A 57671-nucleotide genomic window follows, 5' to 3' on the forward strand; every position below is an offset into this window, starting at 1 on the left:
AAGCGGGGGAGGGTCGGGGTGGGGGTGCCGAGGGATTGAGCCTCGTCTACCCGTCCAGCACCACCGCCTCCAGCGCGGGCAGGTCGCAGACGAAGACGTTCGGCGCCTGCTCGACCACCAGACCCGCACGCTTGAACTCGGCGATGGTGCGGCTGGCCGTCTCCATCCCGACGCCGAGCATGGCGCCCAGATCCTCGCGGCCCGACAGCAGGACCGGCTCGCTCGGAGCATCGGCGGCAAGCTTCAGGAACAGGCGGGCCAGCCGCCGCCGGGCGCTGCCGGTGGACAGCTCGGTCAGCCACTCGTCGGCCTGGTGCAGGGATTGGTACCAGCGCTCCATCAGGCGGGCGTGCAGGCGCGGCGTCTCCTTGCTCAGCCGCTCGACCACGGCCCGCGGCAGGCGGCAGGTCTCGGCCTCCTGAAGCACGACGGCGGTGTGCTCGTAGGGTTTGCCGACCAGCACCTCCAGCCCGGCCACGGCGCCACGGCGGAGCAGCCGGACGATGCGCTGCGTCCCGTCGGGGAGGAACTGGACCAGCTTCACCAGCCCGCTGCGGATCGTGTAGAGGGAGCCGCCCTCGTCCCCCGTGCTGTAGAGCGTGGCGCCGGGCTGGAAGCGCAACTCGTCGATGGGAATGTGGATCAGGTCGAAATCTTGGTCGCGCAGGTCGCCGAACAGGACGAGGTCCCGGATGGCGCAGCTGCTGCAGCGCGCGGTGCCCAGCCGCGCGGCGTCGATTCCGTTCCGATGCACTCCTGCCCGCCTTCCGTCCGCCGGACCCGTTCCGGTTCCGCCCGAAGCTTCGGAGCGAATTTTACGCGATCCGGTCGAAAAGTGCCAACCGCGTGGATCCGCCCCGCGCGATATCCCGTATCCTGTCCTACCCCCTCTTCCCACGTTGCGGGCAGCGAAAGGCAATCTATATGACCAATCGCTTATGCCCTTGTTCTGAAGTGGTATTGTCTCAGTCCCCCGCCGTTGATAACCAAAGAGATGCCCGCCACGTCAAACATTCGACATTATCTGAAATCATCGAATAGACCGGACGGCGAGCAGGGCATTAAGGAGCGACCTATTGGATTGTCATTGTTTTCGGAATGAACGCTGCTGCGAGGATCAGCGCCATGACTGTTGGTGATTTGGACCTCGACGCCTGCAGCCGGGAACCGATTCATCGCCCCGGCAGCATCCAGCCTCACGGCATGTTGTTGGCCTTCTCCGGAAGCCACGCTGGCGACACCCTGATCCAAGCCAGCGCCAACGCCGCGCCGGCGCTGTCCCTGCCGCTGGCGCAGGCGTTGGGTCAGCCGTTGGAACGGGCGCTGCACCCGCAGATCGCCGCCGCAGTCCGCTCCTTCCTCGCCGCCGGTCCGGTCCCCTCCCGCCCGGTGCCGGTCGCCTTGACCGAACTGCCCGGTGCCGGCCGTCACCAGCTTCTTGCCCACGCCGTCGCTGACGCGGCGGGCAACCGCGTGGTGATCCTGGAACTGGAGCGGCTGGAGGGGCTGGAGACCGACCTCCTCGACCACGTCTACCCGCGCATGCGCGAGGCGCTGGAGCGATTGGACGCGCTGAACGCGCCGACCGACCTTCTGAGCTGCGCCGCGCAGGAGGTCCGCGCGCTCACCGGCTTCGACCGCGTGCTGATCTACCGCTTCGACGCCGACTGGCACGGCACGGTGGTGGCGGAGGATGGGAACGGGCGGCTGCCCTCCTACATGGACCTGCGCTTTCCCGCCTCCGACATCCCCACCCAGGCGCGCGAGCTGTACCGGCTGAACCGCCAGCGGCTGATCCCCGACGCCGGCTACGCCCCGGTGCCCCTGGTCGCGCTGCCGCCGGTCCCCGAAGGGGCGCCGCCTTTGGACCTCAGCTTCTCCGTCCTGCGCAGCGTGTCGCCGGTGCATGTGCAATACATGCGGAACATGGAAACCGCCTCCTCCATGTCGGTGTCGATCCTGCTGCACGGAGCCCTCTGGGGGCTGGTCTCCTGCCACCACCACGAGCCGAAGGCGGTGTCCTACGCCGTGCGCTCGGCCTGCGACCTGATCGCGCAGATCCTGTCGGTGCGCATCGCCGCGGTGGAGGACCGGCGCGACGCGGAGCACCGCATCGCCCTGCAGGCCATCCAGGCGCGGCTGCTGGCTGCCATGGCCCAGGCCGATCCCTTCATCGCGGGCCTGACCGAGCATCCCGACGACCTGCTGCGCTTCGCGAACGCCAGTGGGGCCGCCGTCGTCTTCGAACGGCGCTGCACGCTGGTCGGCGACACCCCGACGGAAGAGCAGGTGCGCGGCCTCGTGGATTGGCTGGCCGGCCAGGGCGAGCCGGAGCAGTTCGAGACCGACAGCCTGCCCGCCCTCTACCCGGCTGCGGCCGATTTCGGAGGCAAGGCGGCGGGGTTGCTGGCCATCGCCGTGTCGAAGCTGCACGCCAGCTACGTGCTGTGGTTCCGGCCCGAGGTGGTGCGCACCGTCCGCTGGGGCGGCGATCCGCGCAAGCCGCTCGACCACGATGGCCGGGGGCTGACCCCGCGCGCCTCCTTCGAAACCTGGAAGGAGACGGTGCGCCACCGCGCGCTGCCCTGGACCGCGGCGGAGCGCGACACCGCCGCGGCGTTGCGCCACGCCGTCATCGGCATCGTCCTGCGCAAGGCGGAGGAACTGGCCGCCCTGTCGCGGGAGTTGGCACGCTCCAACAAGGAGCTGGAGTCCTTCTCCTACTCCGTCTCCCATGACCTGCGCGCGCCATTCCGCCACATCGTCGGTTACGCCGAGCTGTTGCAGGAGCTGGAGTCGGATCGGTTGAGCGCCACCGGGAAGCGTTATCTGGACGTTATCGTGGACGCGGCCAACAGCGCCGGGACTCTGGTGGACAATCTGCTGCACTTCTCGCAGATGGGGCGTAGCGAGCTGGCCCCCGTCTCGGTGGACATGAACGCCCTGGTGGCGGAGGTGCGGGAGACGTTGGCCCCCGACACCGCCGGGCGGGCCATCGACTGGGACATCGCCCCGCTGCCCACGGTGCGCGGCGATCCCGTGATGATGCGGCTGGTTCTGCAAAATCTTTTGTCGAACGCCATCAAATACTCCCGTGGCCGGGAACCGGCGCGCATCGCCGTGGGTTGCGAGGACCGGCCCACCGAAACCCTCTTCTTTGTCAGGGACAACGGGGTCGGCTTCAATCAGGCTTACGAGAAGAAGCTGTTCGGGGTCTTCCAACGGCTGCACCGCAACGAGGAATTCGAAGGCATCGGCATCGGTCTGGCCAACGTGCGCCGCGCCGTGGACCGCCATGGCGGGCGGACCTGGGCCGACGGGCGGCTCGACAAGGGGGCCATCTTCTACTTCACGCTGCCGAAAGCCGGGACGGCAAAACCGGATCTGCGAGATCTTGATGAGTGACCTGAAACCCATCCTGCTGGTTGAGGACAATCCGCGGGACCTGGAGCTGACCCTGGCGGCGCTGGAGAAATGCCAGCTCGCCAACGACGTCATCGTCGCCCGCGACGGCGAGGAGGCGCTGCGGATGCTGACCCGCCGCGATCCTGAAACCGGGAAGCCGACCCAGCTTCCCGCCGTCGTCCTGCTCGACCTCAAGCTGCCGAAGATCGACGGGCTGGAGGTGCTGGAGCGGGTGAAGAGCGACCCCGAGACCCGGCACGTCCCCATCGTGATGCTCACCGCGTCGCGCGAGGAGAGCGACCTCGTGCGCAGCTACAAGCTGGGCGTGAACGCCTTCGTGGTGAAGCCGGTGGACTTCAAGGCCTTCTTCCAGGCGATCCGCGACCTGGGCGCCTTCTGGGCGATCCTGAACGAACCCCCGGTCGGCTGCGCCCGCCGTCCGGCGGGAACCCCACCTGCGGGAAAAGGCGCCTGAAGGAATGCCCTCCGGAATGCCCTCCGCGGTGACCATCCTGCATCTGGAAGACAGCCCGCTGGACTGCGAGCTGGCCTGCGCGCGCCTGCGGAAGGCGGGAATCTCCTGCGACGTGACCCGCGTGGACACCCGCGCGGCTTTCGAGGCGGCGCTGGTCAAGGCGGCGATGGACGGGCGGCACTTCGACCTGATCCTGGCCGACTTCTCCCTGCCCGATTTCGACGGGCTGGAGGCGCTGGGCATCGCCAGGACCCGCGCCCCGGAAACCCCGTTCCTGTTCCTGTCCGGGCGGATGGGGGAGGAAACGGCGGTGTCGGCCTTGAAGATGGGGGCCCGCGACTATGTGCTGAAGCAGCGGCTGGCCCATCTGCCCGCCGCGGTGGAGCGGGCGATCCTGGAGGCGCGCACCCTGGCCGAGCGGCGGCAGGCCGAGGAGAATCTGCGCCGGCTGCGGCAGGCCATCGACGACATCCGCGACTACGCCATCGTCACGCTGGATCTGGAGGGCCGCATCACCTCGTGGAACGAGGGCAGCCGCCGCCTTTTCGGCCACACCGAGGAGGAGGCGCTGGGCCGCCCGCTGTCGCTGCTCTTCGCGCCGGAGGAGCGTTGCGCGGAGAACATCCGCGGCCTGCTGGCCGGGGTGGCGGAGAAGGAGCGCTGCGAGGTCGAATGGATCCACGCGGCGCGGGACGGGCGGCGCTTCTTCGGCTCCACGGTGCTGACCGTGGCGCGCGATGCCACGGGTGCGCCGGCCGCCTATTCGGTGGTGGTGCGCGACATCACCGACCGCCGCGCCTCGGAAATCGCGCTGCGCGACAGCGAGGCCAAGTTCCGCGCCATCGCGGAAAGCATGCCGCAGCTCGTCTGGTCGGCCCCGCCGGACGGGCTTCCCGATTATTACAACCTGCATTGGTTCGCCTACACCGGCACCCGGCCGGAGGCGATGACCGGCACCGCCTGGATGGAGGTGGTCCATCCGGACGACCGGGCGCGGACCGCCGCGCTGTGGACCGCCGCGGTGCGGTCGGGCGATTTCTACGAGGTCGAGTACCGGCTGCGCGAAGCCGGGGGCCGGTACCGCTGGTTCCTCGGGCGGGCGGTGCCGCTGCGCGACGGCGACGGTCGGATCACCCGCTGGTTCGGCACCTGCACCGACATCGACGACGCGGTGAAGGCCCGCGCCGCCCAGGCCGACGCCCGCGAGGATCTGGAGCGGCAGGTGGCCGAGCGCACGGCGGAGCTGGTGGCCGCCAACCGCCGGCTGCTGGGCGAGGTGGCGGAGCGGCAGCGCGCCCAGGCCGACCTCAGCGCGCTCTACGCCAAGACGCCGGTGCCGCTGCACTCCCTGGACGCCGAAGGGCGGCTGCTGAGCGTCAGCGACCGCTGGCTGGAGTTCATGGGCTACGAGAGCCGGGGCCAAGTGCTTGGGCGCAACATCACGGAGTTCATGCCGCCGGACGTCGCGCGGGAGCATCGGGAGAACCTTTGGCCGGAGCTGCTGCGGCTCGGCGCCTTCCAGGACATGCCCTACCGGCTGGTCAAGCGGTCGGGGGAGGTCGCCGACGTGCTGGTCTCCGCCCGGATCGAGCGGGACGGGTGGGGCGGCTTCCTGCGCACCATGGCCGCCGTGGTCGACGTCTCCGCCCGCCTGCGCGCCGAGGCGGAGCGCGAGCGGGCCGAGGAGGCCCTGCGCCATTCTCAGAAGATGGACGCGCTGGGCCAGCTCACCGGCGGCATCGCCCATGACTTCAACAACCTGCTGACGGCGATCTCTGGCAATCTGGACCTGCTGCTGTCCCGATTGGACACGGCGGAGCGGGCGGACCTGCGCGACTACGCCACCCACGCCAAGGTCGGGGCGACCCGCGCCGCCGGGCTGACGCAGCGCCTTCTCGCCTTCGCCCGGCGGCAGCCGCTGCGCCCCGACGCGACGGAGCCCTGCGTGCTGGTCCAGGGGATGGAGGATCTGCTGCGCCGCACGGTGGGGGAGCAGGTGTCCATCGCGACCGATTGCCCGCCGGACGCTTGGGCGGCTTGGTGCGATTCCAACCAGTTGGAGATCGCCCTGCTGAATCTGGTGGTGAACGCCCGCGACGCCATGCCGGACGGCGGGCGCATCACCATCACCGCCGCCAACGCCCATCTGACGGCGGCCGACGTGGCGGGCGACGCCTCCGGCGCGGCGCCTGGCGATTATGTGGTCCTGACCGTCGCCGACACCGGCATGGGCATGCCGCCCGACATCATCAAGCGCGCCTTCGATCCCTTCTTCACCACCAAGCCGATCAGGCAGGGGACAGGGCTGGGGCTGTCGCAGGTCTATGGCTTCGTCAGCCAGTCGCACGGGCTGGTGCGCATCGACAGCGAGGCCGGGCGGGGCACCGCCGTGCGCCTCTACCTGCCGCGCTGCGACGGGGAGGAGAACATTGGCCTTCCACCGGGCACCGTCGCGGCGCCCGCCGCCAACGGCGCGGTGGATGGCGTGGCGGACAACACCGCCGGAACCGTGCTGCTGGTGGAGGACGAGGCGCTGGTCCGCATGGTCGCGGTGCAGGCGCTGGAGGACGCCGGGCTGGACGTGATCGAGGCGTCGGACGGGACGGAGGCGCTGGAGTTGCTGGACGGCGGGCTGCGCGCCGATCTGGTGGTGACCGACGTGGGACTGCCCGGCATGAACGGGCGGCAACTGGCCGAGGCGGTGCATGAGCGGCGGCCCGAGCTGGGCGTGCTGTTCATGACCGGCTACGCCTACGACGCGACGCTCGGCACCGGCATCCTGGAGCCAGGCTGCGAGGTGCTCCAGAAGCCCTTCGAGACGACGGCGCTGGTTGCCCGCGTCACCGGCATGCTGGCCCACACGCGCGGCGGCAGTGGTGGTGGCGGTGCCCTGCGCGAATCTGTCCCGGAACGTCGCTGCGACTGATGCGTTACTCTCCTCCAAGGACGAGTCCGGCCCCGCGCACGGACTCCGCGCGGGGGGAGGACGGGCGATGCTTCAGGTCTCCGAATCGCAGGTGCGCCTTGGGCTCTCCGCGCCGGATAAGACGGAGGCCATCCGCATCGCCGGGCGGGCGATGGTCGACAGCGGCCTGATCGACCCCGGCTACATCGACAGCATGCTGGGCCGCGAGGCGGTGTCCGGCACCTACCTCGGCAGCGGCATCGCCATCCCCCACGGGCTTCCCGACGCGCGCGATCTGGTGCGGCGGACCGGCGTGGTGGTCGTGCAGTTTCCGCAGGGCGTCGATTGGGGCGGCGGGGAACCGGCGCGGCTGGTCGTCGGCATCGCCGCCAAGTCGGACGAGCACATCGCCGTGTTGCAACGGCTGACCGGCGTTCTGGGCGATCCCGCGGAGGCCGCGCGGCTGGGCGGCACGGGCGACCCGCGCGCCATCATGGCCGTTCTGAACGGCGAGGCACCCGCCGCGCCGGTGAATGAGTCGGCCGCGCTTCCCATCGACGGGGACGGCATAGCGGTCACCGCCCCCTCCCCCCACGGGCTGCACGCCCGCCCGGCAACGGCGCTGGTCGAGGTCGCCAAGCGCTTCCGCGCGGAGATCGCCGTCCGGCATGGCGGCACCACGGCCAACGCCAAGAGCCTGATTTCCCTGCTGCGGCTCGGCGCGTCGGGTGGAGAGCCGCTGACCGTCACCGCCTCGGGCGAGGACGCGGCGGCGGCGCTCCAGGCCATCCGCACCGCCTTCGACGCGGGGTTGGACGAGCCTGTCTCCACGGCAACGCCCACGGAGGAGCCGGCCCCGCGGACCGTCCCGGCCGACCTTGATTACGACGGGCGGGTGATCGCCGGCATCTCCGCTTCCCCCGGCGTCTCCATCGGCCCGGTCTGGAAGTTCCAGCGCGAGGAGCTGACGGTCGCCGAGACCGCCCCCGATCCCGAAGCCCAGCACCGCCGGCTGGATCAGGCGCTCGCCGCCGCCGCCGCCGACCTGCGCAACCTGCACGAGGAGTTCTGGAAGAAGGCCGGCGCCGCCAAGGCGGCCATCTTCAAGGCGCATCAGGAGCTTCTCGACGATCCGGAGATGGTCGCCGAGGCCCACGCCCTGATCGACCGCGGCAAGAGCGCCGGCTGGGCGTGGCGCGCGGTCTACGAGGAGCGCGCCGGCACGCTGGCCCAGCTCGCCGACCCGCTGTTGGCTGGCCGGGCCGCCGACCTCAGCGACGTCGGGCGCCGCGTGCTGCGCCTGCTGGCGGTGGTGACGGAGAGCGTGGCGGCCCTGCCGGACCACCCCGTCATCCTGCTGGCCGAGGATCTGGAGCCGTCCGACACGGCGAAGCTCGACCCGGCCAAGGTGCTGGGGCTGTGCACGGCGGGGGGCGGCGCCACCTCCCACACGGCGATCATCGCGCGCTCGCTGGACATCCCCGCGGTCGTCGCCGCCGGGCCGTCAGTGCTGGACCTGGAGAACGGACGGGCGGCGATCCTCGACGGCGACGGCGGCGTGCTGGTCGCCGACCCCAGCGCGCGCGACCGCGGCCGCGCGGCCGAGGCGAGGGTCAAGGTGGGCGAGCGGCGGGAGGCCGAGCGGCTCGACCGCTACAAGCCGGCCATCACCACAGACGGCCGGCGCGTCGAGGTCGCCGCCAACATCTCCGACCCGGCGGAGGCGGTGCAGGCCGTGGAGGCCGGCGGCGAGGGCGTCGGGCTGATGCGCACCGAGTTCCTGTTCCTCCAGCGCGACCTGCCGCCCGACGAGGAGGAGCAGTTCGCCGCCTACCAGACCATGGTGCGGGCGATGAACGGGCTGCCGATCATCCTGCGCACGCTGGACATCGGCGGCGACAAGAACGTCCCCTATCTGCGCATGCCGGCGGAGGGCAACCCCTTCCTGGGCGTGCGCGGCATCCGCCTGTGCTTCGAGCGGGAGGACCTGTTCCGCACCCAGCTCCGCGCCATGCTGCGCGCCTCGGTGGAGGGGCCGGTGCGCATCATGTACCCGATGATCGCCGCCCCGGCGGAGCTGGAGCGCGCCAAGGCGATCACCGAGGCGGTGCGGCGGGAGCTGAACGTGCCGCCGGTCGAACTCGGCATCATGATCGAGGTGCCGTCCGCCGTGATGATGGCCGACCGGCTGGCGCGGGAGGTGTCCTTCTTCTCCATCGGCACCAACGACCTGACGCAGTATGTGCTGGCGATGGACCGGCTGCATCCGGTGTTGGCCCCGCAGGCGGACGGGCTGCACCCCGCCGTCCTGCGCATGGTGGAGCGTACCGTGGACGCCGCCCGCCGCGCCGGAATCTGGGTCGGCGCCTGCGGCGGCGTGGCCGGCGACCCGGCGGGGGCGGTGCTGCTGTCCGGGCTGGGCGTCACGGAGCTGAGCGTGGCCATTCCCGCCGTTCCCTCGGTCAAGGCGCGGCTGCGCGCCATCGCCATGGCCGACGCCGAGCGCACCGCCCGCGAGGCGCTGGACTGCGCCGACGCGGCGGAGGTAAGAGCGTTGGTCCGCCAACGTTTCGCCGACGCCGGAGGTGTATCATGAGCCCGCAGCCCACCCCACGCCCCGGTGTCGTCACCGTGACGCTGAATGCCGCCATCGACCAGACGCTGGACGTGCCGGGATTCGCCGCCGGAGCGGTCAACCGGGCGGTCGCCGAGACGCGGACCGCCGGCGGCAAGGGCATCAACGTCGCCGCCTTCCTGGCCGGCGCCTCCTTGGCGGGCGGCGCCACGCCCGTCACCGCCACCGGCTTCCTCGGCGAGGAGAACACCGCCGTGTTCGACGCGCTGTTCCGCCGCCGCGGCATCCGCGACCGCTGCCTGCGTCTGCCGGGCCGCAGCCGGGTGAACATCAAGCTGGTGGACCGCGAGGGCCGCTCCGTCACCGACATCAACCTGCCGGGCTTGCATGTCCCGGCGGAAAGCTGGCGGGGGCTGCTGACCGTGGTGGACGACCTCGCCGTCACCAACCGGACCTTCGTTCTGTCGGGCAGCGTCCCGATGGGCGTGCCGGACACCGCCTATGCCGAGATGGTCACCGCCCTGCACCGGCGCGGCGCCTTCGTGGTGGTGGACGCCAGCGGCCCGCCGCTGCGCCACGCCGTGGCCGCCCGCCCCGACATGGTGAAGCCGAACGCGGCGGAACTGGCCGAGCTGCTGGGCCGCCCGCTGAAGGATCGGGCCGAGGTGGTGCGCGCGGCGCGCGAGCTGTCGGAGTCCGGCATCGCGCTCGTCGTCGTGTCGCTGGGCGCCGAGGGCGCCGTCTTCGTGGAGGGCGGCCGCGCGCTGCTCGCCGTGCCGCCGCCCGTGGAGGTCGCCAGCACGGTCGGCGCCGGGGATGCCATGGTGGCCGGGGTTGTTGCCGCCCGGCTGGAGGGCATGGGGTTGGAAGACTGCGCGCGGCGCGGCACCGCCTTCGCCGCCGGCACGCTGTCCCGCCTCGGCCCCGAACTGCCGCCGCCGGAGCGCCTCGCCGAGCTGATGCGGGCCGTTCGGGTGGAGGAATTGTAAGGCATTTCAGCGCCGGAGGGATCGCGATGGCAAAGCTCGTGGCTGTGACCGCCTGCCCGACGGGGATCGCCCACACCGTCATGGCGGCCGAGGCGTTGCGCCGCACCGCCGCGCTGATGGGCCACGCCATCGCGGTGGAGACCCAGGGGTCGAACGGTGTGCAGACGCCGCTCTCCGCCGCCGACATCGCGGCGGCCGACGCGGTGATCCTGGCCGCCGACATCGCCGTGGACGATTCCCGCTTCGCCGGCAAGCCAATCCTGCGCACCACGACCGCCGCAGCGATCCGCGACACCAAATCGGTGGTTGGCAACGCCCTGGCCGATGTCCCCGGCGCGCAGCCCGAAGCCGCCCGTCCGCAGCCAGCCCCGAAACCGGCTCCCACCGTGGTGCGCAGCCCCGGCCTGCTGGTCGCCATCACCGCCTGCCCGACCGGCATCGCCCACACCTTCATGGCGGCGGAGGCGCTGAAGCAGGCCGCCCAGGCCAAGGGCTACCGCATCAAGGTCGAGACCCAGGGCTCGGTCGGCGCGAAGAACGCGCTGACCGAGGAGGAGATCGCCGAGGCCGAGGCCGTCATCATCGGCGCCGACACGCACGTCGCCACCGACCGCTTCGCCGGCAAGCGCCTGCTGAGGACCTCGGTGGGGGAGGCGCTGAAACAGCCCGCCCGCGTGATCGACGAGGCGCTCGCCCTGCCGGCTCCGGCCGCGGCCGGGGCTATCGCCGCGCCCGCCTACGCCAACGCGGTGTCGGGGGCCAAGGCGCGGCAGAAGGAGACGCAGTCCGGCCCCTACAAGCATCTGCTGACCGGCGTGTCCTTCATGCTGCCCTTCGTGGTGGCCGGCGGTCTGCTCATCGCCCTGTCCTTCGTCTTCGGCATCGAGGCCTTCAAGGAGCCGGGAACCCTGCCGGCGGCGCTGATGCAGATCGGCGGGGAGGCCGCCTTCGGGCTGATGGTGCCGGTGCTGGCGGGCTACATCGCCTATTCCATCGCCGACCGGCCCGGCCTCGCCCCCGGCTTCATCGGCGGGATGCTGGCAGCCAAGATCGGGGCCGGCTTCCTGGGCGGCATCGTGGCGGGATTCCTGGCCGGCTACATCGCCCGCTGGCTGCGCGACACCATCCGGCTGCCGCAGAATCTGGAGGGGCTGAAGCCGGTGCTGATCATCCCGCTCCTGGGCACGCTGGCGGTCGGTTTGCTGATGGTCTACGTCATCGGCACGCCGGTCGCCGCGATCATGAACGGGCTGACCGCCTTCTTGCAGAGCATGACCGGGGCCAACGCGGTGGCGCTGGGCGCGCTGCTCGGCGCCATGATGGCGCTGGATATGGGAGGGCCGGTCAACAAGGCGGCCTACACCTTCGCGGTCGGGCTTCTGGCCTCCAACACCTACACGCCGATGGCCGCGGTGATGGCGGCGGGCATGACGCCGCCGCTCGGGCTGGCGCTCGCCACCATGGTCGTGCCCAGCCGCTTCACAATGCAGGAGCGCGAGGCGGGCAAGGCCGCCGGCGTGCTCGGCCTCGCCTTCATCACGGAAGGGGCGATTCCCTTCGCCGCCAAGGACCCGCTGCGCGTCATCCCCGCGGCCATGGCCGGGTCGGCGGTGGCCGGCGCCGTGTCGATGTGGTTCGGCTGCGGCCTGCGGGCGCCGCACGGCGGCGTCTTCGTGCTGGCGATCCCCAACGCGGTGGCGCCGCTCGGCCCCTATGTCCTGGCCATCGTCGCCGGGACCATCGTCACGACACTCGGCCTGATGATCCTGAAGCGCCGTGTCGAGGCCGACCCGGCCGCGGCACAGGCCCTCGACACGGCGGCTCCGACCTCGTCCAGCCCCGCACCCAGCGGGGCTGGTCACTGAGACGCCGGGATGACCGCACCCGCTGATTGTCGGTTCCACCGCAAATTAGTTTTAATTTTCGCCAAAATTGAAAGAACTCGACAACTCCAGAGTGCTATCGCTAGCTTTGCGATGTTCCGCCGCCGGCCTGTTCCGCAGTCCCCTGGAGGAACGGCAGCCGGCGGAGCCTGATGAGGATCTCGTATCGCATAGCGACGGTGGGCGGAATCCCGGTGGTCATCGCGGCGCTGATCGCGGTGACCGCCTGGATTCTGCTGGAGCGCGCCGGCCGTTCGCGCGAGGCCGCGGTCTTGGCCGGCACCGTCTACCGTGAGATGATCGCCGCCACCGCGGCCCGCAACGACTTCATCCATTCCGCCCCCGAAGGCCGCCTGCCCCACGAGATCACGTTCCGCCGAGCCACCCATGGCGCGCGGGAGGCGCTGGAGGCGCTGGGCGGCTTGGCGGACCAGGGCGCCCAGGCCGACGCGGTCGACACCGCCCGCCGCGCGTCGGACCGCCACACCGCCCGGCTGGAGGAACTGGTGGACGCCATCGCCTTCGGCGACGCCCGTGCCCGCGGCATGGCGGAGCAGGAGGCCCGCCTGCTCGCCCTGGCCGAACAGGCGGGCCAGCGGCAGCACGCCGCCAACGCGGCGCTCGTCGCCTCCCTGGCCGAGGTCGACCGGCGGTTGCTGGACAGCCGGGCCGTGGTGGACGATCTGCACGACCTGCGGGAAGCGGTGCTGCGCGCCCGGCTGGCTGCGAAGGACACGGCGGCCACCACCGATTCGGACGCCGCTCCACCGCCCGAAGCGCAGCCGCGGCTTGATCCCTTGTCCCCGTCGCTTGACCGGTTGGAGCGCAGCGCGGACCGCCTTGCCGCGTCGCTGGCCCGGGCGGGCGAGGGGATGGGGCAGGACGGCGCACCCGCCGCCGCCAGCGACGCCTATGAGACGGCCTTCGCCGAACTGACGCGGTTGCGCGCCGAGCGGCTGGACCAGTGGACGCTGCCGCAACTGGCGCCACGCTATGACGCCGTCGCCCAACGGATGCTGGACATCACCGGCACCGGCCATGGCGCCGTCCAGGCCGAGGTGGCGGAGCTTCTGCGCCGCACGGTGTCGGCCCACGCCATGGAACAGGAAACCCAGACGGTCGCCATGACCGCTCTGGCGCTCAGCGGACGGACCCTGAGAGCGCTGGAACGGCGCGACACGCGCGGGCTGCGCGATGTCGCCGCCGAGAGCGGGCGGCTGCGCGACCGGGTGGCCGGGCTGCCCATTTCCCCGCTGATCCAGGACGGGATGCTGGCCGCCATCACCGCCTGGCGCGACGGGCTGGAGCGCGCCACCGACGGGCTGGCCCGCCAGAACGGAGCCATCGCCGCGATGGACATGGACGCCGCCGCGGTGATGAACACCGCCCGCCGTCTGAACGACCTGTTCCAGGACAGCGCGGTGCGCAGCGCCGGCCTGCTGCGCTCCACCCTGCTCATCGGGGCGACCATCGGCCTGCTGTTCGCCGCCGGGGCGGCGCTCCTGGTGGCCGGCGGCATCACGCGGCCCCTGCGCCGTCTCCAGGGCGCCACCCGGCGGCTGGCCCGCGACCCGCGCGACGGGCAGGTGACCGACCTGGAGCGGCGGGACGAGTTGGGCGACATGGCCCGCGCCGTCCATCATTTCGCCGCCGAGATCAACCGCCGCGAGGACGAGATGCGCCGGGCCAAGGAACAGGCGGACTCCACCCTGGCGGAGTTGCGGCGGACCCAGGCCCATCTGGTGCAGGCGGAGAAGCTGGCCGCTCTGGGGCAGGTGGTGGCCGGGGTGGCGCACGAGATCAACACGCCGCTGGGCATCACGCTCACCACCTCGACCCTGGTCCGCGAGAAGGTGCCGAAGATGAAGCGCCTTCTCGATTCCGGCCAATTGCGCCGCCGCGAGCTGGAACGCTTCCTGACCGACCTGGGCGACGTGTCCGAGTTGCTGGTCAACAACACCGTCCGCGCGGCGGAACTGGTCCAGCGCTTCAAGGAGCTGGCGGTGGATCCGGCGGGAGAGACGCGCCGGCGCTTCGACCTGCGCCTCTGCCTGATGCAGGCGGTCGAGGCGCTGGGACCCTTCTGGGAACCGGCGGCACACCGGGTCGTCGTGGACTGCCCGCCGGGTCTGATGATGGACGGCTATCCGCAGGCCATCGCGCAGATCGTCTCGCACCTGCTGCTGAACGCGGTCAACCACGGCTTCGCGGACGGGGAGGGGGCGGATGGGCAAGAGGGAGAAGGGCGGAGCGGCACGGTGACGGTCGTTGCCCGCCGGGCCACGGCGGACGTCGTGGAACTGGCCGTCGCCGACGACGGGTGGGGCATCCCGGTGGCGCTGCGGCCACGCATCTTCGATCCCTTCTTCACCACGCGCCGCGACCGGGGCCACGCCGGGCTCGGCCTGCACATCGTGCACAACACCGTCAGCCAGCTCGGCGGCACCATCAGCCTGGAGGAGGGAGAGGCGGGGACGGACGGGGCGCGCTTCGTCATCCGCCTGCCTCCCGCCACGCCGGAGAAGGAAGGCGCGTGACGCCGGCGGACGCTTGCGCGCCGCGCCGGTTCCGGTTTACTGCAAGGCGGGTCCGTTCGACGATTTCCCGTTTGATGATTTGAGCGCGGGGTGCGGGGGCATGGCGACGATCGAGGAAGCCTACGCGGTCGCCATCGACCACCATCAGGCCGGGCGGCTGGACGAGGCGGCGATCATCTACCAGCGCATCCTTGACGCCGATCCGGAGCAGGCCCACGCCGCGCACCTGCTGGGCATCGTCGCCGGCCAACAGGGCCGTCATGACGAAGCCATCGCGCTGATCGGTGCCGCGGTGGCGCGGGACGGGTTGAACACCGACTTCCTCGGGAATCTGGGCGCGGCGCTGAAGGCCGCCGGTCGCTACGACGAGGCCATCCGTCATTTCGCCCGCGCCCTGGCGCTGGAGCCGGCGGCGCGCGGCGTTCCGGGCAATCTCGGCTCCGCCGTGGCCGCCGATGGGCGGATCGGCGAGGCCGTGCCTTGGCTGAGACGCGCCGCCGCCCTCGATCCGGCGCATTTCGAGACGTTCCTGAATCTGGGCATTGCGCTGCGTGACGCGAGCCGGTTCGTCGAGGCGGAAACGGCGCTGGAAACCGCCAAGTCCCTGCGCCCGGACCATCCGCACCCGGTCTGCGAGCTGGCGGTGCTGAAGCTGGCCCTCGGCGATTTCGAAGAGGGGCTGGCGCTTTACGAACGGCGCTGGGACTACACCGGCCAATCCGCGGCGGTGTCCGGCAAGCCGGTGTGGCGGGGCGAGGGCATCGCCGGCAAGACCATCCTCCTCTATTACGAGCAGGGCCTGGGCGACACCCTGCAATTCGTCCGCTACGCGCCGCTGCTGGCCGATCGCGGCGCGCGGGTGCTGCTGATCGTCCAGCCGGAGCTGCGCCGTCTGCTGGCCTCGGTGCGGGGCATCGACCGTCTGGCCACCTACGACGACGCGGCGGCGCTGCCGGCTTTCGACCTGTGCTGCCCGCTGATGAGCCTGCCCTTCGCCTTCAGCACGCGCATCGACGGGATACCCTCCGGCGGGCCCTACATCACGCCGCCCCCCGATCTGGTGACCGCCTGGGCGGAGCGGCTCGGCTGGAGCCAGACCGGAGGCTCCGCCGAAAAGCGCCCGTTGCGCGTGGGATTCATCTGGTCGGGCAACCCGCGGCGCCACGACCCCACATCCCACGCGATGGACCGCCGCCGTAGCGTGCCCTTCGCGCTGATGGAACCGCTGCTCTCCGTACCGGGGATCGCGGCCGTCAGCCTTCAGGTCGGGGATGCGGCGGAGCAGGCGCGGGCGGCCGTCGCGGCGGGGCTGCTCACCGACCCTATGGTGGGCGTGACCGACTTCGCCGACACCGCGGCCATCGCGGCGCATCTCGACCTCGTCATCACCGTGGACACGTCGGTCGCCCACCTCGCGGCGGCGGTCGGGCGCCCGGTGTGGATGCTGTCACGCTCCGACGCCTGCTGGCGCTGGTTCCGCGGGCGCGACGACAGCCCGTGGTACCCGACGATGCGCCTCTACCGGCAGGACTCGCCCGGCGACTGGGGGCCGGTCATGACCCGCCTGGGCCATGACCTTGCCGCCGCCGCGGCGTGGGATCAGAACTGCGCCGAGGCGCTCAGCAGGAAGGCCCGGCCCGGCTGGTAGAGCGGGGTGACGGTGCCGAACTCCTGGCCGTAGGTGGCGCGGTCGGCGTAGGTCTCGTCGAAGAGGTTGCGGACGTCGAGGCGCAGCGCCAAGTTGGCGTGCTCCGGCAGCCGGTGCTCCACGAACAGGTTGGCCGTCTGATAGCCCTTCAGCGGCCGCTGCCCGGCCTGGACCTTGTCGTAGTCGAGCACGAACTCCAGGTCGGCGCCCAGGGTCAGGTTCCAGGACTGCACGGTGTGGGCGCCGCCGATGGTGAAGACCTGTCCGATCGGCGTGGCGAGGTAGGTGCCGGTGTCGGAATCCGCGGGCAGACCGTCGATCTTGACGTCAATGTCGGCGTATTTGGCGCGGATGAAGCCGTTCGTCCAGGCGTAGCCGAGACCCAGCTCATAGCCTTCCGACCGCACGTCGCGGGCGAGGGTGGCGCTCGTGGCGGCGAAGCGCGCGGCGCGGGCGTCGTCGAGCTTGGTGCGGAAGATCCGGCCTTCCGCGGTGAAGCCCTCGTAACGGGCCTCCAGCCCCGCGGTGCTGTTGGTGGCCGTCACCGGACGCGGGCCGGCGCCGTAATTCCAGGCCGGGTTCATGATGTAATTCTCGGCCATCTGGACGCCGCCCCAGCCGCGCGACACGCCGGCCTTGGCGATCAGGTAGCGGGGCAGCAGGTCGAACTCGCCCGAGATGTTGTGGCTGAGGCCGTGGTTGGTCCATTCCCGTCCGGTCGTCCCCTCGAAGGTCTGGCGGTCGCCGCGCAGGCCGAAGGACAGGCGCAGACGCTCCATCGGCTCCAGCCGGGCCTGACCGTACAGGCCGTTGTTGCGCGCCCGCTCGGTCGCGGACATCGTCCGGTCCCGGTAGTTGGCGCGGTCCACGTAGAAGTCGGTGCCTGTCGTGAAAGTGCCGATCCGGAAGCCGAAGGTGTTCTCCAGCTTGCCGTTGAAGGAACTGGTCGCGCCCTTGCCCGGGTAGCTCCCCGGCACGGTGCTGCTGCCGACCGGGCGGGTGAAGATCGGCGTTTCCACGTCGGTGCGGCCGTAGGCGAGCACCAGCTTGGGGTTCCACAGCTCCGTCGGCAGGGCGTCGGTGTAGGTGAAGACCATGTTCTGGCGGTCGAGCGAGTAGTCGCGCACGCGCGGCTCCCAGGCCGGGCGCCCGGCCAGCGACCCGATGTTCGCGCGGAAGGGCCGCGGCGCATCGTCGTAGACCCGCTCGTAGCTGGCCTGGAAGCGGTGGCCGCTCTCCGTCTGCACCGCCGCCTTGCCAAGGCCGCTGACCATGTCCGTCTCGGTGCCGTCCACCTTGCGCCCGTTGCCCGCGGTGTATTTGCCACCCTTGCCGTAGGTCACGGTGCCCAGCGCCTCCAGCCCCTGGTGGCGCCCGAAGCCGGCGAGGTTGGTGGTCAGGCCGGAGCCGTTGGTGTTGAAGGTGGTCTTGCCGAAGGCGCCGACGCCGTCGCTCGCCAGGAAGTCGCTGGCGTCCTTCGTCTCGTAGGCGATGGAGCCGGCGAGCGCGCCCGGCCCGGCGTCGGCGGGGGCGACGCCGGCGTCCACGCGCACCACCTTCAGCAGCGCCGGGTCGATCAGCGTGGTGCCGTTGTGGTGGAAGACCTTGTTGTTCTGGCGGCTGCCGTCGATGGTGACGGCCAGATTGGTTTCCTCGACGCCGTTCACATAGACCTTCTGCGACATCGGCACGGAACTGCCCACGCGGATCGTCGGCTCGCCGGAGAAGACGTCGCGGAGGTCGCGGGGATTCTTGCGATCCAGATCCTCCTTGGTGATGGTGATGTTGCCGCTTCCGCTGCCGGCGCCGGTCGAGGCGGTGACCGACACCGGCCCCAGCATCGTGACGTCGCCGGTCGGAGCCGGAACCAGCGTCGCGGAGCCGGTGCCGGTCGTGCGGTAGCCGACGCCCGTCCCGGACAGCAGCGTGTCGAGCGCCTGGGCGGGGGTCATGCTGCCCGACACCGGGCGGGAGCTGTGCCCGGCGGCCAGATCGGCGGAATAGCCGATCTGCCAGCCGGTCCGGCGCGCGAAGGCGTCGAGCGCCGCGGGCAGAGGCTGAGCCGGCAGCGCGAAGGCCATCGTCTGCGCGGCGCCAGGGGCGGGAGCGGCCTGCTGGGCCAGGGACCGGGAGGGGAGGGCCAGGACGCCGCCGAGCGCGGTGGTCGCCATCAGGGCCAGGATCAGATGCCGGGCGGCGGTTCCCCGCGCGCGCACCAAGAACTTGCCTGTCGAAACCGTCCGGCCTTCCATTCCTCACAACTCCCGTCTGCGCTGGTGGCGGGGGCGTGATTACCGGTGTATGAACCGTGCCCCCTCTTTTCGGCAGACGCACGGGGGCGTAGCGTCTCACAAAAAAATCCCGAAAGAAGGTCAAAACCTATCGAAGCAGGATGATTCCGCCAGGAAGCTCGGTCACGCGGGCACCCACGACATCGGCCAGCGAGCGGATCGCCGCGACGGGATCGTCCAGCCGGTAGTTTCCGCTGACCCGCGCGCCGGCCAGCCGGTCGCCGACCAGGATGACCGGTGCGCCATGGTAGCGCCGGATGGTGTCGACGATCGCGGCGAAGGGCTGGTCGTGGAACACGCAACGCCCGTCCTTCCAGGCCAGCGCAACCGCCGGGTCCAAGCGGGCGGGCGCCGACAGGCCGTCCGCCGTGGCCGTCACCCGGTCACCCGGAACGAGGGACACCGTCCGGCCCGGCGGTTCCCGCCGGCTGACCGACACCCGCCCGCGCTCCAGGAAGACGGCGTCCTGCCCGCTGTCCGACCGCACGGTGAAGGCGGTGCCGGTCACCTCGACCTCGCTGAAGCCGGCGGTGACGCGGAAGGGGTGGGCGGGGTCGCTGACCACGTCGAAGTAAGCCTGCCCGCGCAGCAGCCGGACGTGGCGCCGGCCCTCGGCGAAATCGAGCGCGACCGCGGAGTCGGTGTCGAGGATCAGCAGGGACCGGTCGGGCAGGGCGATCTCCTGCCGCTCCCCGGCGGCGGTGCGGTGGTCGGCGGTCAGGCGGAGCGCCAATGTGGGCTGGAGATGGACGCCGATGGCCAGCAGCAGCGCGGCGGCGGCCAGCGAGGCCCGCCATCCGCCGAACCGCCCGGACCGCCGCCGCGCTACGGACCGGGTGGCCGCCGGCGGAGGGGCCGTCTGCGGGTGATGGGCGAGCGTCGCTGCCTGCAATTCGGGCATGCTCCCAAGCGACGACAGGCGGTCGAACGCCGCGGCGTGGCGCGGGTCGCGGTTCCGCCATGCCTGATAGGCGGCTCGGGTGTCCGGGGCCACGGGCGCGTCGAGAAGCGTCACGAACCAAGTGAGCGCCTCGTCCGTGATCGGGTCCGCATGCCGGTAGGCCCCGGCATCCTGTCCGCCGTCTGCCTTGTCCTGCTCCACGCTTGGTCTTCCACTCTTCCTTGACCGGACTCACGTACAGTTGAGACGTTTCATCGCTCGGCGGGTCACAATTCGCAAACCGCAGCCCATAGCCCGCAGATGGTGATCGTTCCCGCGCCCGTCCAACCGGCTTGACATCTGAAATTGAGAATCATTATCAATCTCGATGTTGCAAGGCCGCCGATGTCGCACCGACCGCGGTGGTGTCCTTTCCGCCGCCGTACCGACAGGGCTATCATGTCCGCAAGCCTGATTGCGATCTATCTCGATCACCGCCGCTCGTTGTTCGGGTGCGCGATGAAGATCGTGCGTGATCTTCAGGTTGCCGAGGATCTGCTGCAGGAAAGCTACCTGCGCGCCTGCAAGGCCGTGGAGAGGGGACCCATCGACAACATCGGGGCTTTCCTTCACCGGACGGTCCACAACCTCGCGCTGGACCATCTCCGGCGCTGCCGGACCCAGGAGCGGTTCGAGGCCGGCCCGGCGGACACCGTCGAGGCGCTGGGCATCGCATCGGAGACCCCTTCGGCGGAAGAGCGTCTGCTGCACCGCGAGCGGCTGTCGTGCTTCATGGACGCCCTGGAGCGTCTGCCGGCGCGGGCCCGGCAGGTGTGGCTTCTGAACCGGGTCGAAGGCCTGTCCTATCCCCAGATCGCCGCCCATCTGGGTGTGTCGCAGGGCACGGTCTTCAACGACATGAAACTGGCGATGGGCCATTTCGTGGACACCATGGCGCGCCGCGACCGCCCCGAGCCGGCCGCGAGCCGGTCCGGCGGGACGCCCTAGCCGTGGAACACGCCCCCGATTGAGAGCGGAAGGGGCGGTCCGCCCCCGGATCACGGGAAGCAGATGCACGGATCCGGTGCTGGGTGTATGTGTGATGGTGTCCCGTCCCAAGCGGCACAAAAATCCCATAAGCTATCTTATGGAAAATATACCGCAAAAACTACCCATGAGGGTTTTTATGAATCATATTCTACGGCACGGTCGGGTCTCTCCAAGGGCTCATGACGGCATGCCGAAAACGATGGACCAAGCCTTGGCCGACCGGAAGGCGGTGGTGCTCGAAGCCTACCCGGATGAAATCAGCCGCATGAGAAGCGGCCTCGCCTCCGGCTCCCTGAAGAAGGAGGACGGCTGGGAGGACATCATCACCAGCCGCGAAACCGAACTTGCCGCGGCCCGGCAAGGCACGATGAAAATACACGCCGTGAACGACCCGAATCTCGTACAGTCCAAGGGCGAGTTCACGGTCGCCCGCGACGGCAATGGCTGGAGCGCCCGTGGGATCACGGTGAACGGCAACGCCGCCGCCTTGCAGGAAAAATTCGGCACCGGGAACATGCAGGTCGGGTCCAGCCCCTACACCGGCGACTATGTGATCACCTGGTAAACCCGCGCGCTTGCGCGGATGGGGCTGTCTGGGTAGGCAGGCAATTTTCACAGTGTGGAAATGTGTAAAAATTCGTGGCGGCCCCTCATTTCCCACGACATGGCTCCCCTTCCGGAAAGCGGCGTGCTAGGCTTTCCTCCGGCCTGTTGAAGGCCCCATGACCGGACCGACGGCGGGACCGGTCGGGAACATCAGGACACGCGTACCATGAATCACATCGTCGCCCCCTGCTTTAAGGATCAGGGCCTTGAGGACCAGAACCTCAAGGAGTTGGAGCGCCCGGAATCGCCTCTTCTGGAGGGCGTCGACGGCATGTGGGCGATGCTGCGCGCCGAGGCGGAGAATGTCGTCGTCAAGGAGCCTTGGCTGCGCCCCTTCATCGACACCGCCATCCTGCTGCACCATGACTTCCCGTCGGCGCTGGGCAGCCTGCTGGCGCGCAAGCTGGGTGATTCCTACATCTCCGCCGACCAGCTCGCGATGCTCGTGCGCTCGGCGGTCGCCGACGCGCCCTGCATCGTGGAGGAGGCCTGCTCCGACCTTCAGGCCATCTGCACACGCGACCCGGCGGCGGACAACTGCCTGACGCCCTTCCTCTACTACAAGGGCTTCCACGCGCTGGAATGGCACCGCATCGGCCACTGGCTGTGGCGGCGCGAGCGGCGCGACCTCGCCCACTTCCTGCAAAGCCGGGTGTCGGAGGTCTTCGCCGTGGACATCCACCCGGCGGTCCCGGTCGGGCGCGGCGTCTTCATCGACCACGGCACCGGCTTGGTGATCGGCGAAACCGCCGTGGTCGGCAACGACGTGTCGATCCTTCAGGAGGTCACGCTCGGCGGCACCGGCAAGGAGCATGGCGACCGCCATCCGAAGGTGCGCGACGGCGTCCTGCTGTCCGCCGGGGCCAAGATCCTCGGCAACATCGAGATTGGCAGCCGCGCCAAGGTCGGAGCCGGCAGCGTGGTCCTGAAGGACGTGCCGCCCTGCGCCACCGTGGTCGGCGTCCCGGCGCGGATCGTCGGCTGGTGCCGCGACACGGTGCCGGCGCTCGCCATGGACCAGACGGTGCCGGAGCCGGAATATCACATCTAGTGGCCGGGGCTGCTCCGGAACTCCGGCGCGGTCATCTCCTCGCGGGTCAGGGCGATGAACAGGTCCACCACCGGGCTCTTGGAGCGGTTGGCGTCGAAGGCCACCTGGAACGGCGCCTGATAGGACAGGACCTTGGGCAGCAGAATCCGCAGCCGCCCGGCCTTGACGTAGGGTGCGGCGTAATGGTCCGGCAGATAGCCGGCGTAGGCGCCGGACAGGATCAGCCGCGCCGCCCCCTCCATGTCGCTGACCGTCGCCTTGGGCGTTGATATGGCGAAGATCTTCAGGTCGCGCGACCCCCAATAGCTGCGCGCGACCAGCCGATAGCGGCGGATTTCGTCCAGGTCGATGGCCTCGTCCGGCAGGGTGAACAGCGGGTGCCCGTCCGCCACGCAGAAATGGATCGTCTCGTTGTAGAGGTCCTGGTAGGACAGGCTTGGTACGATCCGCGGGAAGCTGGCGATGGCGAGTTGGAGCTGCCCGCCGATGACGTCGCGCAGAAGTTCGTTCGGCGGGCGCACGTTGATGATCAGCGAGACCTCCGGCGCCGCCTCGGTGAAGCGGGCGAAGACGCGCTCCAGCGGGGCGCGCGGGTCGGTCAGCGTGTTGTCCACCAGCCCGACCGCCAGCGTGCCGGTCAGCCGCTCGCGCAGGCCGCGCACCCGGCCGCGGAAGCGCTCCAGCGTGTCGAACACGCGCCGCGCCTCGTCATAGACCGCCTGCCCTTCCGGGGTGAGCTGGAATCCCGACCGCCCACGCCGGCACAGCCGCAGGCCCAGCCGGGTCTCCAGATCGGTGAAATGGGTGGATATGGTGGACAGCGACAGGTTCAGTTCGCTCTGCGCCGCACTGAATCCGCCGGCCTCGACGATGGTCATGAACAACCGCAACAGGCGCAGATCCACGGTTTCCAGCTGAATCATCGCCACGACGCCGCCCTCCCCTGCCCCGCTCGCCGGTTCCGGGGCGTCCGATACTTCGGCCCGGATCGAAGTAAGATACAAAACTTTCTGATTTTCGGGCAACGGCGCCGGGCGTCTAATGACCGCAGGCCGCAATGCTGGCCTCACGAACAGATAAGCTCGTCCGCAAGGAAAGGTCGCATCCATGAACGAGACGACGGGTAAGCAGGGACTTCACGCCGCTTTGACCGGCGGCATCAGCCGGCGCGCGGTTCTGGCCGGAGCGGGCACGCTGGCCACGGTGGCCGCCATCGGCTTTCCGAACATCGTCCGCGCCCAGTCGAAGACGCTGAAGGTCGGCGTCTACGGCGGCTACTTCAAGGAATCCTTCGAAAAGCACATCTTCCCGGAATTCTCCAAGGCCACCGGCATCACGGTGGAGGCCATCGCCGAACCGACCGGCGAAGCGTGGCTGGTCCAGCTCGAACAGGCGGCCCGCGCCCGTCAGGCGCCCGCCGACGTCTCAATGATGTCGCAGGTGGCGATGCTGAAAGGGGCCTCGGCGGAGCTGTGGGCGCCCTTCGACCTGTCGAAGATCCCCAACGCCGCCAAGGTCGTCCCGCACCTCGTCAACAAATACCCGGACGGCAAGGTCAGCGGCATCGGCGCGGTGTCCTGGTACATCACGCTGGTCACCAACACCAAGAGCTACCCGCAGGCCCCGGACAGCTGGGCGGCCCTGTGGGACCCGGCGAACAAGGACAAGCTCGGCCTGCTGGCGCTGGTCAGCAACAGCTTCCTGCTGGAGGTCACCGCGGCGACCTTCTTCGGCGGCACCAAGCATCTCGACAGCGAGCAGGGGCAGCTCGACTGCTTCAAGAAGCTGGCGGAGCTGAAGTCCAACGTGAAGCTCTGGTACCGCGACGAGGCGCAGTTCGAGGCCTCGCTGAAGTCCGGCGAGATCCCGATGGGCCAGTACTACCACGACGTGACCGGCCTCGCCGCCGCGGACGGGCAGCCGGTGCGCTCGACCTTCCCGAAGGAGGGCGGCATCCTCGACTCCGGCAGCTGGGCAGTCACCCGCGCCTCCAAGGCCGGCGACCTCGCGCATGTCTTCGTGGACTATATGTGCCAGCCGTCGATCCAGGCCCTGCTGTCACGCAAGGTCGGCACCGCCCCGACCATCGACCGCAAGATGACCGACCTGACCGACCAGGAGTTTGCCGCCGTGTCCTCCGACATCGCGCCGATCATCCCGCGCTACGACCTGTACACAAGCAAGTCCGACTGGCTGAACCAGAAGTGGACGGAAATGATCGTCGGATGAGTGTGTGAGCCCTTCTCCCCTCTGGGGAGAAGGGTATGGGATAAGGGGGCGGCCGCAGGCCGGACACGCACTGCAATGAGGCTGCGTTGACGCCCTATGGGCGCCCCCTCACCCTAACCCTCTCCCCAGAGGGGCGAGGGAACAAAGGTTCAATCAGAACAAAGCCATCCCATGTCAGCCCTTGTCCTCGACGGTCTCACCAAACGATACGGTCCCGTGACCGCGGTGCACGGCGCGTCGCTGCGCATCCCGCATGGGCAATTCGTCTGCCTGCTCGGCCCGTCCGGCTGCGGGAAGACGACGCTGCTGCGCATGATCGCCGGGCTGGAGGACCCCTCCGGCGGACGGCTGGTCATCGACGGACGCGACATCACCACAGCCCCCGCCCACACGCGGGAATTCGGCATGGTGTTCCAGTCGCTGGCCCTCTTCCCGCACCTGACGGCGGGCGAGAACATCGCCTACCCTCTGCGCATCCGCGGCGCCACGAAGGCCGAGCAGCGCAAGCGCGCCGACGAGCTTCTGGAGCTGGTCCGCCTGCCCGGCGTCGCCGACCGGCCCGTCTCCAAGTTGTCGGGCGGGCAGCGGCAGCGAGTCGCCATCGCCCGCGCGCTGGCCCTGTCGCCCAAGCTGTTCCTGCTGGACGAGCCGCTGTCGGCGCTCGACGCCAAGCTGCGCGAGGCCATGCAGATCGAGCTGAAGCAGCTTCAGCAGCGGCTGGGCATCACCACCATCGTCGTCACCCACGACCAGCGGGAGGCGATGACCATGGCCGACCTCGTGGTGGTGATGTCGCAGGGGCGCATCCATCAGGCCGCCCCGCCGATGGAGGTCTACCGCCAGCCCGCCGACGCCTTCGTCGCCGACTTCATCGGCATGACCAACCTGCTGGAGGGCGAGGTCACCGCCCCCGGCACCGCCGCCGTTCCCGGCGGCACCCTGCATCTGCCCGACCTGCCGCCGACGGGCCGCGTCCTGCTGTCGGTCCGGCCGGAGGACGTGGTCGTCCACCCCGCCGGGACGGACGGGCCCAACCGGCTGACCGGCACGCTGTCCTTCATGCGCGACCTCGGCGCCAGCGTGGAGTTCCGCATCGACGTCGCCGGGCGGGAGATCGTCGCGCTGTCGCGCCCGCAGGACCGCCCGCCGGTCGCCCCCGGCGGCGCCCTGTCGGTGGAGTTCCCCCCGGCGGCCTGCGTCGTGCTGCCGCCCGCCGCGGAGCACGCCCGATGATCCGCCGCGCCCCCCGCGGTCTGGCCGAGCACGCGCCGATCCTGTTCCCGGCGCTGATGCTGGTCGTCTTCTTCGTCATCCCCTTCAGCCTGATGATCGCGGTCAGCGTCTTCCGGCGCGTGCCCGGCGGCTTCTACGAGCCGGACCTCGTCTTCGCCAATTACGAGCGGTTCCTGACCGCCTTCTTCGGCGGGGTGATGTCCTTCTCGCTGGGGCTGGCGGCGCTGGTCGCGGCGCTGTCGGTCGGCATCGCCTTCCCCTTCACCTACCGGCTGGTCAAGCTGTCGCGCGGGGCGCAGATCCGCTGGCTGGTCTTCCTGCTGTCGATCCTGTCGCTGTCGGAAGTCATCATCGGCTTCGCCTGGTCCACCCTGCTGTCGCGCACCGCGGGCATCACCAACCTGTTCGTGGCGCTCGGCCTAATGGCCGAGCCGCAATCGCTCAGCCCCAGCTTCGGCGCATTGCTGGCCGGGCTGGTCTATCAGGCCTTTCCCTACACGGTGCTGGTGCTCTACCCGGCGCTCGCCCGTCTCGACCCCTATCTGGAGGAGGCGGCGCGCACGCTGGGTTCCTCGCCGCTGCGCGCCTTCTTCACGGTGGTCGTGCCGGCGCTGCGCAACACCATCGTGGCGACCACGATCATGGTGTTCGTCTTCGCGCTCGGCTCCTACCTGCTGCCGCAGCTTCTCGGGCGGCCGCAGCACTGGACGCTGTCGGTGCTCATCACCGACCAGGCGATCTACCAGTCCAACATGCCCTTCGCGGCGGCGATGGCCGTCTTCCTGGTGCTGGTCAGCCTCGCCCTCGTCGGGCTGGCGCTGCTCGCCGGGCGGCGGGAGGAGACGGCCTGATGCTGATGCGCACGCTGAATTCCCTGGCCGCCGGCCTGATCGCCCTGGTCCTGGCGGCCCCCATCCTGGTGGTGGCCGGCGTCTCGGTGAACGAGAAGAAGGCGCTGACCTTCCCGCCGCAGGGCTTCTCGCTCGCCTGGTACGCCGAGGTCTTCACCGATCCCGGCTGGCGCGGCGCGCTGATCACCAGCCTCGTCGTCGCCACCCTGTCGGCGGCGCTGGCGGTGCTGATCGCCTTCCCGCTGGCCTGGTTCCTGTGGCGCTGGCGGGCCCCCTGGGCGCGGGCGTTCGAGGTGCTGGGGATGACGCCCTTCATCCTGCCGCCGGTCATCACCGCCTTGGGCTTCCTCAGCTTCTGGGCGGCGGTCGGCGAGTACGGGTCCCCCTGGACGGTGGTGGTCAGCCACGCGGTGTTCTTCGTGACGCTGCCGCTGGTCACGCTGTCGCTGGGCTTCGGCGCGGTGGACCGCTCCTACGTCGAGGCGGCGGCGACCATGGGGGCGGACGACCGGACGGTGCTGCGCACGGTGGTGATGCCGCTGGTGCGGCCCTACGTGATCTCCGGCTTCGCCTTCGCCTTCGTGCTGTCGCTGAACGAGTACATCGTGGCCTACATGGTGGTCGGCTTCACGCTGGAGACCCTGCCCATCAAGATCTTCAACGCGCTCCGCTACGGCTACACCCCGACCATGGCCGCCGTGACGGTGCTCTTCGTGTCGCTGACGGCGGTGGTCTTCGGGCTGATCGCGTGGTTCGGCGACCTGCCACGCCTTCTCGGCGCCTGGGCCAAGAACGACTAACCTTCTTTCCTTTTTCAAAGAGATCCGGACGATGATCGACCCTCAGAAGCTTGATCGTTTGCGTACGAAGTACAGCGGCTCCGGCGGCGACGACTTCCACGATCCGGAGTTCCAGCGGGTGGCTGCCCTCCAGTTCTCCGGCGGCAAGCGGGTGCAGCCCTTCGCCGGGGTGTCCACCCTGCTCGACGCCCCCTACCGCCCCGACGCGGCAGAGGCGGCGGACTTCGGCGGGCTGGACATCGCGCTGATCGGCGTTCCGATGGACCTGGGAGTCACCAACCGGGCCGGCGCCCGCCTCGGCCCGCGCGCCGTGCGCGGGATGGAGCGCATCGGCCCCTACGAGCACGCCCTGCGCATGGTCCCGGCGGCCTCCTGCAAACTGGCCGACGTCGGCGACGTGCCGCTGTCCAGCCGCTTCAGCCTGGAGTCCTGCCACGGCGACATCCTGGCCTTCTACAACCGCGTGATAGACGCCGGCGTCATCCCGCTGTCGGTCGGCGGCGACCATTCGATCACCTATTCGATCCTCAAGGCGCTGGGCCGCGAGCGTCCGGTGGGCATGATCCATTTCGACGCCCATTGCGACACCGGCGGCCCCTATGAGGGCGCCAAGTTCCACCACGGCGGTCCCTTCCGGCAGGCGGTTCTGGACGGCGTTCTGGACCCGGAGCGCACGGTGCAGATCGGCATCCGCGGCAGCACCGAGTATCTGTGGGAGTTCTCCTACGACAGCGGAATGACCGTGATCCACGCGGAGGACATCCCGGAGCGCGGCATCGCCAGCGTCATCGAGACGGCGCGCAAGGTGGTGGGCGACGGGCCGGTCTACGTCTCGTTCGACGTGGATTGCCTGGACCCGGTCTTCGCCCCCGGCACCGGCACCCCGGAGGTCGGCGGCCTGACCACGCGGGAAGCGCTGGCCATCCTGCGCGGGCTCGACGGGCTGGACATCATCGGCGGCGACGTGGTGGAGGTGGCCCCGCAGTACGACGCCACGACCAACACCGCCCACGCCGGCGCGCAGATGCTGTTCGAGATCCTCTGCCTGTCGGTGCGCGCCCTTGCCAACCGCCAGAAGCAAGCCTGACCTCATGCGGCTGACCCTGTTCCAGGCGGACGCGGAGCCCGGTGCGCCGCACCGCAACCTCGACCGTCTGGAACGGGCGGCGGCGGAGGCGGCGCGACACGGCTCCGCCCTGCTGGTCGGGCCGGAAATGGGCCTGACCGGCTACGACATCGGCGCGGCGGCGGTGCGCGCCCTGGCCGAGCCGGCGGACGGGCCGATGGCCGTGCGGGTCGCCGAGATCGCCCGGCGGCACGGCATCGCCCTGCTCTACGGCTATCCGGAGCGTGGGGAGGACGGCGCCGTCCACAACGCCGCGCAACTGATCGGGGCGGACGGGCGCGCCCTTCTGAACCAGCGCAAGACGCATCTCTACGGCGATCTCGACCGCGGTTCCTTCGCGCCGGGCGGCGACGCCTTCCCGACCGCCGAGGTCGGCGGGATGCGGGTCGGCGTGGCGATCTGCTACGACGTGGAGTTCCCCGAGCTGGTGCGCCGCCACGCTCTGGCCGGGGTGGACGCGCTGCTCGTCCCGACCGCGCTGATGACGCCCTATGAGATCGTCGCCACCACCATCGTCCCGGCCCGCGCCTTCGAGAACGGCATCTTCGTCGCCTACGCCAACCGCTGCGGGACGGAGGGGGCGTTGCGTTATTGCGGCCTCAGCAGCGTGGCGGCGCCGGACGGTTCGGTGCTGGCGCGGGCCGGCGACGGCGAGGCGTTGCTGACCGTCGATCTCGACCCTGCCCTGCGCAGCGTCGGCACGCATCTGGCGGACCGCCGCCCGGACCTGTACGGTGCGGTCTCCAGCACGCCTGGGAAGGGCGGTTCGTAGAGGAAGCACAGCATGCCGGTCACCATTGACGACATTCACGCCGCCGCCGAACGGCTGGCCGGACGCATCAGCCGCACGCCCTTCCTGCGCTCGGAAACCCTGTCGCAGATCACCGGCGCCGAGGTCTGGGTCAAGCTGGAGAATCTCCAGTTCACCGCCTCCTTCAAGGAGCGCGGGGCGGCCAACCGGCTGCTCCACCTGACGCCGGAGGAGCGGCAAGCCGGAGTGATCGCCATGTCGGCCGGCAACCACGCCCAGGCCGTGGCCTACCACGCGAAACGGCTGGGCATCGCGGCGACCATCGTCATGCCGCGCTTCACCCCCTTCGTGAAGGTCAAGCGCACGCGCTATCACGGCGCCACGGTCATCCTGGAGGGCGAGTCCCTGGCCGAGGCCGCGGCCTTCGCCCACGACCTCGCCAAGCGGGACGGGCTGGTCTTCGTCCATCCCTACGACGACGACGCGGTGATCGCCGGCCAGGGCACCGTCGTGCTGGAGATGCTGGCGGAGGTGCCGGACCTCGACGCGCTGGCCATCCCGGTGGGCGGCGGCGGGCTGGCCGCCGGGGCCGCGGTCGCCGCCCGCGCGCTGCGGCCCGGCCTGGAGGTCGTCGGGGTGGAGGTGGAGACCTACCCCGCCGCGGCGCAGCGCCTCGCCGGGAAGCCCGTCAAGGTCGGCGGCCCGACGGTGGCCGAAGGCATCGCCGTGCGCGACGTCGGCGACCGGCCCATGGACATCCTGAAGCAGAACGGCTGCGACGTGGTGCTGGTGCCGGAAGCGGTGATCGAGCGCGCCATCGCCATGCTGATCGAGGTGGAGAAGACCGTGGCGGAGGGCGCCGGGGCCGCCGGTCTGGCCGCCCTGCTCTTCCACCCCGAGCGCTTCCGCGGCAAGCGGGTCGGCCTGATCGTGTCGGGCGGCAACATCGACACGCGCACGCTCGCCAACGTGCTGATGCGCGGCTTCGCCCGCGACGGCCGCCTGATCAACCTGGACATCGACGTGGCCGACCAGCCCGGCGCGCTGGCCCAGGTGGCCCGTATCGTGGCGGAGTGCGGCGGCAACATCATCGACGTGCAGCACCAGCGCCTGTTCGGCGCCTTCTCCGTCAAGTCCGCCGAGGTCGCCCTGCTGATCGAGGTCGAGGACGAGGGCCACGGCGACCGCATCACCGAAGCCCTGCGCGGCGCCGGCTTGCCCGTCCGCAAGGCGGTGGTGGCGGAAGCGGCGCAGCCGCTGTCCAGCGCGCGGCCCTGAGCGAACACCCGAAACATACCGGCGAAGTAGCCCTCTCCCCTCTGGGGAGAGGGTGGCCCGTAAGGGCCGGTGAGGGGGATGCGCATGGCGGAAAATCCGGCACAAGCGCAACCCCCTCACCCTAGCCCTCTCCCCAGAGGGGAGAGGGGATATGGATCTGCCCATGGATTGAGCACCCCTCCCGAGCACCGCCATCTTTCGCGGCACATCCGGGCGGACCGCACAATGATCTCCAGCCCCGCCGGTTGTGGCACGGGCCATGCACTTCGCGCCTGTTCATTCGCGGAGGTCATGGATCATGTCGTCACTGGAATCACCAACCCGACCCCACCCGGTTGACGAGAAGCTTCCGCTGCTGCGCCTGCTGGCGCTGGGCATGCAGCATGTGATGGTGATGTACGCAGGGGCCATCGCCGTGCCGCTCATCATCGGCGGCGCGTTGAAGCTGCCCAAGGACCAGATCGCGTTGCTCATCAACGCCGACCTGTTCGCCTGCGGCATCGTCACGCTGATCCAGACGCTGGGCTTCTGGAAGTTCGGCATCCGCCTGCCGGTGATGATGGGCGTCACCTTCGCCGCGGTCGGCCCGATGGTCGCCATGGCGGGGAACCCGTCGCTGGGGTTGCTGGGCATCTACGGTGCGGTGATCGGGGCCGGCGTCTTCGCCACGCTGGCCGCCCCGGTGGTCGGCCGCCTGCTGCCGCTGTTCCCGCCGGTGGTGACGGGGACCGTTATCGCCATCATCGGCATCTCGCTGATGCGGGTGGGCATCACCTGGGCCGGCGGCGGGGCCGGGAACCCGAATTTCGGCGATCCGCTCTATCTCGGCGTCGCGCTGTTCGTGCTGGCGGTGATCCTGCTGGTGACCAAATACGCCAAGGGCTTCTGGGCCAACATCTCGGTCCTGCTGGGCATCGTCGCGGGCTTCGCCCTGACCATGGTTCTGGGGCTGGTCAGCTTCGACGGGGTGGGACAGGCGAAGTGGGTGGACGTCATCCGCCCGTTCCAGTTCGGCATGCCGGTGTTCGAGTTCTGGTCGATCCTGACCATGTCGCTGGTGATGATCGTCGTGATGATCGAATCCACCGGCATGTTCCTGGCGGTCGGCGAGATGGTCGGCCGCCCGGTGACGCCGGAGCAGCTGACCCGCGGCCTGCGCACGGACGGGCTGGGCACGCTGATCGGCGGCGTCTTCAACACCTTCCCCTACACCTCCTTCTCGCAGAATGTCGGGCTGGTCGGGATCACCGGGGTGCGCAGCCGCTGGGTCTGCGTGGCCGGCGGCGCCATCCTGGTCGCCTTCGGCCTGTTCCCGAAGCTGGCGCACGTCGTCGCCTCCGTCCCCACCTATGTGCTGGGCGGGGCCGGTCTGGTGATGTTCGGCATGGTCGCGGCGACCGGCATCAAGATCCTGGCGAAGGTCGACTACACGACCAACCGCGGCAACATCTACGTCGTCGCCATCAGCATCAGCCTGGGCATGGTGCCGCTGGTCGCTGACAAGATCTTCCAGAAGATGCCGCCCTTCCTGTCGCCGCTCCTGCACAGCGGCATCCTTCTCGGCACCATCGCCGCGGTCCTGCTGAACCTGTTCTTCAACGGGCTGGGCAAGGCCGGCAGCGCGGAGTTCGTCGCCGCCGCCAAGACCGCGGAGGCGTGAGGGCGACGTCTGGTTGGAATCGCAGGCCGGTCGGGATCGGGGGATTGATCCCGACCGGACGTCACTGCGTCGGGCGTTGCTCGAAGACGCCCGGACCGGGATCGCGGGCCGGCTCCACGGCGATGTCGCTGACCACGGCGGCGGAGGGGCCGCGGCGGCAGGCCTCCAGCATCCGATCCACGGCGTCCGCCGGGCCGGCGAACAGCGCCTCCACCGTTCCGTCGCCGCGGTTGCGCACCCAGCCGGCCAGCCCCAGCCGGCTCGCCGTGTCCACCGTCCAGCCGCGGTACCAGACGCCCTGCACCTTGCCATGAACGCGGGCCAGCACGGCCTTGCGGTTTTCCTCATCCGCCATTCTTATCCCCGGTATCGTTTCCGTACGGTCAGGACAATAGGACAAGAGCCGGTTCCGGAAAACCCGGCGCGCCCCGGCGCCTTCCCCTCCCCCAATGAACAGTGCCGCCAACCATTCGTCGGCGTATCATCCGTGCATGGCGGGGCGCGGGATCTCCTGTGACCGCCGGGCCGCGACAGCGAAGGCCGCGACCGGGCACGGGCGGGCTCGCACCCCCTGAACGAACGGTTCGGGAGGAACGGACATGACCATCCGAAACCCTGCGGAATGGGGAGCGGCACACTTCAAATCCTGGTCCCACGGCTTGGCCGAAGCGGGCCACGCCATCGCCCCGCCGGCGCGGGAACGGGCGGCGCTGGAGCCGACCGTGCGGCGCATCCGCAGCGACGACCTGCGCGACGCGCTGAGGAAAGGGCTCCATGACTTCATGGCCTGCCGGACCGACGTCCTCTTCATCGCCCTGATCTACCCGCTGGTCGGGCTGCTGCTGGCCGAACTTCTGCTCCACGGAAACGCGCTGCACCTGCTGTTTCCGCTGGCCTCCGGCTTCGTGCTGATCGGCCCCTTCGCCGCGGTCGGCCTCTATGAGATGAGCCGTCGGCGCGAGCGGGGCGACCGCGTGTCCTGGGCCGACGCCTTCGCGGTGGCGCGCTCCCCGGCTTTCGGGGCGATCCTGGCGATGGGGGCGATCCTGACGGCGGTGTTCCTGCTGTGGCTGGTGGCGGCGCAGCTCATCTACATGGCGACCCTCGCCCCGCTGGCGCCGGAGGGCTGGAGCGCCTTCACCCACGCCCTGTTCACCACCCGCGCCGGCTGGGCGATGATCGTGCTGGGGGTCGGGGTCGGCTTCCTGTTCGCCGTTCTGGCGCTGGCGATCAGCGTGGTCAGCTTCCCGCTCCTCATGGACCGCCGGGTCGGCGTGGCGACGGCCATCCGCACCTCCGTCCGCGCCACCCTGAGGAATCCCGAGCCCATGGCGCTCTGGGGAATGATCGTGGCCGGCGGTCTGCTGCTCGGTTCGCTGCCGGCCTTCGTCGGGCTGGTGATCGTCATGCCGGTGCTCGGCCACGCCACATGGCACCTCTACCGGCGCCTGATCCCGGAATGAGGCGGTTGGGCTAACCGCAGGCCGGCACCTGCACGGCAGGAAGCCCGTTCCACAGGATGGCGACCAGCGACCCCGCGGCGGCAAGCCCGGTGAACAGACGGATGAAGCGGCGCGGGTCCTCGCTGGTCCGCCGGCCCGGCGCGGCGCCCCACAGCGCCGCCGCCAGCACGCCCGCGGCCAGCAGCAGGGCGACCGCCGTGGCGCCGAGGATCAGCACCACCGCGACGGGGTGGCCGTACAGGTCCGCCCCGTCCCACTCGCGGGCGCAGATCAGCCCGTTGATGCCGTAGATCGCCGCGAAATGGACCGCCCAGATCAGAAAGGCCGACATCATCCCGGTGAAGGTCGCGGTAAACGCCGTCCTTTCCATGGTCCACCTCACACGGCCAGACGCGGAAACAGATGCACCAGCAGGAGGGACACGATCCCCTGCCCGCAGGTGTAGAGCCACACCAGCATCACATTGTCGAAGGTGACGCGGCGCCGCGCGTGCAGCCGCCCGGCGAAGGAGCGCGCCAGCGTGAAGCCGGTCATCAGGACCAGGATCACGACATGGAAGACCTGCCAGGAGGCCAGCATGTAGACGATGGCGCCATAGGCGCTCTCCGACGCCACGAGACCGCTGGCGATGCGGTTGTAGGGCTCGGCCACCGCGGCGGCCAGCATCAGCAGGACACCGGCGAGCAGGAGGCCCCGCATCGCCCAGGAGCGGTTGCCGGCAACGGCGCGGCTCGCCAGCAGCATCGCCCCCGCCGCCACGATCCAGAGCGCCACCTCGCCGAACAGCCACCCCAGCCCCGGCAGGGAGTCGGTGCCCACCGGCCAAACGTCCGGGCTGACCGTCCACAGGAAGACGTAGGTGAAGCACAGGCAGGCGAAGGCCGTCCCGTCGACCAGCAGCAGGACCGCCGTCCCCCACCAGGAATGGTTCTCCGATCCCTGGAGATAGACCGGCACCCGCCAGCCGCCGCCGACGTCCTGCGGCGGATGGTCGGCGCCCTTGTCGAGGCTCCACACCCACCAGAAGATCGAGGCGATGGCCAGCACCCCCGGCACCAGCGACACCCAGTAGAGCTGCACGGCCAGACAGATGAAGTGGGCGGCGGTGAACAGCCCGGCCAGGAAATGGCTCCAATGCGGGCCGGGCATCGGCATCAGATACTGGGGCCGGGCCTCGATCGGGCTGGTCACGATGGTCTCGCGCCGGCGGGTCGGGGCGCCGGGCAGATAGTGGGCACCCTCCTGCACCTCGCGCGACAGGTTCGGGTTGTCCCACAGCGGGTAGAGCGAGCGGACATGCGGGATGCTGCGCGTCGCGTAGTCGTCGTTCGGAATCCACTCCAGAGTCCCCGCCTTCCACGGATTCTCCGGCGCCGGGCGGCCCCGGCCGAAGGCGTCGCGCGCCATGTCGATCAGCACCAGCAGGACGCCGAAGGCCATCACGAAGGCCCCGACGGTCGAGACCATGTTCAGGACGTTCCAGCCCAGATCCCCGGGATAGGTGTAGACGCGGCGCGGCATGCCCATCAGGCCGCTGACATGCATGGGGAAGAAGGCGACGTTGAAGCCGATGAACATCATCCAGAAGGCCCAGCGCCCCAGCCGCTCCGACAGCATGGTGCCCTTCATCGTCGGCCACCAGTGATACAGCCCGGCGAAGACCGGGAAGACCATGCCGCCGATCAGCACGTAATGCAGGTGCGCCACCACGAAGTAGCTGTCATGGGCCTGCCAGTCGAAGGGGATGACCGCCACCATCACGCCGGTCAGGCCGCCGGCCACGAAGATGAACAGGAAGCCCAGCAGGAACCACGTCGCCACCGTCCATTGCAGCCGCCCCTTGCCCAGCGTGGCGATCCAGGCGAAGACCTGGATTCCGGCGGGCACCGACACGGCCATGCTGGCGGCGGAGAAGAAGCTCAGGCTCAGCGGCGGGATGCCGGTGGCGAACATGTGGTGCACCCACAGGCCGAAGCTGAAGAAGCCGGTGCCGACCAGCGCCACCACCACCCAGTCGTGGCCGATCAGCGGCCGCTGCGCCAGTGCCGGCACCATCATCGACACCAGCCCCGCCGCCGGCAGGAAGATGATGTAGACCTCTGGATGGCCAAAGAACCAGAACAGGTGCTGCCAGAGCAGCGGGTCGCCGCCCCGCTCCGCGATGAAGAAGGGCCAGTCGAAGGCGCGCTCGATCTCCAACAGCGCGGTCGCGATGATCACCGCCGGGAAGGCGAAGACGATCATCCCGGCCATGACCAGCATCGACCAGCAATAGACCGGGATCTTGTCCAGCGTCATGCCAGGCGGGCGGGTGCGCAGGATGCCGACGATGATCTCGATGGCCCCGGCGATGGCCGATATCTCGATGAAGCCGATCCCGAGCAGCCAGAAATCGGCGTTGATGCCGGGGGAGAACTTCATGCTGGTCAGCGGCGGGTACATGAACCAGCCGCCGTCCGGCGCCACCTCGAAGATCAGCGAGCAGAAGAAGGCCAGCCCGCCGAACAGATAGGCCCAGAAGGCGAAGGCCGACAGCCGCGGAAAGGGCAGGTCGCGCGCCGCCAGCATGGAGGGCAGCAGGAAGACGCCGATGGCCTCCACGATGGGCACAGCGAACAGGAACATCATGCCCGTGCCGTGCACGGTGAAGAACTGGTTGTAGAGGCTGTGCCCCAGCACGTCGTTTTCCGGCACGGCGAGCTGCGTCCGCATGACCAGCGCCAGCGTGCCCGAGATGACGAAGAACAGCAGCGCCGTGCCGATGTACAGCACCCCGATGATGTTGTTGTTCACCTCCTTCAGCAGGCCGAGGCCGGAGGTCGGTTTCCAGGCGCGCTTCAGCGCCTCCAGCTCCTCCTTCGGACGCGGCAGGCGGTTGGGCAGGGTGGCATCGTCGAGCGGCGGGGTCATTTCAGGCTCTCCAGCCAAACGGCGATGGCGTGCAGATCGTCGCCGCCCAGGATCGGGAAGGACGGCATGCGGTTCTCCGGCTTGATGTGCTGCGCCCCGGCGATCCAGCCGGCCAGAGCCTCCGGCGTGTTGGGCAGCGTCCCGGCGGCCAGCGCGCCGCGCCCGCCGACATGGGTCAGGTCCGGCCCGGCCGCCCCGTTGGCCGGCGTCCCGCGCACCGTGTGGCAGGACCCGCAGCCGGAGCGCAGGAAGGCGTCGCGCCCGGCGGCCCGCTGCGGCCCGTCGGGCTCCGCGGTGGGGCGGCGCTCGGCGGCCAGCCACGCCTCGAAGCGATCGGGCGGTTCCACCACCACGTCGAAGGCCATCAGCGCGTGCTGGGCGCCGCAGTACTCGGCGCACTGGCCGCGGTAGGTGCCGGGCCGCTCCCCGACCAGGATCAGCCGGTTCTCGTGGCCGGGGATCATGTCCATCTTGCCGCCCAGGCTGGGCACCCAGAAGCTGTGGATGACGTCCGCCGCGGTCACCACCACCTCCACCGGGCGCCCGGCCGGGATGACGAGGCGGTTGGCGGTGCGCAGCACCTCACCCCCCTCCTCGGCGCCCTCCACCGTCACGTCGGGATAGCGGACTTCCCACCACCACATGTAGCCGGTGACCTCGATGCGCAGCGGCTCCACCCCGCCGGTGTCCGACAGTTGCCGGGCCACGGCGAACTCGTAGACCTGCAGCGCGGTCAGCGTGACGATGGGAAAGACGAGGCCGCCGCCGATGATCCAGGCGCGGCTTCCGGGAAAGCGCTCCGGCCGGGCGATGACGGCGTAACCCGCCAGCGCCATGACGAAAAGGAAGATGACCCCACCGCCGGCGACCAGGATCAGCGTCAGGTCGAGGATCGCCTCGGCGTTGCGTCCGGCGGGGTGGAGCGCGGATTGCGGACCCCGCTCGCAGGCCGCCAGGAGCCCCATTCCGCCGGCCAGGGCCGCTCCCCGCCAACTCCGTCTGCGTCCCTCGCTGCGGCCAGACCTGCGGTCCATGCACCCCCCTCGCGGCATTGGCCCGCGGCGGCGGGCATCGTCGTTGCACGGCTAAACTCACGGCAAGGCCGCAGGTTCCGCCGGAACTTCGGTCATCAGGGGAGCATTCATTCGGGGACGAACACCCACAACAGCCGGAGCGTCCCATCCATGCGCAGAGTTCTGACGATCATCGGGCTGGTTCTGGGCGCCCAAGCGGTGGGGGGCTTCCTGTTCGCCTGGTCGGGGCTCTACAGCATCGCCGCCAGCAAGGAGCACTGGCCACCGGTCCACTGGTTCTTCAGCATGGCGATGCGCAGCTCCATTGAGACGCACGCCGCCTTCGTGGGCGATCCGCCCGACCTCGACGACCCGGCGCTGATCCGGCGCGGCGCCGGCCATTACGAGGACGGCTGCGCCCCCTGCCACGGTGCGCCGGACGTCGGGCGCAACCCGATCTCGCGCCACATGCTGCCCACCCCGCCCTTCCTGCCGGGCCATGCCGGGGACTGGACGGACAAGCAGCTCTATTGGATCACCTACAACGGCATCAAGTACGCCGGCATGCCGGCTTGGCCGGCGCAGGCGCGCGACGACGAGCCCTGGGCGGTGGCGGCCTTCCTGCGCCGGCTGGACGGCATGAGCGCCGAGGAATACCGCCGCCTCGCCTTCGGGGAAACGCCGCCGGACGGCGACCGCTCGGCCCTGGCCGATCTGCAAATGCTGGACGGCTCCGCCCGCGAGGTTCTGGACAATTGCGCCCGCTGCCACGGCTATGACGGAGCCGGGGGCGGCCCCGGGGACAGCATTGCCGCCTTCCCCCGCCTGTCCGGCCAGAACGCCGAGTATCTCTTCCACGCGCTGAAGGCCTACGCCGAGGGCGGGCGGCACAGCGGCATCATGCAGCCGGTGGCCGCCGGGCTGGACGATTCGATCCTGCGCACCCTGGCTGACCACTATGCGGGGCAAACGGCGGCGCCCTACCCGCCCCCGCCCGCCGACGCCGATCCGGCCCTGCTGGAGTTGGGCGCCCGGCTCGCCGATTCCGGCGACCGCGCCACCGGGGTTCCGGCCTGCTCCGGCTGCCATGGCGAGGACCGCGACCCGCGCTACCCCCGCCTCGACGGCCAGCACGCGAGCTACATCGCCGACCAGCTCCGCCTCTGGCAGAAGGACGCGCACGGCGACACGCCGCTGTCCAGGATCATGGGCGCCGCCGTCCGCAACCTGACGGAGGAGCAGATCCGCGCCCTATCCCTGCACTACGCGCAGAGCCGCCCACGGCAGACGGCGGAGACGGAGGGAGAGCGCTGAACCTTGCCCTCGACCAAGCGCCACCCGTTCAAGAACAACAATGGTTAGGATTGCTGATTTTCCGTCTCACGGAATAATTCATGCATTCCTCTGACGGGCGGGATGAAGCGGGACCTATGGTTCTGCGCCCACGGAGCACAGGCCGCGAAGGCAGCCCGTGGGCGGATCAATCATGGGAGGAATCGATGTCCAAACGCTTTTCCCTGCTCCTGTCCACTGCGGCGCTTCTAACCGTGCTCGGCACGCTGCCGGCCTACGCCGCCGATCCCGCCCTGGAAGCCAACGTTCGCAAGACGGTGAGCCCGCAGACCCAGAGCTGGCTCGCCGATCCGGCGGTCGTCGACGCCGTCAAGGCCCAGAACGCGCAGAACAAGGGCCTCGACCAAGCCAAGATCGACGCCATGGACAACGATTGGAAGGCGGCGGCCAAGGCCAAGTCCGCCAACCCCACCTACGACAAGATCGCCGCCAACGCCGTGACCAAGCGCCTGAAGGAGGTGACGGACAAGAGCAACGGCCGGATCGTGGAAATCCTGCTGATGGACAACCGCGGCCTGAACGTGGCCCAGACCGGCGGCACCTCCGACTATTGGCAGGGCGACGAGCCGAAGTGGCAGAAGGTCTACAGTGGCGGCTCCGACCTCTACATGACCGACCCGGAGAAGGACGCCGGGACGAACGCCATGCTGACCGAGGTCAGCGTTCCCGTGCTCGATCCTGCCAGCAAGGAGAAGATCGGCGTGGCGATGATCGTGCTCGACACCAACAAGCTCGGCAACTGACGGGGCGCGGCTTCCCGCCGGCCCATCCCCGCCGGGCCGCCAACGGGAAGCCGCCCTACCCGGCGTTCTCCACCAGGAAGCGCTGGAAGGCGTCCACATCCAGCGGGCGGCTGATCAGGAACCCCTGGATGCGCGTGCAGCGCTGGCGGCGCAGCATGTCCGCCTGCTCCTCCGTCTCCACTCCCTCGGCGATGGTGTCGAAGCCCAGGCTCTCGGCCAGATTCACGATGGTGTTGACGATGGCCGGGTCGGTGGCCGACTGCACGATGTCGCGGACGAAGCTGCGGTCGATCTTCAGCGTGTTGATCGGGAACCGCTTCAGATAGGCCAACGAGGAATAGCCGGTCCCGAAATCGTCGATGGACAGGCGGATGCCGATCCCCTTCAGCCCGTGCAGGATGGTCACCGCCTTCTCGATGTCGCCGATCATGGCGCCCTCGGTCAGCTCCAGCTCCAGCCGCTCCGGCGGCACGCCGCTGCGCTCCACCACGTCGCGGACGAAGGTCACCAGACGCGCGTCTTGGAACTGGCGCGGCGACAGGTTGACCGACACCGACGCGATGTCCAGCCCCGCCGCCAGCCAGCCGGCCAGCCGGGCGCAGGCCTCCTTCAGGGTCCAGGCGCCGATTTCCCAGATCAGGCCGGTCTCCTCGGCCAGCGGGATGAACTCCGCCGGGCTGACGAGGCCGCGGACCGGATGGTGCCAGCGGATCAGCGCCTCCGCCCCGATCACCCGGTGGGAGCCGCGCTGCGGCATGTCCACCTTGGGCTGGAAATGCAGCGCGAACTCCTCGCCGGTGGCGGCGGCGCGGCGCAGGTCGCTTTCCAGCCCCAACGTGAAGCCGGTGCGCTCCCGCATGCCCGCCTCGTAGAAGACGAACTTGCATTCCGGGTTGCGCTTGGCGTGGTACATGGCGAGGTCGGCGTTGCGCAGGAGCTGGTCCGCCGTCTCGCCGTCGTCGGGGAAGAAAGCCACGCCGATTGAGGCGCCGCAGAAAAGTTCCTGGTTGTGGACGGCGAAGGGCTCGCCCATCGAATAGAGGATCTTCTCGACCAGCCGGGCGCCGGCGGCTCGGTCCACCGCGTCGGGGGCCACGATCAGGAACTCATCGCCGCCCAGCCGGCCCACCGTGTCGGACACGCGGGTGCAGTTGCGCAGCCGCTTGGCCACCAGCTTCAGCAGGTCGTCGCCGGCGTGGTGGCCCAGCGTGTCGTTCACCTGCTTGAAGCGGTTGAGGTCGAGGAAGGCCACGGCGACCTTGGTGCGCATGCGCTGGGCGCGCACGATGGCCTCCTCCAGCCGTTCGCAGACCAGCCAGCGGTTGGGCAGGTCGGTCAGCCGGTCGAAGCTGGCCTGGTAGCGGATCTGGTGCTCCTGGTCCTTGCGCTGGCTGATATCGGCGAGCGTCAGCACGTAATGCTCCAGCACCCCGCCCGGCGCGCGAACCGCCGTGACCGACAGCGAGGCCGCGAAGGCGTCGCCGGAATGGCGGAAGCTGGTCACCTCGCCCTGCCAGCGCCCTTCGGTGCGGGCGGTGCGCCAGATGTCCTCGATGAAGGCGCGCTCGTGCGAGCCAGGGGCGAAGATCACCAGCGGGCGGTGGAGAAGCTCCTCGCGCTGGAAGTCGGTCATCACCTCGTAGGCCGGGTTGACCGCCTGCACCGACAGGTCGGGGTCCACGATCAGGATGCCGTCGGCCACGCTGTCGAAGACGGTGGCGAGCAGCCGGATCTTCTCCTCGTGCTGCTTGCGCTCGGTGATGTCCTGGACGGTGCCTTCGTAGTAGCGGATGCGGCCCTGCGGATCGCGCACGCAGCGCGCGTTCTCCGAGATCCAGATGATCGAACCGTCGTTGCGGAAGACCCGCGCCTCGAAGCTCTGCACCACATCGCGCTCGGCCATCAGGCGGGCGAAGGCCTCGCGCTTGCCGGGGTCGACGTAGAGCTGGCCGGCGATGTCCGTTAGGTTGTCGATCAGGTCGGCCGGCGACCGGTAGCCGTAGATCCGCGCCAGCGCCGGGTTGACCCGCAGATAACGCCCGTCCACCGTGGTCTGGTAAATACCTTCGACCGCGTTCTCGAAAATACTTCTGTATTGCTCTTCCGTCTCTTGGCTCATGGACCGGGCCTCATCTGGCGCGAGAGCGTTGGCCTCAGGAAAAAGCATGCGGAGGACCTGAGCGGGCAATTGCGATGGACGCCTCTTTTGCGCCGCAAAAAAGTAGAAGGCGGATCGCGACGCGCGTCAAGGCGGTTCGTTTTATATTTTTCACAATTGCAATAAAAGAGGCATATGACCCATCCCGCCTGGACGTTGCATCGCCACAGCGCCGGGTGGCGGAAAGGCCACAGAATCGGCCTGAATCACCGGTTCGGACCATTGGCAAACAAAAAGGGCCGGATCGCTCCGGCCCTTGCTGCGCGTGGCATTTCCGCCCTGTAAGAGGCGCCGCCGGGGTCAGTGCCCGTGCGTGCCCGTCTTGGCGCCTTCCTTCAGGACGAAGTGACGCGAACAGTAGGGGCATTCGACCTTCCCCTCGGCGCTCAGCGTCAGATAGACAAGCGGGTGGCCGAGCGCGCCGCCGCCGCCGTCACACCCGACGGTCAGGGTTTCGACTTCAATCGTTTCAATTGGCTGCATGGCAGACATCCTCCGCTTTGACACACACGCGCGTTAACGCCATCGTTAAGATGCCCACCGAATGAGGCACGCGCGCGGGGTCGGATCATACCCAACGCGCCGGACGGATCAAGTGATTGGACAGTGATCGCCCTCGGGGATTCGGACCAGGGGCACGACCGGAAAGGCCCTTTCGATTCCATGGTTGCCCACGACCCGCTGAACGCCGCCGCCCTGCCCACCGCCACCTTGCCCGCCCACGCCGTCCCCGCATACGCCGTGGAGGTGCGCGGCCTCACCAAGACCTACCAGGCCTCCGGAAAGGCCGGCCCGAAACAAGCTCTTAAGGGCATCGACCTGGCGATTCCGCGCGGGGCGGTGTTCGGGCTTCTGGGGCCGAACGGGGCGGGCAAGTCCACGCTCATCAACATCATGGCGGGTCTGGTCAACAAGACCGGCGGCACGGTGTCGATCTGGGGAACCGACATCGACGCCCATCCGCGCCAAGCGCGGGCGTCGATCGGCGTGGTCCCCCAGGAACTGAACATGGACCCTTTTTTCACTCCGCGGGAAATGCTGGAGCTTCAGGCCGGCCTCTACGGCGTGCCCAAGGCCGAGCGCCGGACCGAAGAGCTTCTGGAGGCCGTGGGCTTGCGCGACAAGGCCGACGCCTACGCCCGGTCGCTGTCGGGGGGCATGAAGCGGCGTCTGATGGTGGCGAAGGCGATGGTGCACACCCCGCCCGTCCTGGTGCTGGACGAGCCGACCGCCGGCGTGGACGTGGAACTGCGCATCCAGTTGTGGGAGCATGTGCGCAAGCTGAACCGCGAGGGCTCGACGGTGCTGCTGACCACCCATTATCTGGAGGAGGCGCAGGAGCTGTGCGACTCCATCGCCATCATCAACCATGGCACGGTGGTGGCCTGCGAGCCGACGGCGACGCTGCTCCGCCGGGTGGACGCCAAGGCGCTGACCGTTCTGGTGGACCGCAACTTGGACGCCGTGCCGGCGGAACTGTCCGCCTTCACCGCCGAACTGGCTGAGCCGCGGCGCCTGATCGTCCGCTACCAGCCGAGCCGCCAGCGGGTGGACGGCATTCTCGCCGCCCTGGCAAGCGCCGGGCTGGGGGTGGTCGATCTGAGTACCGAGGAGTCGGACCTGGAGGACATCTTCCTGCAGCTGACCGGCGGCGCGCACGCCCGCAAGGAGATCGCGCACGATGCGGCGTAGGGCGGCCGGCCGGATGGCGAAACTGATCGTCGGGATCGGCCTTCTGCTGTCCGGCTGCACCGCGGCCTACCAGCCGATGGGCCTCCCCGTGACCCAGCCGGCCCTGACAGACCGCGCCCTGATCGCCGCCGACGGCTTCGAACTGCCGCTGCGCCGCTGGCTGCCCGAGGATGGAACGTCTCGCGCGGTGGTGCTGGCCCTGCACGGCTACAACGACTATTCCAACGCCTTCGACGGGGCCGGGCGCAGCCTTGCCGCAAGGGGGATCGCCGTCTACGCCTACGACCAGCGCGGCTTCGGCGCGACGCGGAACACCGGCATCTGGCCGGGGACCGACACGCTGGTAGCCGACCTCAAGGCGGCCGTCTCGCAGATCCACGCCCGCCACCCTGGCCTGCCGGTCTATCTGATGGGCGAAAGCATGGGCGGTGCCGTGGTGCTGACGGCCATGACCAGCGCGGCTCCGCCCGACGTGAACGGCACGATTCTGGTCGCTCCTGCCGTCTGGGGCCGCGACGCGATGGGCTTCTTCCCGCGGGCGCTGCTGTGGCTCAGTTACAACACGGTTCCGGGGATGGTGGTGCACCCGCCGAAGGATCTGAAGATCCAGGCGTCCGACAACATCGAGATGCTGCGCGCCCTGGGCCGCGACCCGCTGGTCATCAAGGGCTCCCGCGTCGATGCGCTGGAGGGGCTGACCGACCTGATGGGCACGGCCCTGGCCGCCTGCGGGCATTTGTCGGTGCCTTCCCTGGTGCTCTACGGCGCCCACGAGGAGGTGCTGCCGAAGACCCCCGTCAACCGGGCGGTCGAGGAGTTCGAATCCGGTGGGCGGCATGTGGTGGCGGTCTATCCCGACGGCTGGCACATGCTGCTGCGCGACCTGAAGGGTCAGGTGGTGGTCAACGACATCGCCACCTGGATCGAGAACCCCAAGCAGCCCCTGGCGAGCGGCGCCGACCGCAACCGCAGCCTCCTGGCCGCGAAATAAGCACGGATGGGCGGCCCCGGCGGGGTGTGAAAAAATGTCGAAAGGAGTGTTTGCACTGGCCGAGGCTTTTCGCTATGGTGCGCCTCCGCTGATGATGGACCCGTAGCTCAGCTGGATAGAGCGCTGCCCTCCGAAGGCAGAGGCCGATGGTTCGAATCCATTCGGGTCCGCCAGCGATTTCAAAGGCTTAGCCGCAATGCAGGCTAGGCCTTTTTTATTCACATTTCCGATTGCGTCCCCGTGTCGCTGTGGAAGCGCTACGCCAGCTCCCGGACAGCAGGGGCATGCTCGTGGGCGCCCGCCATCGGCTCCGCACCGGCTCGGCTCTGGCTTTCCCCTCCCATCAAATACGCGGCCGCGACCCCCGTCACCCCTCCCCACACCACATGGGCGGCCAGCATCAGGCTGTTGCGGGAGCGCGGATGGCGGGTCGCGGGGGTCAGGATGCGCATTGCCGGAATCCAGCCGAGATAGCTGGCGCCCCAGACCGCGAGGCCGTAGCCGATCCCCGTCGCCACCGCCGGTCCGCCGATCCGACGCGCGACCGCCGGATACAGCGCCCCGGCGGCGGCGCCGTAGCCGTAATGCAGGGCGAGCGTCAGGTCGCGGCGCTCCGGCTCATCCATCGCGTCCATCACGCCGGTCGGGCCGACGACGCGGTCCGTGATCAGGCGCGGCGGCAAGGGGTAACGGTCCTTCTCCGGCAAGGCGCGGAACATCGCGCGCATGGCCGCCGTCATGGCGACGGTGCCGGCCAGCCCGGCGATGGCTCCGGCGACAGAGTGGTTCATGGGAAATGGACCGAAGGTTGTTGTGTGGAGCCTCCAATCAACAGGACCCCGCCTTTCAAGGTTCCTGGTGAGGCATGGGAGCGGCGGGGAAACCTCTTGCTTGGCCAAGCGTTGAGGGACCAGGGCGTGGCATCAGAATCAAGGTGCAGCACATGCGTCGCTTCCTGCGGGACAACGGGCTGTCGGTTGCCTTGTTCGGGCTGTTCCTCGTCTCGATCGTCGGGCAGGTGCTGGCCGGATGGCGCGCCCTGGCGGAGGAGCTTCGCCTCCACGCCCAGCCGCCCGTCGGCTTCCTCGACTACCTGACCACCGGCCATTTCCTGTCGGCGACCTTCGAGAACTGGGAGAGCGAGTTCCTCCAGATGTCGGTCTATGTGCTGCTGACCGCCATCCTGGTCCAGAAGGGCTCCTCGGAATCCAAGAAGCCGGGAGAGGCCAACCCGGAGGACGAGGCGCCCGAGCGGCGGCGCGGCGATCCCGACGCACCCTGGCCGGTGCACCGGGGCGGCCTGCTGCTGCGGCTCTACTCCCACTCGCTCAGCGTCGCGCTGGTGACGCTGTTCGTGATGTCCTTCGTCCTGCATCTGGCGGGCAGCACGCGGCGCTCGAACGAGGAGGCGGCGTGGCATCACCAGCCCATCCGGACCATGGGCGAAACCCTCGCCGATCCGGAATTCTGGTACGAGAGCTTCCAGAACTGGCAGAGCGAGTTCCTGTCCATGGGGGTTCTGGTCGTGCTCGGCATCTATCTGCGCGAGCGCGGCTCCCCCGAATCCAAGCCGGTCGCCGCCCCCAACCGCCAAACCGGCGACTGACCGCCCGGCCCTTCACGACCGGCCTTTTCGGGGGCGTCGGGCGCTCGACTCTCGGGCCGCCTTCGGCCATGGTAACGCCCCAAAGGGAAGAGGCCGCATCATGTCCGACGAAAAGACCACCGACACGCTCCAGACCGCCACCGAAGCCCCCGCGCCCGTTGGGGACGGCAGCGGCCTGTATCTGGTGGACGGGTCGGGCTTCATCTTCCGGGCCTTCCACGCCCTGCCGATGCTGAACCGTCCGGACGGCACGCCGGTGAACGCGGTGCTGGGCTTCTCCAACATGCTGCTGAAGCTGCTGGCCGACCTGAAGGCCTCCGCAGTGGCGGTGGTCTTCGATTCGAAGCGGCTGAACTTCCGCAACGAGTTCTATCCCGAATACAAGGCCCACCGCCCCGAGCCGCCGGAGGAGCTGAAGCCCCAGTTCGCCCTGATCCGCGAGGCGACGGAGGCCTTCTGCCTGCCCTGCCTTGAGCTGGAGGGCTACGAGGCCGACGACCTGATCGCCACATACGCGCGGCTGGCCAACGAGGCCGGGCGCGAGGTCACCATCGTGTCGTCCGACAAGGACATGATGCAGCTCGTCCGCCCCGGCGTGCGCATGCTCGACCCGCTGAAGAACAAGCCCATCGGCCCCGACGAGGTGTTCGAGAAGTTCGGCGTCGCCCCCGACCGGGTGGTGGACGTGCAGGCTCTGGCCGGCGACAGCGTGGACAACGTGCCGGGTGTGCCGGGCATCGGCGTGAAGACCGCCGCCCAGCTCATCACCGAATACGGCGACCTGGAATCGCTGCTGGCCCGCGCCGGCGAGATCAAGCAGCCGGCGCGCCGCCAGAAGCTGATCGACTTCGCCGAGCAGGCGCGGATCTCCCGCCGCCTCGTCCTGCTGGACGACCATGCTCCGCCGCCGAAGCCGCTGGAGGAGCTGCGGGTCCGCGAGCCCGACCACCAGAAGCTGATCGACTTCCTGCGCGCCCAGGGCTTCCGCACCATCGTCAGCCGCGTCGAGGCGGAGATGCGCAAGGACGGAACCATCGCCGACGGCGCGGTCCCCTCCTCCGCCACGCCGTCCGCCGGCCCGGCCAAGGCCGCCGCTTCCACCGACACCGCCCCGGCGGCGGAGATCGCCGCGCCGCGCAGCCGCCCCGCCCCGCCGACCGACGTCGAGCAGCGCTACGAACTGGTGCAGGACCTTGACGCCCTGGCCGTCTGGCTGGAGCGCGCCCGGACCACCGGCATCCTGGCCGTGGACACCGAGACCAACTCGCTGACCCCCGCCACGGCGACTCTGGTCGGCATCTCGCTGGCGACCGAGCCGGGGCTGGCTTGCTACATCCCCCTGGCCCATCAGGCCCCCAACGCCGCGGCCAGCGGGGAGCTGTCCTTCGAGACGCCGGAAGCGCCGAAGCAGATCCCGGCGGAGGACGCGCTGAAAGCGCTGCAGGAGGTGCTGGAGGACCCGGCGATCCTCAAGATCGGGCACAATTTCAAGTTCGACCACCAGCTCTTCGCCCGCCACGGCGTGCGCGTGTCGCCGGTCGACGACAGCATGCTGATCTCCTACGTGCTGGAGGGCGGCGCCCACGGCCACGGCATGGACGAGCTGGCGGAACTGCACCTCGCCCACACGACCATCCCCTACAAGGAGGTCTGCGGCACCGGGAAGAACCAGATCACCTTCGACCGCGTGCCGCTCGACAAGGCGCTGGCCTATGCAGCGGAGGACGCCGACATCACGCTGCGGCTGTGGCGGGTGCTGAAGCCGCGGCTGGTCGACGAGCGGATGGTCACCGTCTACGAGACGCTGGAACGCCCGCTGGTCCCGGTGATCGCCGACATGGAATCCTGCGGCATCCGCGTGGACCGGGCGGCGCTCGCCCGCCTCTCCCAGGACCTCGCCGTCCGCATGGCGGAGATCGAGAAGGAGGTGCACGGGCACGCCGGGCGCAGCTTCAACATCGGCTCGCCCAAGCAGCTCGGCGAGATCCTGTTCGACGAGATGAAGCTCGGCACCGGCAAGAAGGGCAAGACCGGCGCCTACTCCACCGATTCCAGCGTGCTGGAGGAACTGGCGGAGCAGGGCCACGTCATCGCCCAGCGCGTGCTCGACTGGCGCCAGCTCGCCAAGCTGAAGAACACCTACACGGACGCGCTCCAGGCCCAGATCGTCGAGGGGACGGAGCGGGTGCACACCGCCTTCGCCATGGCGGCGACCAACACCGGCCGCCTGTCCTCGACCGACCCGAACCTGCAGAACATCCCGGTCCGCACCGAGGAGGGCCGCAAGATCCGCCGTGCCTTCGTCGCCGCACCGGGCCACAAGCTGATCTCCGTCGACTATTCGCAGATCGAGCTGCGGCTGGTCGCCGAGATGGCCGACATCGCCGCGCTGAAACAGGCCTTCCAGGACGGCATCGACATTCACGCGGCCACCGCCAGCCAAGTCTTCGGCGTGCCGCTGGACCAGATGACCTCGGAGATCCGGCGCAAGGCCAAGGCGATCAACTTTGGCATCATCTACGGCATTTCCGGCTTCGGGCTGGGCCGCCAGCTCGGCATCGCGCCGGGCGAGGCCAACGCCTTCATCAAGGCCTATTTCGAGCGCTTCCACGAGCTGAAGGTGTGGATGGAGGCGACCAAGGCCTTCGCCCGCCAGAACGGCCATGTGGTGACTCTGTTCGGGCGGCGCTGCTACATCCCCGGCATCCACGACAAGAACGCCGCCCGCCGCGCCTTCGCGGAACGGCAGGCGATCAACGCGCCGATCCAGGGCACCGCCGCCGACATCATGAAGCGCGCCATGGCGCGCGTGCCCGGCGCCCTGAAGGAAGCCGGCTTCGACGACGTGCGCATGCTGTTGCAGGTGCACGACGAACTGCTGTTCGAGGCGCCGGAGGATCAGGCCGAACGCGCCGCCGCCCTGGTGCGGCAGGTCATGGAGGGTGCCGCCACGCTCGGCGTGCCGCTGGTGGCGGAGGCCGGCATCGGCGGCAACTGGGACGAGGCACACTGAGATGTCCGGCAAGGATTCCGGCACCAAGGAACCCGCCGATCCCGAATTCGAGGCGCTGATCCGCTACATCCAGGAAAGCCGCGGCCTCGATTTCCGCGGCTATAAGCGCACCAGCCTGCAACGGCGCATCCGCCGCCGGATGGAGGATGCCGGCTGCGAGGATTTCGCCGCCTATCACGGCCTGCTGGAAGCCGACCCGCAGGAATTCATCCATCTTCTGAACACCGTGCTGATCAACGTGACCTCCTTCTTCCGCGACACCGAGTCGTGGGACGTGCTGCGGAAGGACGTGGTCCCGCAGATCCTGGCGCAGCGTTCCGACCGCGACCCCATCCGCATCTGGAGCGCCGGCTGCGCGTCGGGGGAGGAGCCCTATTCCCTTGCCATGCTGTTCGCGGAGGCACTGGGCAAGGACGCCTTCATCAACCGGGTGAAGATCTACGCCACCGATCTGGACGACGCGGCGCTGAACATCGCCCGGCACGCCATCTATTCCCCGCGCGACGTGGAAGGCGTGCCGTCCCCGCTGCTGGAGCGGTATTTCGAGCGCACCAACAACCACCACGTCTTCCAGCGCGAGCTGCGCAAATGCGTGATCTTCGGGCGGCACAATCTGGTGACCGACGCCCCGATCTCGCGCATCGACCTGTTGGTCTGCCGCAACCTGCTGATCTATCTGGAAAGCGACACCCAGAACATCGTCCTGCCGCGCCTCCACTACGCGCTGACCAACGACGGCGTCCTGTTCCTCGGTAAGGCGGAGACCCAGCTCGCCCGCTCGAAGATGTTCGAGCCGGTGAATCTGAAGAGCCGCATCTTCCGCAAGGTGCCGCAGGAATGGCGGCGCAGCCTGGGCGGCAGCCTGACCATCGCGCCGGAGCACAACAACCACCGGCAGAGCTTTCAGACCCGGCTGATGGAAGGCATCGTGGACAGCAGCGCCACCGCCTATCTGTCGGTCAACGGCGACGGCATTCTCGTCTTCGCCAACGCCATGGCCCGGCGCCTTCTCGATGTGGGCGAGATTGACATCGGCCGCCCGTTCCAGGACCTGTCGATCTCCTATCGCCCGGCGGAGCTGCGCTCGCGCATCGAGGAGGTGCAGAAGACCGGGCGCGTGGTGCGCATCGAGCACCAGGAATTCACCCGGCCGCCGGGCGAGCCGATGCGCCTGACCATCGAAATCTCCCTGCTTTACGGGCGTGACGGCAAGCCCTTCGCCACGCTGCTCGGCTTCACCGACACCAGCCGGCATTTCCAGGTGCAGCAGGAGCTGGAAGCCGCCCAGGAAAGCCTGGAGACGACGATCGAGGAGCTGCAAAGCTCCAACGAGGAGTTGGAGACGACCAACGAGGAGCTCCAGTCCACCAACGAGGAGTTGGAAACCACCAACGAGGAACTTCAGTCCACCAACGAGGAACTGGAGACCATGAACGAGGAGCTGCGCTCCGCGAACGAGGAGCTGGAGGTCGCCAACGAGGAGCTGCGCCGCCAGGGCGAGGAGTCCGGGGAGTTCTGCCGCTACTCGGAATCGATCCTGCGCAGCATGGACGTGGGCATCATCGTTCTGGACCAGGATTTGCGCGTGCGCTCCTGGAACCGCTGGGGCGAGAACATGTGGGGCCTGCGCGCCGAGGAGGTGCAGGGCGAACATTTCCCCGACCTCGACATCGGCCTGCCGGTGCACCGGCTCCGCCTCGACCTGGAGAGGGTCCTGCACAGCGAGGCGCCGCAGGGACCCGTCATGCTCAACGCCGTGGACCGGCGCGGCCGCGCGGTTGCCTGCCGGGTCCGGCTCTCCCCGCTGCTGTACGAGGCGCGGGAGGCCCGCGGCATCGTCCTGATCATCGAGGACGTGACCGAACAGACCCGGACCGAAGCCTTTGCCGGCTATCTTGGGCGAATCATCGGCGAATCCCTGAACGAGGTCTATTTCCTGGACCCGTCCAACTTCCATTTCCTGCTGGTGAACCGCGGAGCCGAGACCAAGCTGGGCTACAAGCTGGAGCATCTGAAGCAACTGGCCGTCCACGACCTGATGCCCGAGGTGCCGGCGGAGCGTTTCCGGGCGCTTGTGGCGCCCCTTCTCTCGGGCGACAAGCAGGAGGTGGTCTTCGAGACGGTGATGCGGGGCAGTCACCGCGGCCCCCATCCGGTCGAGGTCTGCCTTCAGCATTTCGGCGGGGAACAGCCGCCGATCCTCGTCGCCATCGTGCACGACACCACCGAACGCCAGCGTCTCGGCGCTGACGGAGGCGAAAAGGCGGTGGTGGAGTAGGAGACGGTCAGAACCGGTCGGGCGCGCCGCCGTTTCCGGGGGAAATGGATGGGCGAACCCACTCCTCACCCAGGAAGCGGATCAGCACCTCCGCACGCTCGCGCGCCTCGCGCCCGGCCTCGTCCCACCGCTTGGCGGACAGCGCCTGCCCCACGCCCTGCGCCGTCTCGGCCAAGCGTTGGCACAGGGCGGCGCGTTCGTTCAAGGCCCGCAACGCCACCTCGAACGCCTGCTCCACCATGTGGAGCTGCGCCTCCTCCATGCTGTCGGCGCCGTAGCGATGGCCGATGTGGCAGGTGAAATAGGGCAGCGTGTCCACCTTGGTTTCCCGGAGCGCCCCTCCGCAATCCGGGCAGGTCAGGGCGGACGGCGTTTCCAGTTTGTACATGCCTTCCATAGGCGCCTCCATGGATGCCACCTTGGATGCCACAGGCCGCGTTGCAGCCGGAACGCGGTCCGCGGCCAAGCGGGCGAGCAGCGCGCCCATGGCCGCCGCCGGCACGCAGTGGTCGACCGCGACGTGGTCGAGCGCGCTGCGCGGCATGCCGGGATGCCGCGCGTCCGCGGGGTCCTGCACCACGGCGATGCCGCCCCGCCGCTTGATCTCGGCAAGGCCCGCGGTGCCGTCGTTCAACCCACCCGACAGCACCACCCCGATGACCTTGGGGCCATAGGCCCGCGCGGCGGACCGGAACAGCGGATCGGCGGCGGGCCGGGTGCTGTTCTCGCGCGGTCCGCGCAACAGGCGAAGGCGCCCGGGCGGTTCCACCACCAGATGGCAACCCGGCGGCGCCACATAGATGCAGCCGGCGCGGAGCGGCTCCCGGTCGGTGGCGTGGCTGGCCGGAAGCGACCCGGCCCGGTCGAGGATCGACGGCGCCGAACTCGGCCGATCGCCGATGTGCAGGACGACGCACACCGCCGCCGGCAGATCGGTCGGCAACTCGCGAACCAGGGTTTCCAGCGCCTCCAACCCGCCCGCCGACGCGCCGACCACGATCAGGGCGCCGTCCGTCATGGGGGCCCAGCCTTTGCCCGTTCGGCACCGGCTGGAGGCGGTTCCATCAATCCTCTCCTTCGTCGGCCAGACTGCCCGCCAATTCCTGCCCCTGTCTCGACAACACCTCCTTCAGCATCGCCACGGTCCGCTCGGCCTCCTGCGCCGACCGGGTCCAGTTGGCCTCGACGGCGGCGTGACCATGCTCGCGGGCCCGCTCGGCCAAGCGCCGGAACATGATGGCGCGGTCCTGATGGGTGCGCAGGGCCACCCAGATGGCCTGCTCGATCGACTCCCGATGCGCCTCCGCCAGCGCCGCGGGGCCGTAGGCGTGGCCGACCTTGCAGCGGAAGCGCAGCAGCGGCCCATCCTCGATCTCCACCAGATTGCCGCCGCAATCGGGGCAGCTCAGCGTGCTCGGCTTGCCGACGGAGGCGGTGAGTTCCGGCACCGCGTCGAACTCGTTCTCCGGAACGCGCGCCTCCCTCGCGATGTCGTCGGGAACCGGCACCGGCGGGCCGCACGGTTCGGCCAGCCAGCGGGCCAGCAGCCCCGGAAGGTCGGACAGCGGAACGCAGGCGTCCACGGAGACATGCCGCATGGCGTTGCGCGGCATGTCCGGCCATTCGGCATCGTCCGGGTCCTGCACCATCGCCAGCCCGCCGCAGCGCTTCACGGCGCGCAGCCCGGCGGTCCCGTCGTCCAGCGTGCCGGTCAGGATCAGCCCCACCGCCCGCACGCCATAGGCGACCGCCACCGACCGGAACAGCGGGTCGATGGCCGGGCGGCAACGGTTCTCCCGCGCGCCGCGGCGCACCAGCGCGCAGCCGTCCTTGACAAGCAGATGGTGATCGGGCGGGGCGACGTGGATCCAGCCCTCCCGCACCGGCTCCCCATCCTCGGGATGGAAGGCGGGAAGCCAGCCGGCGCGCGACAGCAGGACCGGCAGCACGCTGTGGGTGGCGCCGATGTGCTGAACGACGAAGACCGTGGCTGTCACATCGTGCGGCATCGCCGCGAACAGCCTCCGCAGGGCGGTGATCCCACCAGCGGAAGCTCCGATGGCCAGGATGTCCCTCTTATCCATGGATCGGAAACAACAGTTTATACATGCGTTGTGACAACAGCGCGTTGACCAGGAAATTCCGGCTTTGGTCCTATAACTTTTCCACGCGCGCAGTGTTGTGCGGTCTGTGCAATCATTCGTTCCCAGCGAGGGGGGAGGGCTTGGGAAGATCGGCATCCATCCGTGCGGGGAACGAGACTAGCGAGTCCGAGCGCGAAGTGTTGCGCGAGCGCGTCGCGGAGCTGGACCGGAGCCTGGAACAAGCCCTGGTGACGGCGGAGGACGCGCAGGAGGAAGCCCGCCTTCTCGCGGCCGACCGGATTCAGCTCGAAGAGGAGATGACCGCGCAGCGGCATGAGATCGCCGCGTTGCGCGAACGCCTCACCGCGTCGGAAACGCGCCGAGCGGAACTGCTCGACGCCCTGGCGGATTCCGACCAGCGCTTGAACACGCTCCGCCGGGACGAAAACCATTTGTCGGAAGAACTCCAGACCTCCTACGAGGAGCTTCAGGTCCTCACCGAGGAGTTGGAGGAGGCCAACGCCGCTCTGGAACAGCGGGTCGAGGAGCGCACGGCCCAACTCACCGAGAGCGAGCGGCGGTTCCGCACCCTGTTCGAGGCGATGGACGAGGGGTTCCTCCTCGCCGACGTCCTGTTCGACGGCGACCGGCCGGTGGACGTGCTGTATCTGGAGATGAACCCCGCGGCGCGGCGCATGACCGGGGAGGATTACGTCGGGCGGCGGCTGCGCGAGATCAGCCCGGCCTTCGAGGATTACTGGTACGAGGTGTTCGGCCGCGCAGCGCGCGACGGAGAATCGACGCGGACGGAGCTGTACGCCGCGCCGCTGGAGAAATGGCTCAGCTTCTACGTCTTCAAGGTCGGCGCCCCCGAGCAGCGCCGCATCGCCGTGATCTTCCGCGACGTGACCGAGCGGAAGCGGACGCAGGAGCAGCTCAAGCAAGCGAAGGAGACGGCGGAGGCGGCGAACCGGGCCAAGACCAAGTTCCTCGCCGCGGCCAGCCACGACCTGCGCCAGCCGATCCAGGCGGCGGCCCTCTACGCCCATGTCCTGCTCGGGTCGGTCGGCTCTGACCCGATCGCCCAGGAATCGCTCAACCGGCTGAAGGCGTCCATCGACAGCCTGAACGGCATGCTGAGCGGCCTTCTCGACTTGTCCCGGCTGGAGGCCGGCGTCATCGAGGTATCGGTCAGCGACTTCTCGCCCGCGGCGCTGATGACCCGTCTGGCCGAGGAGTTCCGCGGCGTGGCCGAGGCGTCGTCCATCGAGCTGCGCTGTCGGCCCAGCCGCCTTGCGGTGTCCACCGATCCTCATCTGCTGGAACGGCTGCTGCGCAACCTGCTGTCCAACGCCATCGCGCACGGCCATCCCAATGGTACGGACGCCAAGGGGCGCGTGCTGGTCGGCTGCCGCCGCCGGGCGGACGGGGTGGAGTTCCAGGTGTGGGACAACGGGCCTGGCATCCCTGAGGACGCTCGCGAGGCCATCTTCGAGGAATTCCGCCAGCTCAACAACCCGGAGCGCAACGCCACCCAGGGCTTCGGGCTGGGCCTGTCCATCGTGTCGCGCCTCGCCCGCCTGCTGGGGACGGAGGTGGCGCTGCGCTCGCGGGTCGGCTCGGGTTCGGTCTTTTCGGTGACGGTGCCCTACGCCCGCAAGCCGGAGGCCGGCGCCGCGGTGGTTCCGGTCGCCAACCGGGAGCCGCGGCTGAAAGGGCGCACGGTGCTGCTGGTGGAGGACGACGAGCAGGTCCGCCGCAGCATGACCATGATGCTGAAACGCTGGGGCCTGCGCGTGGTCGCCGTGTCCTCGGCGGGGGAGCTGGCCGCGGCGCTGCCCGGCCTGCGGCGCCCCCATGTGGTGCTGACCGACTACCGTCTGCCGGGCGGCGACTCCGGACGCTCGGTGGTCGAGCTGGTGCGCCAGCGCTGGCCGGTGCCGGGCATCATCATCACCGGCGACACCGCCCCGGAACGGCTGCGCGAGGCCATGTCGCTCGGCTGCCGCCTGCTGCACAAGCCGGTGCTGCCTGCGGATCTGGCTGGGGCGCTGGGCGAGGTTCTGCCATCTTGATTTTGCCCTCCTGAGGTTGCGCGCCGACGCGGGGGTGCGACCAATAGTCCCTTGTTCCTTCGGCTTAGCCCGATTAGCCTATCCCCTTACTCGGATAAGGGGTTCGCCCGGGACATGCCGGCTTTGTTTGGAAGCGTTGGACGCAGGCTGGGCCGCGCCGCCGTGATGGCGGGCGGGGTCGCTTTGCTTCTGCAGCTTCTCGGCTGGGCCTTCCTGATTCCGGTGGCCAACGCCGCGACCGGCGAAACGGTCATGATCTGCACGCCGCAGGGCATGGCCTCCATCGCCCTCCCCGACGGCCCTCCTCCTGAATCCCTGCTTCCGGACAGCAAGCCCATGCTGTCCATGGGCGAGGACTGCCCGGTCTGCGGTCTGGTCGCCGGCCTCACCGCGCCGCCGCCGCTTCTGACCCTGGTGCTGCCGGTCTCCGTCGTCGCCCACAGCTCCATCGGGCTGCCCGGCCAGCACATCGCCGCCGGCTGGTTCCTGTCGCGGCTGAAGGCCCGAGCACCCCCGGCCCTCGTCTGACCACCCTCGGCACGCGCCCTGTGATCGCCGCGCCCGGCTGCTGAGCCCGGCGGCGCGGCCCTTCCGGCCGCGCCCACCCCATCCCTCACGCCAGCCGCCGCACCGCAACCCGCCGGTCCCGACCCCTTGCGCCGATTGTCGCGCGGATCGATGACCGGGCGGGACGGCAAGGCTGCGTCGATCTTCCCTCGTCCGATTCGAGAACGAGCACCCGATGATTCGCCTGTCCACCGCCGCGTCTGCGGCGAACGCCCCCCGCTTGTCCAACCGCCTTCTCGCCTCCACCGCCCTTCTGACGGCGGTCCTCGCCGCACTGAGCGCAGCGCCGGCCCGAGGCCAGACCCCGCAGGCCCTTCCCGCCGTCCCGGTCGAGACGGAGACGGCACCCGCCGCCACGGTGCCGGAGAAGGGCCTGTCCCGGCCGCTCGGCGCCGGCACGCTCGACGCCGCCGAGATCGCCAGCCGCAAGATCGCCAGCGCGGACGCCGCGGCGCTGCTGCGCAGCCTGCCGGGCATGTCGCTCTACAGCGCGGGCGGCTTCTCCAGCCTGCCGGCGCTGAACGGGCTGGCCGACGACCGCGTGCGCGTCCAGGTCGACGGCATGCCGATGACCGCCGCCTGCGCCAACCACATGAACGCGCCGCTGTCCTACGCCGACCCCGCCGTCATCGGCGCCATCGAGGCCATCGCCGGCGTCACCCCGGTCAGCAAGGGCGGCGACAGCATCGCCGGCACCGTCGCGGTGACCAGCAAGCCCCCCGTCTACGCCCAGCCCGGCGAGCCCATCCATGGCGAGGGCAGCCTGTCCACCGTCTACCGGTCGAACGGCAACGGCACCACCCTGTCCGGCACCACCACCGCGGCGACCGAGCGGTTCAGCCTGCGCTACACCGGCGCCTGGAGCCGTGCGGACGACCACGAGAACGGCAACGGGGACAAGGTCCGCTCCACCCTCTACAACGTGCAGAACCACGCGCTGTCGGCCAGCGCGCGCAAGGATGGGCACGAGATCACTCTGTCCGGCGGCTACCAGTATTCGCCCTACTCCGGTTTCGCGAACCAGCGGATGGACATGACGCTGAACCGCGGCACCACCCTGAACGGCCATTACAAAGGTGAATTCGACTGGGGCACGCTGGACGGCCGGGCCTTCTGGCAGCGCACCGTCCACGCCATGAACTTCCTGCACGACAAGGGCGGCGCCGACCACGGCGGCATGCCGATGAACACGGACTCGCACGAGATGGGCTACGCCGTCTCGGCGGAGGTGCCGCTGTCGGTGCAGGACACGCTGCGCGTCGGCAACGAGCTGGTCCGCTACCGCATCGACGACTGGTGGCCGCCGGTGGCCGGGGCGGCGATGATGTCGCCGCTGACCTTCGTGAACCTGAACGACGCGCGGCGCGACCGTCTGGGCACCTTCGCGGAATGGGAGAAGCGCTGGACCCCGGCCTGGACCTCGCTGCTCGGCGTGCGCAACGATGTGGTGTGGATGGAGAACGGACCGGTCCAGCCCTACTCCTGGGCCAACCCGATCCGCA

43 protein-coding genes and 1 tRNA gene (1 of these 44 running past the window's edge) are annotated in these 57671 nt (G+C 69.5%); 31 read left to right on the plus strand and 13 right to left on the minus strand.

Annotated features, from left to right (window positions below):
* Positions 1–46 precede the first annotated feature (46 nt).
* Entirely contained in the window at positions 47–754 is a 708-nt protein-coding gene (locus tag ACWPXE_RS28640; protein WP_454020545.1) for a Crp/Fnr family transcriptional regulator, read from the minus strand.
* 371 nt (positions 755–1125) lie between these two features.
* On the opposite strand from ACWPXE_RS28640, the gene ACWPXE_RS28645 reads away from it, so the two are divergent.
* The 8 genes from ACWPXE_RS28645 (at position 1126) to ACWPXE_RS28680 (ending at position 16417) form a co-directional block, all read left to right on the plus strand.
* Positions 1126–3405, plus strand: coding sequence for an ATP-binding protein (locus tag ACWPXE_RS28645; RefSeq protein ID WP_454020546.1), 2280 nt, complete (start codon positions 1126–1128; stop codon positions 3403–3405).
* Positions 3398–3880: a response regulator gene (locus ACWPXE_RS28650; RefSeq protein WP_237907992.1), complete on the plus strand. Its 483-nt coding sequence runs from the start codon at positions 3398–3400 to the stop codon at positions 3878–3880. The genes ACWPXE_RS28645 and ACWPXE_RS28650 overlap by 8 nt, the downstream gene beginning before the upstream one ends.
* A 16-nt stretch (positions 3881–3896) precedes the next feature.
* Positions 3897–6806 (plus strand): PAS domain S-box protein, encoded by a 2910-nt coding sequence (locus tag ACWPXE_RS28655; protein ID WP_454020547.1) that lies wholly within the window; start codon positions 3897–3899, stop codon positions 6804–6806.
* Between the two features lie 67 nt (positions 6807–6873).
* The gene (ptsP, locus tag ACWPXE_RS28660) at positions 6874–9381 is read left to right on the plus strand and encodes a phosphoenolpyruvate--protein phosphotransferase (protein WP_454020548.1); all 2508 of its coding nucleotides are present in this window, start codon (positions 6874–6876) and stop codon (positions 9379–9381) included.
* Positions 9378–10349, plus strand: coding sequence for a 1-phosphofructokinase (gene pfkB / locus ACWPXE_RS28665; protein ID WP_454020549.1), 972 nt, complete (start codon positions 9378–9380; stop codon positions 10347–10349). The genes ptsP and pfkB overlap by 4 nt, the downstream gene beginning before the upstream one ends.
* Before the next feature lie 26 nt (positions 10350–10375).
* A complete protein-coding gene (locus ACWPXE_RS28670) occupies positions 10376–12214 on the plus strand; it encodes a PTS fructose-like transporter subunit IIB (RefSeq protein WP_454020550.1) in 1839 nt (612 codons plus the stop codon).
* Between the two features lie 170 nt (positions 12215–12384).
* Positions 12385–14769, plus strand: coding sequence for an ATP-binding protein (locus ACWPXE_RS28675; protein ID WP_454020551.1), 2385 nt, complete (start codon positions 12385–12387; stop codon positions 14767–14769).
* Positions 14770–14869: 100 nt separating this feature from the next.
* A complete protein-coding gene (locus ACWPXE_RS28680) occupies positions 14870–16417 on the plus strand; it encodes a tetratricopeptide repeat protein (RefSeq protein WP_454020552.1) in 1548 nt (515 codons plus the stop codon).
* Here ACWPXE_RS28680 and ACWPXE_RS28685 read toward each other — a convergent pair.
* Complete coding sequence (locus tag ACWPXE_RS28685) at positions 16369–18669, minus strand: TonB-dependent receptor domain-containing protein (RefSeq protein ID WP_454020553.1); 2301 nt, start codon at positions 18667–18669, stop codon at positions 16369–16371. The two genes, ACWPXE_RS28680 and ACWPXE_RS28685, sit on opposite strands and share 49 nt — an antisense overlap.
* 127 nt (positions 18670–18796) lie before the next feature.
* Positions 18797–19810, minus strand: a complete 1014-nt coding sequence (locus ACWPXE_RS28690; RefSeq protein ID WP_454020554.1) for a FecR family protein — start codon at positions 19808–19810, stop codon at positions 18797–18799.
* Positions 19811–20047: 237 nt separating this feature from the next.
* Between ACWPXE_RS28690 and ACWPXE_RS28695 the strand changes: the two genes are divergently transcribed.
* The 3 genes from ACWPXE_RS28695 to cysE all read left to right on the plus strand — a co-directional run bounded on the left by ACWPXE_RS28695 (position 20048) and on the right by cysE (position 22295).
* Positions 20048–20596, plus strand: coding sequence for an RNA polymerase sigma factor (locus tag ACWPXE_RS28695; protein ID WP_454020555.1), 549 nt, complete (start codon positions 20048–20050; stop codon positions 20594–20596).
* Between the two features lie 229 nt (positions 20597–20825).
* A complete protein-coding gene (locus ACWPXE_RS28700; RefSeq protein ID WP_454020556.1) occupies positions 20826–21203 on the plus strand; it encodes a hypothetical protein in 378 nt (125 codons plus the stop codon).
* A gap of 207 nt (positions 21204–21410) precedes the next feature.
* Positions 21411–22295, plus strand: a complete 885-nt coding sequence (gene cysE, locus ACWPXE_RS28705; protein ID WP_454020557.1) for a serine O-acetyltransferase — start codon at positions 21411–21413, stop codon at positions 22293–22295.
* Here the strand turns inward: cysE and ACWPXE_RS28710 are convergent.
* Positions 22292–23218: a LysR family transcriptional regulator gene (locus ACWPXE_RS28710; RefSeq protein ID WP_454020973.1), complete on the minus strand. Its 927-nt coding sequence runs from the start codon at positions 23216–23218 to the stop codon at positions 22292–22294. The genes cysE and ACWPXE_RS28710 overlap by 4 nt on opposite strands.
* 184 nt (positions 23219–23402) lie before the next feature.
* Between ACWPXE_RS28710 and ACWPXE_RS28715 the strand changes: the two genes are divergently transcribed.
* The 8 genes from ACWPXE_RS28715 (at position 23403) to ACWPXE_RS28750 (ending at position 32223) form a co-directional block, all read left to right on the plus strand.
* Entirely contained in the window at positions 23403–24524 is a 1122-nt protein-coding gene (locus ACWPXE_RS28715) for an ABC transporter substrate-binding protein (protein ID WP_145677861.1), read from the plus strand.
* 171 nt (positions 24525–24695) lie between these two features.
* Positions 24696–25757 carry an ABC transporter ATP-binding protein gene (locus tag ACWPXE_RS28720; protein WP_454020558.1) on the plus strand — a complete coding sequence of 354 codons (1062 nt, stop codon included), beginning with the start codon at positions 24696–24698 and terminating at the stop codon, positions 25755–25757.
* Positions 25754–26608 (plus strand): ABC transporter permease, encoded by an 855-nt coding sequence (locus tag ACWPXE_RS28725; protein WP_035682465.1) that lies wholly within the window; start codon positions 25754–25756, stop codon positions 26606–26608. Before ACWPXE_RS28720 ends, ACWPXE_RS28725 begins: the two co-directional genes overlap by 4 nt.
* Positions 26608–27408 carry an ABC transporter permease gene (locus tag ACWPXE_RS28730; RefSeq protein ID WP_014199844.1) on the plus strand — a complete coding sequence of 267 codons (801 nt, stop codon included), beginning with the start codon at positions 26608–26610 and terminating at the stop codon, positions 27406–27408. The genes ACWPXE_RS28725 and ACWPXE_RS28730 overlap by 1 nt, the downstream gene beginning before the upstream one ends.
* Positions 27409–27439: 31 nt before the next feature.
* A complete protein-coding gene (gene speB, locus ACWPXE_RS28735; RefSeq protein ID WP_454020559.1) occupies positions 27440–28495 on the plus strand; it encodes an agmatinase in 1056 nt (351 codons plus the stop codon).
* A gap of 4 nt (positions 28496–28499) precedes the next feature.
* Positions 28500–29306 (plus strand): carbon-nitrogen hydrolase family protein, encoded by an 807-nt coding sequence (locus ACWPXE_RS28740; protein WP_454020560.1) that lies wholly within the window; start codon positions 28500–28502, stop codon positions 29304–29306.
* Between the two features lie 12 nt (positions 29307–29318).
* Positions 29319–30563 (plus strand): threonine ammonia-lyase, encoded by a 1245-nt coding sequence (locus ACWPXE_RS28745; protein WP_454020561.1) that lies wholly within the window; start codon positions 29319–29321, stop codon positions 30561–30563.
* Positions 30564–30861: 298 nt separating this feature from the next.
* Complete coding sequence (locus ACWPXE_RS28750; RefSeq protein ID WP_454020562.1) at positions 30862–32223, plus strand: nucleobase:cation symporter-2 family protein; 1362 nt, start codon at positions 30862–30864, stop codon at positions 32221–32223.
* A 61-nt stretch (positions 32224–32284) separates the two neighbouring features.
* On the opposite strand, the gene ACWPXE_RS28755 is transcribed toward ACWPXE_RS28750, so the two are convergent.
* A complete protein-coding gene (locus tag ACWPXE_RS28755) occupies positions 32285–32578 on the minus strand; it encodes an acylphosphatase (RefSeq protein WP_454020563.1) in 294 nt (97 codons plus the stop codon).
* 244 nt (positions 32579–32822) lie between these two features.
* Here ACWPXE_RS28755 and ACWPXE_RS28760 point away from each other — a divergent pair, with 244 nt between their 5' ends.
* Positions 32823–33686, plus strand: coding sequence for a DUF2189 domain-containing protein (locus tag ACWPXE_RS28760; protein WP_454020564.1), 864 nt, complete (start codon positions 32823–32825; stop codon positions 33684–33686).
* Positions 33687–33696: 10 nt separating this feature from the next.
* Here ACWPXE_RS28760 and ACWPXE_RS28765 read toward each other — a convergent pair whose 3' ends face one another.
* Genes ACWPXE_RS28765 through coxB form a run of 3 tightly spaced genes read right to left on the minus strand, consistent with a single transcriptional unit; the run spans position 33697 to position 37630 of the window.
* Positions 33697–34056, minus strand: coding sequence for a hypothetical protein (locus ACWPXE_RS28765; RefSeq protein WP_454020565.1), 360 nt, complete (start codon positions 34054–34056; stop codon positions 33697–33699).
* An 8-nt stretch (positions 34057–34064) separates the two neighbouring features.
* Positions 34065–36596 carry a cytochrome c oxidase subunit I gene (ctaD, locus tag ACWPXE_RS28770; protein ID WP_454020566.1) on the minus strand — a complete coding sequence of 844 codons (2532 nt, stop codon included), beginning with the start codon at positions 36594–36596 and terminating at the stop codon, positions 34065–34067.
* Positions 36593–37630, minus strand: coding sequence for a cytochrome c oxidase subunit II (gene coxB, locus ACWPXE_RS28775; RefSeq protein WP_454020567.1), 1038 nt, complete (start codon positions 37628–37630; stop codon positions 36593–36595). Before coxB ends, ctaD begins: the two co-directional genes overlap by 4 nt.
* A gap of 150 nt (positions 37631–37780) precedes the next feature.
* On the opposite strand from coxB, the gene ACWPXE_RS28780 reads away from it, so the two are divergent.
* Together ACWPXE_RS28780 and ACWPXE_RS28785 are read left to right on the plus strand one after the other, a co-directional pair.
* Positions 37781–38923, plus strand: a complete 1143-nt coding sequence (locus ACWPXE_RS28780) for a c-type cytochrome (protein ID WP_454020568.1) — start codon at positions 37781–37783, stop codon at positions 38921–38923.
* Positions 38924–39108: 185 nt separating this feature from the next.
* Entirely contained in the window at positions 39109–39705 is a 597-nt protein-coding gene (locus ACWPXE_RS28785; protein WP_454020569.1) for a PDC sensor domain-containing protein, read from the plus strand.
* 55 nt (positions 39706–39760) lie between these two features.
* Here ACWPXE_RS28785 and ACWPXE_RS28790 read toward each other — a convergent pair whose 3' ends face one another.
* Both ACWPXE_RS28790 and ACWPXE_RS28795 read right to left on the minus strand, forming a co-directional pair.
* Positions 39761–41824 carry a putative bifunctional diguanylate cyclase/phosphodiesterase gene (locus ACWPXE_RS28790; RefSeq protein WP_454020570.1) on the minus strand — a complete coding sequence of 688 codons (2064 nt, stop codon included), beginning with the start codon at positions 41822–41824 and terminating at the stop codon, positions 39761–39763.
* A 339-nt stretch (positions 41825–42163) separates the two neighbouring features.
* Positions 42164–42355 (minus strand): zinc-finger domain-containing protein, encoded by a 192-nt coding sequence (locus ACWPXE_RS28795; RefSeq protein ID WP_079285642.1) that lies wholly within the window; start codon positions 42353–42355, stop codon positions 42164–42166.
* 171 nt (positions 42356–42526) lie between these two features.
* On the opposite strand from ACWPXE_RS28795, the gene ACWPXE_RS28800 reads away from it, so the two are divergent.
* The 3 genes from ACWPXE_RS28800 to ACWPXE_RS28810 all read left to right on the plus strand — a co-directional run bounded on the left by ACWPXE_RS28800 (position 42527) and on the right by ACWPXE_RS28810 (position 44719).
* Positions 42527–43555: an ABC transporter ATP-binding protein gene (locus tag ACWPXE_RS28800; RefSeq protein WP_454020571.1), complete on the plus strand. Its 1029-nt coding sequence runs from the start codon at positions 42527–42529 to the stop codon at positions 43553–43555.
* A gap of 13 nt (positions 43556–43568) precedes the next feature.
* Positions 43569–44546: an alpha/beta hydrolase gene (locus ACWPXE_RS28805; RefSeq protein WP_454020572.1), complete on the plus strand. Its 978-nt coding sequence runs from the start codon at positions 43569–43571 to the stop codon at positions 44544–44546.
* Between the two features lie 96 nt (positions 44547–44642).
* A tRNA-Arg gene (locus tag ACWPXE_RS28810) sits at positions 44643–44719 on the plus strand.
* 84 nt (positions 44720–44803) lie between these two features.
* Here ACWPXE_RS28810 and ACWPXE_RS28815 read toward each other — a convergent pair.
* Complete coding sequence (locus ACWPXE_RS28815) at positions 44804–45337, minus strand: hypothetical protein (RefSeq protein ID WP_454020573.1); 534 nt, start codon at positions 45335–45337, stop codon at positions 44804–44806.
* Between the two features lie 152 nt (positions 45338–45489).
* Here ACWPXE_RS28815 and ACWPXE_RS28820 point away from each other — a divergent pair, with 152 nt between their 5' ends.
* The 3 genes from ACWPXE_RS28820 (at position 45490) to ACWPXE_RS28830 (ending at position 51443) form a co-directional block, all read left to right on the plus strand.
* Positions 45490–46152 (plus strand): DUF6766 family protein, encoded by a 663-nt coding sequence (locus tag ACWPXE_RS28820; protein WP_454020574.1) that lies wholly within the window; start codon positions 45490–45492, stop codon positions 46150–46152.
* A 100-nt stretch (positions 46153–46252) separates the two neighbouring features.
* Complete coding sequence (gene polA, locus ACWPXE_RS28825) at positions 46253–49165, plus strand: DNA polymerase I (protein ID WP_454020575.1); 2913 nt, start codon at positions 46253–46255, stop codon at positions 49163–49165.
* 1 nt (position 49166) lies between these two features.
* Positions 49167–51443 (plus strand): CheR family methyltransferase, encoded by a 2277-nt coding sequence (locus ACWPXE_RS28830; protein WP_454020576.1) that lies wholly within the window; start codon positions 49167–49169, stop codon positions 51441–51443.
* A gap of 7 nt (positions 51444–51450) precedes the next feature.
* Here ACWPXE_RS28830 and ACWPXE_RS28835 read toward each other — a convergent pair whose 3' ends face one another.
* Together ACWPXE_RS28835 and ACWPXE_RS28840 are read right to left on the minus strand one after the other, a co-directional pair.
* Complete coding sequence (locus tag ACWPXE_RS28835; RefSeq protein ID WP_454020577.1) at positions 51451–52461, minus strand: chemotaxis protein CheB; 1011 nt, start codon at positions 52459–52461, stop codon at positions 51451–51453.
* A 46-nt stretch (positions 52462–52507) separates the two neighbouring features.
* A complete protein-coding gene (locus tag ACWPXE_RS28840) occupies positions 52508–53527 on the minus strand; it encodes a chemotaxis protein CheB (protein WP_454020578.1) in 1020 nt (339 codons plus the stop codon).
* 197 nt (positions 53528–53724) lie between these two features.
* On the opposite strand from ACWPXE_RS28840, the gene ACWPXE_RS28845 reads away from it, so the two are divergent.
* The 3 genes from ACWPXE_RS28845 to ACWPXE_RS28855 all read left to right on the plus strand — a co-directional run.
* Positions 53725–55602, plus strand: coding sequence for an ATP-binding protein (locus ACWPXE_RS28845; protein WP_454020579.1), 1878 nt, complete (start codon positions 53725–53727; stop codon positions 55600–55602).
* 114 nt (positions 55603–55716) lie between these two features.
* Positions 55717–56130 carry a DUF2946 family protein gene (locus ACWPXE_RS28850; RefSeq protein WP_454020580.1) on the plus strand — a complete coding sequence of 138 codons (414 nt, stop codon included), beginning with the start codon at positions 55717–55719 and terminating at the stop codon, positions 56128–56130.
* A 214-nt stretch (positions 56131–56344) separates the two neighbouring features.
* A protein-coding gene (locus ACWPXE_RS28855; RefSeq protein ID WP_454020581.1) for a TonB-dependent receptor crosses the window boundary here: on the plus strand, positions 56345–57671 show its 5' portion. 923 nt of this gene lie beyond the right edge of the window; 1327 of the gene's 2250 nt are visible here — the first part of the coding sequence; its start codon is at positions 56345–56347; its stop codon lies off the right edge, out of view.

It is taken from the genome of Azospirillum sp. Marseille-Q6669, from assembly GCF_965111635.1.

Excerpts from the sequence above, each read along its gene's own strand:
- ACWPXE_RS28645 (WP_454020546.1), top strand. The coding sequence starts at position 1,126 with ATGACTGTTGGTGATTTGGACCTCGACGCCTGCAGCCGGGAACCGATT.
- ACWPXE_RS28650 (WP_237907992.1), top strand. The coding sequence starts at position 3,398 with ATGAGTGACCTGAAACCCATCCTGCTGGTTGAGGACAATCCGCGGGAC.
- ACWPXE_RS28655 (WP_454020547.1), top strand. The coding sequence starts at position 3,897 with ATGCCCTCCGCGGTGACCATCCTGCATCTGGAAGACAGCCCGCTGGAC.
- ptsP (WP_454020548.1), top strand. The coding sequence starts at position 6,874 with ATGCTTCAGGTCTCCGAATCGCAGGTGCGCCTTGGGCTCTCCGCGCCG.
- pfkB (WP_454020549.1), top strand. The coding sequence starts at position 9,378 with ATGAGCCCGCAGCCCACCCCACGCCCCGGTGTCGTCACCGTGACGCTG.
- ACWPXE_RS28670 (WP_454020550.1), top strand. The coding sequence starts at position 10,376 with ATGGCAAAGCTCGTGGCTGTGACCGCCTGCCCGACGGGGATCGCCCAC.
- ACWPXE_RS28675 (WP_454020551.1), top strand. The coding sequence starts at position 12,385 with ATGAGGATCTCGTATCGCATAGCGACGGTGGGCGGAATCCCGGTGGTC.
- ACWPXE_RS28680 (WP_454020552.1), top strand. The coding sequence starts at position 14,870 with ATGGCGACGATCGAGGAAGCCTACGCGGTCGCCATCGACCACCATCAG.
- ACWPXE_RS28685 (WP_454020553.1), bottom strand. The coding sequence starts at position 18,669 with ATGGAAGGCCGGACGGTTTCGACAGGCAAGTTCTTGGTGCGCGCGCGG.
- ACWPXE_RS28695 (WP_454020555.1), top strand. The coding sequence starts at position 20,048 with ATGTCCGCAAGCCTGATTGCGATCTATCTCGATCACCGCCGCTCGTTG.
- ACWPXE_RS28700 (WP_454020556.1), top strand. The coding sequence starts at position 20,826 with ATGCCGAAAACGATGGACCAAGCCTTGGCCGACCGGAAGGCGGTGGTG.
- cysE (WP_454020557.1), top strand. The coding sequence starts at position 21,411 with ATGAATCACATCGTCGCCCCCTGCTTTAAGGATCAGGGCCTTGAGGAC.
- ACWPXE_RS28710 (WP_454020973.1), bottom strand. The coding sequence starts at position 23,218 with ATGATTCAGCTGGAAACCGTGGATCTGCGCCTGTTGCGGTTGTTCATG.
- ACWPXE_RS28715 (WP_145677861.1), top strand. The coding sequence starts at position 23,403 with ATGAACGAGACGACGGGTAAGCAGGGACTTCACGCCGCTTTGACCGGC.
- ACWPXE_RS28720 (WP_454020558.1), top strand. The coding sequence starts at position 24,696 with ATGTCAGCCCTTGTCCTCGACGGTCTCACCAAACGATACGGTCCCGTG.
- ACWPXE_RS28725 (WP_035682465.1), top strand. The coding sequence starts at position 25,754 with ATGATCCGCCGCGCCCCCCGCGGTCTGGCCGAGCACGCGCCGATCCTG.
- ACWPXE_RS28730 (WP_014199844.1), top strand. The coding sequence starts at position 26,608 with ATGCTGATGCGCACGCTGAATTCCCTGGCCGCCGGCCTGATCGCCCTG.
- speB (WP_454020559.1), top strand. The coding sequence starts at position 27,440 with ATGATCGACCCTCAGAAGCTTGATCGTTTGCGTACGAAGTACAGCGGC.
- ACWPXE_RS28740 (WP_454020560.1), top strand. The coding sequence starts at position 28,500 with ATGCGGCTGACCCTGTTCCAGGCGGACGCGGAGCCCGGTGCGCCGCAC.
- ACWPXE_RS28745 (WP_454020561.1), top strand. The coding sequence starts at position 29,319 with ATGCCGGTCACCATTGACGACATTCACGCCGCCGCCGAACGGCTGGCC.
- ACWPXE_RS28750 (WP_454020562.1), top strand. The coding sequence starts at position 30,862 with ATGTCGTCACTGGAATCACCAACCCGACCCCACCCGGTTGACGAGAAG.
- ACWPXE_RS28755 (WP_454020563.1), bottom strand. The coding sequence starts at position 32,578 with ATGGCGGATGAGGAAAACCGCAAGGCCGTGCTGGCCCGCGTTCATGGC.
- ACWPXE_RS28760 (WP_454020564.1), top strand. The coding sequence starts at position 32,823 with ATGACCATCCGAAACCCTGCGGAATGGGGAGCGGCACACTTCAAATCC.
- ACWPXE_RS28765 (WP_454020565.1), bottom strand. The coding sequence starts at position 34,056 with ATGGAAAGGACGGCGTTTACCGCGACCTTCACCGGGATGATGTCGGCC.
- ctaD (WP_454020566.1), bottom strand. The coding sequence starts at position 36,596 with ATGACCCCGCCGCTCGACGATGCCACCCTGCCCAACCGCCTGCCGCGT.
- coxB (WP_454020567.1), bottom strand. The coding sequence starts at position 37,630 with ATGGACCGCAGGTCTGGCCGCAGCGAGGGACGCAGACGGAGTTGGCGG.
- ACWPXE_RS28780 (WP_454020568.1), top strand. The coding sequence starts at position 37,781 with ATGCGCAGAGTTCTGACGATCATCGGGCTGGTTCTGGGCGCCCAAGCG.
- ACWPXE_RS28785 (WP_454020569.1), top strand. The coding sequence starts at position 39,109 with ATGTCCAAACGCTTTTCCCTGCTCCTGTCCACTGCGGCGCTTCTAACC.
- ACWPXE_RS28790 (WP_454020570.1), bottom strand. The coding sequence starts at position 41,824 with ATGAGCCAAGAGACGGAAGAGCAATACAGAAGTATTTTCGAGAACGCG.
- ACWPXE_RS28795 (WP_079285642.1), bottom strand. The coding sequence starts at position 42,355 with ATGTCTGCCATGCAGCCAATTGAAACGATTGAAGTCGAAACCCTGACC.
- ACWPXE_RS28800 (WP_454020571.1), top strand. The coding sequence starts at position 42,527 with ATGGTTGCCCACGACCCGCTGAACGCCGCCGCCCTGCCCACCGCCACC.
- ACWPXE_RS28805 (WP_454020572.1), top strand. The coding sequence starts at position 43,569 with ATGGCGAAACTGATCGTCGGGATCGGCCTTCTGCTGTCCGGCTGCACC.
- ACWPXE_RS28815 (WP_454020573.1), bottom strand. The coding sequence starts at position 45,337 with ATGAACCACTCTGTCGCCGGAGCCATCGCCGGGCTGGCCGGCACCGTC.
- ACWPXE_RS28820 (WP_454020574.1), top strand. The coding sequence starts at position 45,490 with ATGCGTCGCTTCCTGCGGGACAACGGGCTGTCGGTTGCCTTGTTCGGG.
- polA (WP_454020575.1), top strand. The coding sequence starts at position 46,253 with ATGTCCGACGAAAAGACCACCGACACGCTCCAGACCGCCACCGAAGCC.
- ACWPXE_RS28830 (WP_454020576.1), top strand. The coding sequence starts at position 49,167 with ATGTCCGGCAAGGATTCCGGCACCAAGGAACCCGCCGATCCCGAATTC.
- ACWPXE_RS28835 (WP_454020577.1), bottom strand. The coding sequence starts at position 52,461 with ATGACGGACGGCGCCCTGATCGTGGTCGGCGCGTCGGCGGGCGGGTTG.
- ACWPXE_RS28840 (WP_454020578.1), bottom strand. The coding sequence starts at position 53,527 with ATGGATAAGAGGGACATCCTGGCCATCGGAGCTTCCGCTGGTGGGATC.
- ACWPXE_RS28850 (WP_454020580.1), top strand. The coding sequence starts at position 55,717 with ATGCCGGCTTTGTTTGGAAGCGTTGGACGCAGGCTGGGCCGCGCCGCC.